The organism is Pantoea sp. KPR_PJ (assembly GCF_041386365.1).
GTDB lineage: Bacteria > Pseudomonadota > Gammaproteobacteria > Enterobacterales > Enterobacteriaceae > Pantoea.
In genome coordinates this window covers 55,384-101,933 of sequence record NZ_JABMIK010000012.1, presented here as the reverse complement: position 1 = coordinate 101,933, position 46,550 = coordinate 55,384, and the positions used below count along the sequence as shown (strand labels likewise).

Annotated in this window: 43 protein-coding genes (1 of these 43 running past the window's edge); 30 read left to right on the top strand and 13 right to left on the bottom strand. The window is 56.7% G+C overall.

Features of this window, described 5'->3' with window-relative positions; genetic code table 11:
- Positions 1-421: 421 nt before the first annotated feature.
- Entirely contained in the window at positions 422-1,561 is a 1,140-nt protein-coding gene (gene queG, locus HP564_RS19460; RefSeq protein WP_371245479.1) for a tRNA epoxyqueuosine(34) reductase QueG, read from the bottom strand.
- On the opposite strand from queG, the gene nnr reads away from it, so the two are divergent.
- The 15 genes from nnr (at position 1,560) to HP564_RS19385 (ending at position 19,731) form a co-directional block, all read left to right on the top strand.
- Complete coding sequence (nnr, locus tag HP564_RS19455) at positions 1,560-3,074, top strand: bifunctional ADP-dependent NAD(P)H-hydrate dehydratase/NAD(P)H-hydrate epimerase (RefSeq protein ID WP_371245478.1); 1,515 nt, start codon at positions 1,560-1,562, stop codon at positions 3,072-3,074. The two genes, queG and nnr, sit on opposite strands and share 2 nt — an antisense overlap.
- A gap of 6 nt (positions 3,075-3,080) precedes the next feature.
- Positions 3,081-3,545 (top strand): tRNA (adenosine(37)-N6)-threonylcarbamoyltransferase complex ATPase subunit type 1 TsaE, encoded by a 465-nt coding sequence (gene tsaE, locus HP564_RS19450; RefSeq protein WP_371245477.1) that lies wholly within the window; start codon positions 3,081-3,083, stop codon positions 3,543-3,545.
- Positions 3,542-5,194, top strand: coding sequence for an N-acetylmuramoyl-L-alanine amidase AmiB (gene amiB, locus HP564_RS19445; RefSeq protein WP_371245476.1), 1,653 nt, complete (start codon positions 3,542-3,544; stop codon positions 5,192-5,194). The genes tsaE and amiB overlap by 4 nt, the downstream gene beginning before the upstream one ends.
- A gap of 48 nt (positions 5,195-5,242) precedes the next feature.
- Positions 5,243-7,135 (top strand): DNA mismatch repair endonuclease MutL, encoded by a 1,893-nt coding sequence (mutL, locus tag HP564_RS19440; protein ID WP_371245475.1) that lies wholly within the window; start codon positions 5,243-5,245, stop codon positions 7,133-7,135.
- Positions 7,128-8,078: a tRNA (adenosine(37)-N6)-dimethylallyltransferase MiaA gene (gene miaA, locus HP564_RS19435; protein ID WP_371245474.1), complete on the top strand. Its 951-nt coding sequence runs from the start codon at positions 7,128-7,130 to the stop codon at positions 8,076-8,078. The genes mutL and miaA overlap by 8 nt, the downstream gene beginning before the upstream one ends.
- Positions 8,079-8,180: 102 nt before the next feature.
- On the top strand, positions 8,181-8,495 hold the full coding sequence (gene hfq / locus HP564_RS19430; RefSeq protein WP_371245473.1) for an RNA chaperone Hfq: 315 nt from the start codon (positions 8,181-8,183) through the stop codon (positions 8,493-8,495).
- Positions 8,496-8,576: 81 nt separating this feature from the next.
- Positions 8,577-9,857 (top strand): ribosome rescue GTPase HflX, encoded by a 1,281-nt coding sequence (hflX, locus tag HP564_RS19425; RefSeq protein ID WP_371245472.1) that lies wholly within the window; start codon positions 8,577-8,579, stop codon positions 9,855-9,857.
- 302 nt (positions 9,858-10,159) lie between these two features.
- Positions 10,160-11,395 (top strand): FtsH protease activity modulator HflK, encoded by a 1,236-nt coding sequence (gene hflK / locus HP564_RS19420; RefSeq protein WP_371245471.1) that lies wholly within the window; start codon positions 10,160-10,162, stop codon positions 11,393-11,395.
- Between the two features lie 3 nt (positions 11,396-11,398).
- Entirely contained in the window at positions 11,399-12,403 is a 1,005-nt protein-coding gene (gene hflC, locus HP564_RS19415) for a protease modulator HflC (RefSeq protein WP_123802492.1), read from the top strand.
- A 57-nt stretch (positions 12,404-12,460) separates the two neighbouring features.
- On the top strand, positions 12,461-12,661 hold the full coding sequence (locus tag HP564_RS19410) for a DUF2065 domain-containing protein (protein WP_371245470.1): 201 nt from the start codon (positions 12,461-12,463) through the stop codon (positions 12,659-12,661).
- Between the two features lie 144 nt (positions 12,662-12,805).
- Complete coding sequence (locus HP564_RS19405; RefSeq protein WP_371245483.1) at positions 12,806-14,104, top strand: adenylosuccinate synthase; 1,299 nt, start codon at positions 12,806-12,808, stop codon at positions 14,102-14,104.
- A 204-nt stretch (positions 14,105-14,308) separates the two neighbouring features.
- On the top strand, positions 14,309-14,752 hold the full coding sequence (gene nsrR / locus HP564_RS19400; protein WP_371245469.1) for a nitric oxide-sensing transcriptional repressor NsrR: 444 nt from the start codon (positions 14,309-14,311) through the stop codon (positions 14,750-14,752).
- A gap of 16 nt (positions 14,753-14,768) precedes the next feature.
- On the top strand, positions 14,769-17,198 hold the full coding sequence (gene rnr, locus HP564_RS19395; protein ID WP_371245468.1) for a ribonuclease R: 2,430 nt from the start codon (positions 14,769-14,771) through the stop codon (positions 17,196-17,198).
- An 83-nt stretch (positions 17,199-17,281) separates the two neighbouring features.
- The gene (gene rlmB / locus HP564_RS19390) at positions 17,282-18,016 is read left to right on the top strand and encodes a 23S rRNA (guanosine(2251)-2'-O)-methyltransferase RlmB (protein WP_371245467.1); all 735 of its coding nucleotides are present in this window, start codon (positions 17,282-17,284) and stop codon (positions 18,014-18,016) included.
- Positions 18,017-18,102: 86 nt separating this feature from the next.
- Positions 18,103-19,731 (top strand): isovaleryl-CoA dehydrogenase, encoded by a 1,629-nt coding sequence (locus tag HP564_RS19385; protein WP_371245466.1) that lies wholly within the window; start codon positions 18,103-18,105, stop codon positions 19,729-19,731.
- On the opposite strand, the gene bsmA is transcribed toward HP564_RS19385, so the two are convergent.
- Both bsmA and HP564_RS19375 read right to left on the bottom strand, forming a co-directional pair.
- Positions 19,705-20,031, bottom strand: a complete 327-nt coding sequence (gene bsmA, locus HP564_RS19380) for a biofilm peroxide resistance protein BsmA (protein ID WP_371245465.1) — start codon at positions 20,029-20,031, stop codon at positions 19,705-19,707. The two genes, HP564_RS19385 and bsmA, sit on opposite strands and share 27 nt — an antisense overlap.
- Before the next feature lie 57 nt (positions 20,032-20,088).
- Positions 20,089-22,020 (bottom strand): methyl-accepting chemotaxis protein, encoded by a 1,932-nt coding sequence (locus tag HP564_RS19375; RefSeq protein ID WP_371245464.1) that lies wholly within the window; start codon positions 22,018-22,020, stop codon positions 20,089-20,091.
- Positions 22,021-22,177: 157 nt separating this feature from the next.
- Between HP564_RS19375 and yjfP the strand changes: the two genes are divergently transcribed.
- Positions 22,178-22,927: an esterase gene (gene yjfP, locus HP564_RS19370; protein ID WP_371245463.1), complete on the top strand. Its 750-nt coding sequence runs from the start codon at positions 22,178-22,180 to the stop codon at positions 22,925-22,927.
- Positions 22,928-22,972: 45 nt separating this feature from the next.
- On the opposite strand, the gene HP564_RS19365 is transcribed toward yjfP, so the two are convergent.
- Positions 22,973-23,176: a hypothetical protein gene (locus HP564_RS19365; RefSeq protein WP_371245462.1), complete on the bottom strand. Its 204-nt coding sequence runs from the start codon at positions 23,174-23,176 to the stop codon at positions 22,973-22,975.
- Between the two features lie 371 nt (positions 23,177-23,547).
- On the opposite strand from HP564_RS19365, the gene rpsF reads away from it, so the two are divergent.
- The 4 genes from rpsF to rplI are packed head-to-tail and all read left to right on the top strand — an operon-like array spanning position 23,548 to position 24,988.
- Positions 23,548-23,943 (top strand): 30S ribosomal protein S6, encoded by a 396-nt coding sequence (gene rpsF / locus HP564_RS19360; protein WP_371245461.1) that lies wholly within the window; start codon positions 23,548-23,550, stop codon positions 23,941-23,943.
- A gap of 6 nt (positions 23,944-23,949) precedes the next feature.
- The gene (priB, locus tag HP564_RS19355; RefSeq protein WP_371245460.1) at positions 23,950-24,267 is read left to right on the top strand and encodes a primosomal replication protein N; all 318 of its coding nucleotides are present in this window, start codon (positions 23,950-23,952) and stop codon (positions 24,265-24,267) included.
- 4 nt (positions 24,268-24,271) lie between these two features.
- Positions 24,272-24,499, top strand: coding sequence for a 30S ribosomal protein S18 (gene rpsR / locus HP564_RS19350; protein WP_000135199.1), 228 nt, complete (start codon positions 24,272-24,274; stop codon positions 24,497-24,499).
- A 39-nt stretch (positions 24,500-24,538) separates the two neighbouring features.
- Positions 24,539-24,988, top strand: coding sequence for a 50S ribosomal protein L9 (rplI, locus tag HP564_RS19345; RefSeq protein ID WP_123802483.1), 450 nt, complete (start codon positions 24,539-24,541; stop codon positions 24,986-24,988).
- An 87-nt stretch (positions 24,989-25,075) separates the two neighbouring features.
- On the opposite strand, the gene HP564_RS19340 is transcribed toward rplI, so the two are convergent.
- Complete coding sequence (locus HP564_RS19340; RefSeq protein ID WP_371245459.1) at positions 25,076-25,750, bottom strand: OapA family protein; 675 nt, start codon at positions 25,748-25,750, stop codon at positions 25,076-25,078.
- A gap of 218 nt (positions 25,751-25,968) precedes the next feature.
- On the opposite strand from HP564_RS19340, the gene fklB reads away from it, so the two are divergent.
- Positions 25,969-26,589 (top strand): FKBP-type peptidyl-prolyl cis-trans isomerase, encoded by a 621-nt coding sequence (fklB, locus tag HP564_RS19335; protein ID WP_371245458.1) that lies wholly within the window; start codon positions 25,969-25,971, stop codon positions 26,587-26,589.
- Between the two features lie 54 nt (positions 26,590-26,643).
- Here fklB and HP564_RS19330 read toward each other — a convergent pair whose 3' ends face one another.
- Positions 26,644-28,584: a bifunctional 2',3'-cyclic-nucleotide 2'-phosphodiesterase/3'-nucleotidase gene (locus HP564_RS19330; protein WP_371245457.1), complete on the bottom strand. Its 1,941-nt coding sequence runs from the start codon at positions 28,582-28,584 to the stop codon at positions 26,644-26,646.
- A 270-nt stretch (positions 28,585-28,854) separates the two neighbouring features.
- Here HP564_RS19330 and cysQ point away from each other — a divergent pair, with 270 nt between their 5' ends.
- Positions 28,855-29,595, top strand: a complete 741-nt coding sequence (gene cysQ / locus HP564_RS19325; protein ID WP_371245456.1) for a 3'(2'),5'-bisphosphate nucleotidase CysQ — start codon at positions 28,855-28,857, stop codon at positions 29,593-29,595.
- Positions 29,596-29,628: 33 nt separating this feature from the next.
- Here the strand turns inward: cysQ and HP564_RS19320 are convergent, their stop codons facing one another.
- On the bottom strand, positions 29,629-30,183 hold the full coding sequence (locus HP564_RS19320; RefSeq protein ID WP_371245455.1) for a YtfJ family protein: 555 nt from the start codon (positions 30,181-30,183) through the stop codon (positions 29,629-29,631).
- A 315-nt stretch (positions 30,184-30,498) separates the two neighbouring features.
- Here HP564_RS19320 and HP564_RS19315 point away from each other — a divergent pair, with 315 nt between their 5' ends.
- On the top strand, positions 30,499-30,705 hold the full coding sequence (locus HP564_RS19315; protein ID WP_371245454.1) for a DUF1107 domain-containing protein: 207 nt from the start codon (positions 30,499-30,501) through the stop codon (positions 30,703-30,705).
- Positions 30,706-30,738: 33 nt separating this feature from the next.
- On the opposite strand, the gene HP564_RS19310 is transcribed toward HP564_RS19315, so the two are convergent.
- Positions 30,739-32,067 (bottom strand): hemolysin family protein, encoded by a 1,329-nt coding sequence (locus HP564_RS19310; protein WP_371245453.1) that lies wholly within the window; start codon positions 32,065-32,067, stop codon positions 30,739-30,741.
- A gap of 472 nt (positions 32,068-32,539) precedes the next feature.
- Here HP564_RS19310 and HP564_RS19305 point away from each other — a divergent pair, with 472 nt between their 5' ends.
- Genes HP564_RS19305 through HP564_RS19295 form a run of 3 tightly spaced genes read left to right on the top strand, consistent with a single transcriptional unit; the run spans position 32,540 to position 38,381 of the window.
- On the top strand, positions 32,540-34,255 hold the full coding sequence (locus HP564_RS19305) for an autotransporter assembly complex family protein (RefSeq protein ID WP_371245482.1): 1,716 nt from the start codon (positions 32,540-32,542) through the stop codon (positions 34,253-34,255).
- On the top strand, positions 34,252-38,022 hold the full coding sequence (locus HP564_RS19300; RefSeq protein ID WP_371245452.1) for a translocation/assembly module TamB domain-containing protein: 3,771 nt from the start codon (positions 34,252-34,254) through the stop codon (positions 38,020-38,022). Before HP564_RS19305 ends, HP564_RS19300 begins: the two co-directional genes overlap by 4 nt.
- A gap of 2 nt (positions 38,023-38,024) precedes the next feature.
- A complete protein-coding gene (locus tag HP564_RS19295) occupies positions 38,025-38,381 on the top strand; it encodes a gamma-glutamylcyclotransferase (protein WP_371245451.1) in 357 nt (118 codons plus the stop codon).
- Positions 38,382-38,430: 49 nt separating this feature from the next.
- Here HP564_RS19295 and ppa read toward each other — a convergent pair whose 3' ends face one another.
- From ppa to HP564_RS19280, 3 genes are all read right to left on the bottom strand, one after another.
- Positions 38,431-38,961 carry an inorganic diphosphatase gene (gene ppa / locus HP564_RS19290; RefSeq protein WP_371245450.1) on the bottom strand — a complete coding sequence of 177 codons (531 nt, stop codon included), beginning with the start codon at positions 38,959-38,961 and terminating at the stop codon, positions 38,431-38,433.
- A gap of 99 nt (positions 38,962-39,060) precedes the next feature.
- Positions 39,061-39,510, bottom strand: coding sequence for a DUF441 domain-containing protein (locus HP564_RS19285; protein WP_371245449.1), 450 nt, complete (start codon positions 39,508-39,510; stop codon positions 39,061-39,063).
- Positions 39,511-39,570: 60 nt separating this feature from the next.
- Positions 39,571-39,984 (bottom strand): lysozyme inhibitor LprI family protein, encoded by a 414-nt coding sequence (locus HP564_RS19280; RefSeq protein WP_371245448.1) that lies wholly within the window; start codon positions 39,982-39,984, stop codon positions 39,571-39,573.
- Positions 39,985-40,139: 155 nt separating this feature from the next.
- Here HP564_RS19280 and HP564_RS19275 point away from each other — a divergent pair, with 155 nt between their 5' ends.
- A complete protein-coding gene (locus tag HP564_RS19275) occupies positions 40,140-41,699 on the top strand; it encodes a methyl-accepting chemotaxis protein (RefSeq protein WP_371245447.1) in 1,560 nt (519 codons plus the stop codon).
- 46 nt (positions 41,700-41,745) lie between these two features.
- Here the strand turns inward: HP564_RS19275 and fbp are convergent, their stop codons facing one another.
- Positions 41,746-42,750 carry a class 1 fructose-bisphosphatase gene (gene fbp / locus HP564_RS19270; RefSeq protein ID WP_371245446.1) on the bottom strand — a complete coding sequence of 335 codons (1,005 nt, stop codon included), beginning with the start codon at positions 42,748-42,750 and terminating at the stop codon, positions 41,746-41,748.
- A 168-nt stretch (positions 42,751-42,918) separates the two neighbouring features.
- On the opposite strand from fbp, the gene mpl reads away from it, so the two are divergent.
- On the top strand, positions 42,919-44,271 hold the full coding sequence (gene mpl / locus HP564_RS19265) for a UDP-N-acetylmuramate:L-alanyl-gamma-D-glutamyl-meso-diaminopimelate ligase (protein ID WP_371245445.1): 1,353 nt from the start codon (positions 42,919-42,921) through the stop codon (positions 44,269-44,271).
- A 91-nt stretch (positions 44,272-44,362) separates the two neighbouring features.
- On the opposite strand, the gene yjgA is transcribed toward mpl, so the two are convergent.
- A complete protein-coding gene (gene yjgA / locus HP564_RS19260; RefSeq protein WP_371245444.1) occupies positions 44,363-44,905 on the bottom strand; it encodes a ribosome biogenesis factor YjgA in 543 nt (180 codons plus the stop codon).
- Between the two features lie 117 nt (positions 44,906-45,022).
- Here yjgA and pmbA point away from each other — a divergent pair, with 117 nt between their 5' ends.
- Both pmbA and cybC read left to right on the top strand, forming a co-directional pair.
- The gene (pmbA, locus tag HP564_RS19255; protein ID WP_371245443.1) at positions 45,023-46,363 is read left to right on the top strand and encodes a metalloprotease PmbA; all 1,341 of its coding nucleotides are present in this window, start codon (positions 45,023-45,025) and stop codon (positions 46,361-46,363) included.
- A gap of 70 nt (positions 46,364-46,433) precedes the next feature.
- A protein-coding gene (gene cybC / locus HP564_RS19250; protein ID WP_371245442.1) for a cytochrome b562 crosses the window boundary here: on the top strand, positions 46,434-46,550 show its 5' end (the start). The gene runs 270 nt beyond the window's last position; only the first 117 of its 387 coding nucleotides appear in the window; it begins with the start codon at positions 46,434-46,436; the stop codon falls past the right edge of the window.

The following is a 46,550-nucleotide window of genomic DNA, read 5'->3' as shown; positions in this document are numbered from 1 at the left end:
CGGGAATAGCTCAGTTGGTAGAGCACGACCTTGCCAAGGTCGGGGTCGCGAGTTCGAGTCTCGTTTCCCGCTCCAAATTTACATCGCTAAAAATCATACGTTTAGGCTAAGCCGTGACGACCTGCGCCCCACAGTGCGCTTATCAGGTTATCCACAGCGTGCCAGCCCTGTTATTCGCTGCTTACGGCGATCTGTAAAACTATTTTAAACAGAGTTATCCACAACTTTGTTGGTCTGTTCTCAAGCTATCCACATTAGCATTTATACACATCCTTCATTTAAATCATTGATTTTTAAATTAATGAGGATATTTCATTTTGTTAAATTCTGCCTTATAACTCTCTGTGTCAGTTGAATGACAACAGCTTTTTATTTTTATGCACAGCGTGTGGAAAAGTCATTTGCTCTCCGCACTGATTAATCATGCATCACGTGGCAATCCCTTTTCGATGGCGCGCACCAGCCGCTTTTGCTGTGCAGGCTGTACTTCAATACTCTGTGCCTGACGCTTTTCTTGCTGTTGGGCCAGCGCCCACTCAATATGCTCATCCAGCAGGGCATGCTCTCCCAGCCGCTTTTCCAGTACGCGCATAATGTCAGGTGTCCAGGGGGCATTGCCCAGTGCCACGGCGATATTGCGCAGCCAGCGCAAATGGCCGATTCGGCGAATGGCCGATCCTTCCGTTACGCGCAGAAACGTTTTTTCATCCCACTCAAACAGTGTCATCAGCTCCGGCGCATGCAGCACCGCTCGCGGCGAAAAATCGACCTCGTCGCTGAGTTGGCCGTAGCGATTCCACGGACAAATCAACTGGCAGTCGTCGCAGCCATAGATACGATTGCCCATAAGTGGGCGCAGCGCTTCCGGAATCGCGCCCTCCAGCTCAATAGTGAGATAGGAGATACAGCGCCGCGCGTCCACCACATAAGGCTCGACGATGGCGTTGGTAGGACAGATTGTCATGCAGGCCACGCAGCGGCCACACTGCTCCTCTTGCGGTGTATCAACGGGCAAAGGGAGATCAATCAGCAGCTCACCAAGGAAAAACCAGGAGCCTGCTTCACGGTTCAGTATCAGGGAATGCTTGCCGGTCCAGCCGAGTCCCGCCTTCGCGGCCAGCGGGCGCTCCAGCACTGGCGCAGAGTCGACAAAGGGGCGGAAATTAAGCTCGCCGCACTTTTCCTGGATCATTTCTCCAAGCTTTTTCAGGCGATTGCGCAATACTTTGTGGTAATCACGCCCAAGAGCGTAGCGGCTGACATAGCCGAGTTGCGGATTCTTCAGGGTACTGGCAAAGGCGGCTTTCGCCGGAAGGTAATTCATACGGACGCTGATGACGCGCAGCGTGCCGGGCAGCAGTTCATGCGGGCGTGCGCGCATCATGCCGTGACGCGCCATCCACTCCATTTCGCCGTGGTACTGCTTATCCAGCCACGCCTGTAAACGTGGCTCTTCCGCACTGAGATCGGTGTCGGTAATGGCGACCTGCTGAAAGCCGAGATCCTTGCCCCACTGTTTAATCTGTTGAGCAAGCTGATGAAGATCGAGAGGGTATGACATGAGTGACCAGGAATCGAAAGCAAACAGCCGCAGTTTACCATATTCCGTCTGGCCTGCGCAGGCCCTGCACCAGCTGGAACGCGATGGCGCTGACACGCTGGGCATCACGCTATACGAACTGATGCAGCGCGCGGGGCAGGCAGCCTTTGAACTGGCCACCGCACAGTGGCCGCAGGCGCGTAACTGGTTGATTTTGTGTGGTCATGGCAACAATGGCGGCGATGGTTATGTCACGGCGCGGCTGGCGCAGGCGGCAGGGCTGACGGTAACGCTACTGGCGTGTGAAGGGGATAAACCGCTGCCGGATGAGGCGCAGCGCGCTCGCGATGCCTGGCTGGAAGCGGGTGGCGAGATCCATGCGGCTGACGCCATCTGGCCGGAAACGATCGATCTGATCGTTGACGCGCTGTTGGGCACCGGTATTAACCGCGCACCAGCGGAACCCTACTCCACACTGATCCAGCAGGCGAATGCGCACGCTGCCCCCATACTGGCGCTGGACATGCCATCAGGTTTGTCAGCTGCCACGGGGAGCGCGCCCGGAGAGGTGATAGCGGCAACCCAAACGCTGAGCTTTATTGCGCTTAAACCCGGCCAGATTACCGGTAAGGCGCGCGACTTTACGGGCAGCTTACGCTATGCGGACCTCGGTTTAGCCGCCTTTCTCGCCGGTGAAAATGCGCCGATGGCGCGCTTTGATGCTACGTTTTTAACGCACTGGTTAAAACCGCGTAAACCCACTTCGCATAAAGGCAACCAGGGGCGTTTGCTGGTGGTCGGTGGCGATACCGGAACCGCAGGCGCGATTCGCATGACGGCAGAGGCGGCACTGCGCAGCGGATCGGGGCTGGTGCGCGTGCTGACGCATCGCGATAATATTGTACCGATCCTGACGGCTCGCCCTGAAATTATGGTTGATGAGCTGACCGACAGCAGTCTTAATCAGGGGCTGGAATGGGCAGACGTTATTGCTATTGGGCCGGGACTTGGCCAGCGCGAGTGGGGACAGAATGCGCTGAAAGCGGTGGCGACCAGCGAAAAGCCGATGCTTTGGGATGCTGATGCACTTAACCTGCTGGCATTCAATGCGCAGAAACGTCAGAATCGCATCATTACGCCGCACCCAGGCGAAGCGGCACGACTGCTGGGCGTTAAGACCAGCGAAGTGGAGAGCGACCGCCTGCACGCCGCACAGACGCTGGCAGCACGATATGGCGGTGTCGTGGTGCTGAAGGGGGCCGGAACGATTGTTGCCAGCGAGCAGGGCGACATGGCCTTTGCCGATGTTGGCAATGCAGGGATGGCCTCCGGCGGCATGGGCGACGTACTAAGTGGTATTATCGCCTCAATGATGGGCCAGCAGCTGGCGCTATTTGATGCGGCCTGTGCAGGCTGCGTCGCGCACGGTGCAGCAGCAGACGCGGTGGCGGCGCGGCGCGGTACGCGCGGCATGTTAGCCACAGATTTATTCGAGCTGCTTTGGCAGTTTGTTAATCCAGAGATGACCCAATAATAAAGCATGAAGACCTGTGTTATTTCCTTGCCCGATGAGGCAGCTACTCTCGATCTAGGCGCTCAGCTGGCCCATGCCTGTAATGGCGCGGCGGTGATCTATCTTTATGGCGATCTGGGCGCAGGCAAAACCACCTTCAGCCGTGGATTTTTGCAGGCGCTGGGTCACCAGGGTAACGTGAAAAGCCCGACTTACACGCTGGTAGAACCTTACCAGCTGGGCGAACGGGCGCTCTATCACTTCGATCTTTATCGACTGGCCGATCCGGAAGAGCTGGAGTTTATGGGGATCCGCGACTACTTCACCGGCGACGCTATATGTCTGGTTGAGTGGCCGCAGCAGGGCGCTGGCGTACTACCTCCGCCCGATCTGGCGCTGACGCTAAGCTATGTCGGCAGTGCGCGTGAAGCGCGTCTCGACGCGCTTTCTGCACTGGGTGAAACCCTGACCGAGCGGGTGGCGCAGGCATGATCGCACGGATGAAAAGCGCGCTGCTGTTACTGTTGTGTCTGTTTGCCGGGCCCTCACTGGCCGCCAGCCTTTCCGATATCAAGGTCGAAAATGGCGACAGCCAGGCGACCGTCACGTTGAGTTTTGCCGGCCAGCCGGTCTATGGCTACTTCCCGCTGCATAACCCGGATCGCGTGGTGCTGGACATTCGTCAGAGCGGAGTGATTCAGGGGCTGCCGCTGAACTTTAGCGGCGAAAATATCGTTAAGCGTATTCGCACCAGCACGCCAAAAGATAAACAAAGCATTCGCCTGGTGCTGGAGCTGACCCAGTCGGCTAAAACCCGAGCGGTGACGCAGCGCAGCGGCAGCAGCTATAACGTGGTTTTCACCATTAAGGGCAGGCAGCCGGTGAGCCGCGCAGCCCCCGTCTCGACGGCGGTAACGCAAAGCCAGCCAGCGCCAGCCCGTACAGCGGCGAATCCGTTTAACGCTAATCAGGTCACGGCGGTGAGCAACGCGAATACGACCACGCGTCCCGGCAATGCGGTGCCAACCAGCAATGATACGGTGATTGTTGCAATTGATGCCGGACACGGCGGACAGGATCCCGGTGCGACCGGCCAGCACGGCCTGCATGAAAAGAACGTCACTATCGCTATCGCCCGTAAGCTGAAGGTGCTGCTGAATAAAGATCCGATGTTCAAAGGCGTGCTGACGCGTGACGGTGACTACTTTATCTCGGTGATGGGCCGCTCTGAAGTGGCCCGTAAAGAGAATGCCAATCTGCTGGTCTCTATCCACGCCGACTCGGCTCCAAGCCACAGCGCTACCGGCGCATCGGTGTGGGTGCTGTCAAATCGCCGCGCCAACAGTGAAATGGCAAACTGGCTGGAGCAGCGAGAGAAGCAGTCAGAGCTGCTGGGCGGTGCAGGGGATCTATTGGCGAACAGTCAGGCCGATCCCTACCTGAGCCAGGCGGTGCTGGATTTACAGTTTGGCCACTCGCAGCGCGTTGGTTACGACGTAGCGGTGAAGGTATTGCAACAGCTGCGCGGCGTATCTCCGCTGCACAAGCGTTTGCCGGAACACGCCAGTCTTGGCGTACTGCGTTCGCCGGATATTCCCTCGCTGCTTGTGGAAACCGGTTTTATCAGTAATACCTCGGAGGAGCGGCTGCTTGGCAGTAGCGCACACCAGGATAAGATTGCGTTAGCCATCTACAAAGGCTTGCGCAATTACTTCCTGGCGCACCCGCTACAATCGCTCCCAAAGGAGGAAAATCGACCGCTCGGCTCATCGCCGGCGGTGAGCGTCGCCAGTAACCCGGCGACCGGCGTCACCCAGTATACGGGGGCGGTGCAGCGCCATACGGTCACGCGCGGTGAGACGCTCTCCGGCATTGCGGCAAAATATGGCGTGTCGATGGCGACGCTGCGTGAGATGAATACGCTCAAGCGTGACGTGGTCTGGGTCGGACAACGCCTGAAAGTGCCCGCCAGTAATAGTGTGGCTGCGCGCAGCCCGGCGCGTCATAAGGTCGTGCGTGGCGACTCGCTGACGGCCATCGCCGCCCATTACGGCGTCAGCCCGCAGTCGATTATGCAGGCAAATAATATGAAGTCCTCAAACGTCATGTTGGGGCAAACCCTGAAAATCCCCGCCTCCTGACGGTCAGCCCGGCCAGGTGCCGGGCCAGGCGCTATAAGGATTATCACCATGCCCATTCAAATTTTACCGCCGCAGCTGGCTAACCAGATTGCGGCGGGCGAAGTCGTCGAACGTCCTGCGTCGGTGGTAAAAGAGCTGGTGGAAAACAGCCTGGATGCTGGCGCGACGCGTATCGACATCGATATCGAAAAAGGCGGCGCCAGACTGATTCGCATCCGCGATAACGGCTGCGGTATCAGCAAAGAGGAGCTGGCTATGGCGCTGGCGCGCCATGCCACCAGCAAAATCGCCTCCCTTGATGACCTTGAAGCCATTATGAGCCTGGGATTTCGCGGCGAAGCGCTGGCCAGTATTAGCTCGGTCTCCCGCCTGACCCTGACCTCGCGCACCCAGACGCAGAGCGAAGCGTGGCAGGCTTATGCCGAAGGCCGCGATATGGAGGTCACGGTTAAACCTGCGGCGCATCCGTGCGGCACGACGCTGGAAGTGCTCGATCTCTTTTACAATACGCCTGCGCGCCGCAAGTTCATGCGCACTGAAAAAACCGAATTTGGTCATATCGATGAGGTGATCCGCCGCATTGCGCTGGCGCGCTTTGATGTGGCTATCGCACTCAGCCACAACGGCAAGCTGATGCGTCAGTACCGTGCGGTCAGCGATGAGTCGCAGCGTGAACGGCGGCTGGGTGCAATTTGCGGCACGACCTTTATGCAGCATGCGCTGCGTATCGACTGGCAGCATGACGATCTGCTGCTGCGCGGCTGGGTGGCCGATCCGGCCGGTTCACGCCAGCTGACCGACATTCAGTATTGCTACGTCAATGGCCGCATGATGCGTGACAAGCTGATTAATCATGCGATACGTCAGGCATTTCAGACACAGCTACAGGCCGATCAGCAGCCCGCTTATGTGCTCTACCTTGAGATCGATCCGCATCAGGTGGACGTCAACGTTCATCCTGCCAAGCATGAGGTACGTTTTCACCAGTCACGGCTGGTACATGACTTTATCTGTCAGGGCGTGATGAGCGTGCTGCAGGAGAGTCGTCGTGCGCCAACGCTGCCCGCGCCTCAGACGGAAGAGCCCACACCACGCTGGCAGCCGGAGAATCGTCAGGCGGCGGGCGGTAACCACTTTGCGCAGCCTGCCGTGCCGCGCCGCAGCGAAGGCGGCGGCGCACAACCGGGCTGGCAAAGCAAAGAGCCCGGCTACAGTAAACGCGAGGGCAAGGTCTATCAGCAACTGCTGAACACGTCCGCGCCATCGTCGACGGCATCAGTTGAATCTGCCGCTGCGCCATCACGTACGCGTGCTGGCGAGAGCGCCACGTCTGCAGAGGCTACGTCGTCGCGTGCACGTTCTGTCGATGCGCCGCTGACGTCGCATGCGCAAAGTTTTGGCCGCGTGCTGACAGTGGTACAGGAGCGTTACGCGCTGCTGGAGCAGGCACAAACCTTGCTGCTGCTTTCGCTGCCGGTAGCGGCTCGCTGGGTACGGCATGCGCAGCTACAGCCGGGCGAGACCGGATTGAAATCGCAGCCGCTGCTGATTCCGGTACGCATGAAAGTCGCCAAAGCTGAGCGCCAGATCGCCGCACAAAAGCAGAGCCTGCTGAGTGAAATGGGTATCGATCTTCAGCCTGAAGGCGATCACGTTACGTTACGTGCGGTGCCTTTACCCTTGCGCACGCAAAATTTACAAATCTTGATCCCAGAGCTGTTAGGCTACCTCGCCCAGCAGCCAGAGAGCGCCGCAGCCCAGCTGGCTCAATGGCTGGCGCGACGTTGCGATACCGACACGCCTCACTGGAATCATTCACAGGCGATTACGCTGCTGGCTGAGCTGGAACGGCTCTGCCCACAGCTGTTGAAATCGCCGCCGTCTGGCCTGATTCAGGTTATAGAGATTGAGAGCGCGCTTGCCGCATTAAAGCATGAGTGAACAAAACCAGGCTGGCCGACCAAAGGCTATTTTTTTAATGGGGCCAACTGCCTCGGGCAAAACCGCACTGGCGATTGCGTTACGTAAACAATTGCCGGTGGAACTTATTAGCGTCGACTCTGCCTTAATCTATCGCGGGATGGATATTGGGACAGCGAAGCCGTCGGCTGATGAGTTAGCGCAGGCTCCTCATCGCCTGCTGGACATTCGCGATCCGTCGGAGGCCTATTCTGCCGCCGACTTTCGTCGCGATGCGCTGACAGCGATGGATGAGATTGTTAAAGACGGCCGTATTCCACTGCTTGTTGGTGGAACGATGCTTTATTTCAAAGCGTTGCTGGAAGGATTGTCGCCGCTGCCCTCGGCCGATCCAGAGGTGCGCCAGCGCATAGAGCAAATGGCGCGTGAAAAAGGATGGGATGCCCTGCACCGTCAGCTGTGCGATATCGATCCCGTTGCCGGGAGTCGTATTCATCCGAATGATCCGCAGAGACTTTCGCGAGCACTGGAAGTTTTTTTTATTTCGGGTAAAACTTTAACGGAACTGACAAAAACATCTGGCGAAGCGTTACCCTACGATGTGTATCAGTTCGCAATCGCCCCCGCGAACCGTGAATTGCTGCATCAACGCATTGCCTTACGCTTTGAGCAGATGCTGGCGTCAGGATTTGAAGCGGAGGCTCGGGCCCTGTTTGCACGAGGTGATTTGCATACGGATATGCCTTCCATCCGCTGTGTCGGTTATCGTCAGATGTGGTCGTATCTGGCTGGCGAAATTGATTACGACGAGATGGTTTATCGGGGAATTTGCGCAACCCGGCAGCTTGCTAAACGCCAGATAACCTGGTTACGCGGCTGGGAAAATGTTCGCTGGCTTGACAGCGACAACCCAGAAACGGCGCGTGATGAGGTGCTTCAGGTTCTTAGTGCGAAGCATGGGTGATTGTGTACAATTGGCTGGTTATCGTGCGCAAATTTTTACGCAGTTTTTTCAGGACTTCGGTTCTACAAGTAATAAACAACAAGCATATAAGGAAAAGATAGAATGGCTAAGGGGCAATCATTACAAGACCCGTTTTTGAACGCACTGCGTCGTGAACGTGTTCCGGTTTCAATTTATTTGGTCAACGGTATCAAGCTGCAGGGGCAAATTGAGTCTTTCGATCAATTCGTGATTTTATTGAAGAACACGGTAAGCCAGATGGTTTACAAGCACGCCATTTCTACCGTGGTTCCATCACGCCCGGTCTCTCACCACAGCAACAATGCTGGTGGCGGCAGCAATAACTACCATCACGGCGGTAGCAACAACGCTTCTGCACAATCGCAGCCACAACAAGACGGCGATAACGCGGAATAACGCGCTACCCCTACAAACCAGGGCGGGAGAGCGCAGGCCGTTTGCCGTCCTGGTCTTCTATTTTCTAAGTGAGGTTATAGCTTGTTTGACCGTTATGATGCCGGTGAGCAGGCCGTACTGGTACACATCTGGTTCTCCCAAGACAAAGAGATGGAAGATCTCCAGGAATTTGAAACCCTGGTGTCTTCTGCGGGCGTAGACGCGCTGCAGGTTATTACCGGCAGTCGTAAAGCGCCACATCCTAAATATTTTGTCGGTGAAGGAAAGGCAGCTGAAATTGCCGATGCGGTGAAATCGAGTGGAGCATCGGTCGTTTTATTCGATCATGCCTTAAGCCCTGCTCAGGAACGCAATCTGGAGCGTCTGTGTGAATGCCGAGTCATTGACCGCACCGGTCTAATCCTGGATATCTTCGCCCAACGTGCCCGCACGCATGAAGGTAAGCTGCAGGTTGAGCTGGCACAGCTACGCCATCTTGCCACACGTCTGGTCCGTGGCTGGACGCACCTTGAGCGTCAGAAAGGCGGTATCGGCTTGCGCGGTCCGGGTGAAACCCAGCTCGAAACTGACCGTCGCTTACTGCGTAACCGAATCAGTCAGATTCTCTCCCGGCTTGAGCGCGTAGAAAAACAGCGCGAGCAGGGGCGTCAGGCACGTGCTAAAGCGGATGTGCCCACCGTTTCGCTGGTCGGCTATACCAACGCCGGAAAATCTACTCTGTTTAACGCCGTTACCTCTGCTAACGTCTATGCGGCCGATCAGCTGTTCGCCACGCTTGATCCGACGCTGCGTCGTCTGAACGTCGCCGATGTGGGTGAGGTGGTCCTGGCGGATACCGTTGGCTTTATTCGCCATCTGCCACACGATCTGGTGGCCGCCTTTAAAGCGACTCTGCAGGAAACGCGCCAGGCGACGCTGCTGCTGCACGTTATTGATGCTGCCGACGTTCGCGTAAACGAAAACATAGAAGCCGTCGATGCGGTGCTGGAAGAGATCGACGCCGATGAGATCCCCGCACTGCTGGTCATGAATAAAATCGATATGCTGGACGGGTTCGTTCCGCGCATCGACCGTAATGAAGAGAATATGCCGATTCGCGTCTGGCTCTCAGCGCAAAGTGGGGAAGGCATTCCACTGCTCTGGCAGGCCTTGTCTGAACGGTTGGCAGGTGAGATCGCACAGTTTGAACTGCGCCTGCCACCAGACGCGGGCCGACTGCGCAGCCGCTTCTATCAGCTGCAGGCCATTGAAGACGAATGGAATGAAGAAAACGGCGACGTTGGGTTACGCGTGCGCCTGCCGATGGTTGACTGGCGACGCCTCTGTAAGCAAGAGCCGTCACTGACCGATTACATAGTTTGACAAGTTGCCCAAACGTCCTTACGCAATAGCGTGTATGGTGTAGCAGGCGGCTGCCGTTTTTCTGGGATATTTCTTTTCTGGGCTTACCTTGGTAAGCGATCGGAAAGAGCGAAGGCAGCCAACGCAGCTACAGCCGCGAACAGCAGGGTTTACCCAACGATTTCAGGCTGTAGCAAGGCGGCCGCTGAGTGAATGCCTAAGAGCTTACCCCGGTAAGTGATCGGTAGAGCTAAGGCAGCCAACACAGCTACAGCCTGAAAGCTGCAGGGTAAACAGCGCACTAACAATAAATGGAGTAGAACATGGCGTGGAATCAGCCCGGTAATAACGGACAGGACCGCGACCCGTGGGGAAGCAGCAATAATCAAGGCGGCAACTCTGGGGGCAATAAAGGCGGTCGTGAACAAGGACCTCCGGATCTGGATGATATCTTCCGTAAGTTGAGTAAAAAGCTCGGCGGACTGGGCGGTGGCAAACAGAATGATAATGGCCAGCGCAGCGGCGGCGGCGGTGGCAAACTGGTGGGTATCGTCGCAGTGGCGGCGGTGGTTATCTGGGCCGCCAGCGGATTCTACACCATTAAAGAAGCGGAGCGCGGTGTCGTCACGCGCTTCGGTAAGTTTAGCCATCTGGTCGAGCCAGGCCTGAACTGGAAACCTACCTTTATCGATCAGGTGCGCGCGGTTAACGTCGAAGCAGTACGAGAACTGGCTGCTTCAGGCGTCATGCTGACCTCAGACGAGAACGTGGTGCGCGTTGAGATGAACGTGCAGTACCGCGTCACCGATCCTGAACGCTACCTGTTCGCCGTCACCAGCGCAGATGACAGCCTGCGGCAGGCGACCGACAGCGCGCTGCGCGGCGTTATTGGCCGCTCCACCATGGATCGCATCCTGACCGAAGGACGTACCGTGGTACGTAGCGATACGCAACGCGAAATTGATGAAACCATTCGCCCTTACAACATGGGTATTACCCTGCTGGACGTTAACTTCCAGGCCGCGCGTCCGCCGGAAGAAGTAAAAGCCGCGTTCGACGATGCGATCGCTGCCCGAGAAAACCGTGAGCAGTATGTTCGTGAAGCGGAAGCCTACGCGAACGAAGTCCAGCCACGCGCTAACGGTCAGGCGCAGCGTATTCTCGAAGAGGCGCGTGCTTATAAAGAGCGCACCGTCCTGGAAGCGCAAGGTGAAGTGGCGCGTTTTGCCAAGCTGCTGCCGGAATATAAAGCAGCACCGGATATCACGAAAGAGCGTCTCTATATTGAAACCATGGAGCGCGTGCTGAGCCATACCCGCAAAGTGCTGGTGAACGATCGTAGCAACAATCTGATGGTGCTGCCGCTCGATCAGCTGATACGCGGCGCGAGCGGCGCGGCGCAGAGCGGTCAGAAAGGCGCGAATCTGTCTACGTTACCTGCATCACCTGGCAGCAGCGCCAGCCGCAGCGACACGTCAGCCTACAATCCAGACAGCATCATGGATCAGCGTCGAGCTAATGCTCTGCGCAACGATACCCAGCGCGAAGGGAGAGAGTAATCGATGCGTAAGCCCATAATCGTAGTCATTATTGTTGTACTGGTGGCGCTTTACGCTTCACTGTTTGTGGTGCAGGAAGGCGAGCGCGGCATCGTGTTGCGCTTTGGTAAAGTCCTGCGCGACGATGAAAATAAACCGCAGGTGTTTGCACCCGGTCTGCACATGAAGGTGCCGTTTATTGAAACGGTTAAAACGCTGGATGCGCGTATTCAGACCATGGACAACCAGGCGGATCGCTTTGTTACCAAAGAGAAGAAAGATCTGATCGTCGACTCCTATATCAAATGGCGTATCAGTGACTTCAGCCGCTACTACCTGGCAACGGGCGGCGGTGATGTTTCTCAGGCAGAAGTGCTGCTGAAGCGTAAGTTCAGCGACCGTCTGCGTTCTGAAATGGGCCGTCTTGATGTGAAAGACATTGTCACCGATTCTCGTGGCCGTCTGACCACCGACGTGCGCGATGCGCTGAATACCGGTAGCGCAGGCAACGACGATGAAGTACAGACGCCAGCAGCGGATGATGCTATCGCCAGCGCGGCAGCACGCGTTGAGCGTGAAACCAACAGCAAAGAGCCTGCTATTAACCCCAACAGTATGGCGGCGCTGGGTATTCAGGTTGTCGACGTGCGCATTAAGCAGATCAATCTGCCAACGGAAGTGTCTGACGCTATCTACAACCGTATGCGCGCTGAGCGTGAAGCGGTAGCGCGGAGCCAGCGTTCACAGGGTCAGGAAGAGGCGGAGAAACTGCGCGCTCAGGCGGACTATCAGGTGACGCGTACCCTGGCAGAAGCGCAGCGTACCGCATTGATTACCCGCGGTGATGGTGATGCCGAAGCGGCTAAACTCTTTGCTGATGCCTTCAGTCAGGATCCTGACTTCTATGCATTCATCCGCAGCCTGCGCGCCTATGAAAACAGCTTTGGCGATAACCAGGACGTGATGGTGCTTAGCCCGGACAGCGACTTCTTCCGATATATGAAAGCGCCCTCTAACGCGACGCGATAAGAACTGATATAACCTACAGGCCGACAATCATGTCGGCCTTTTTTTTTGGAAGAGTAAATGAACACAACCATATGGATGGCGCTGGCGCTGGTATTGGTGCTGGAGGGCCTGGGACCGATGTTTCTGCCACGCATGTGGCGTCGCATGATTCTGGGGATGGCAAAGTTGCCCGATCGTCTTCTGCATCGCTTTGGCGGCGGACTGGTGGTGGCGGGCATGGTGATTTACTGTATGCTCAGTTCCCACAGCGGCGGCTAAATTGTGCTTTGCGCGCGCGCTTTCCCCAGGATGTTGTAGTGTGCAAAACGCAGGCAAAAAATGCGCGCAAACGTATGCTAAAAGTGCTGAAAGCCGCAAGATCAGATGGTAGAATCCATTTTTAAGCAATCGGTGATTTTGAAAATGGGTAAGAACGTCGTCGTACTGGGCACCCAATGGGGTGACGAAGGCAAAGGTAAGATTGTAGACCTTCTGACTGAACGCGCAAATTACGTAGTGCGTTACCAGGGTGGCCACAATGCAGGCCATACACTTGTCATCAACGGTGAAAAAACCGTCCTCCATTTAATTCCATCTGGCATCCTGCGTGAGAACGTTACCAGCATCATCGGTAATGGCGTAGTGCTGTCGCCTGAAGCTCTGATGAAAGAGATGAAAGGCCTGGAAGAGCGTGGCGTACCGGTACGCGAACGTCTGCTGATCTCTGAAGCCTGTCCGCTGATCCTGCAATATCACGTTGCCATGGATTTGGCGCGTGAAAAGGCGCGCGGTGCCAAAGCGATCGGTACCACGGGTCGCGGCATCGGCCCGGCTTATGAAGACAAAGTCGCACGCCGCGGTCTGCGCGTGGGTGACCTCTTTAATAAAGAGACTTTTGCTATCAAGCTGAAAGAAATTGTCGATTACTACAATTTCCAGCTGGTTAACTACTACAAAGAAGATGCTGTCGACTACGACAAAGTGCTGAGCGATGTACTGGCCGTTGCCGACATCTTGACCAGCATGGTGGTTGATGTCTCCGATCTGCTCGACACCGCACAGAAGCGCGGTGACCTGATTATGTTCGAAGGTGCGCAGGGTACGCTGCTGGACATCGATCACGGCACCTACCCCTATGTGACCTCATCGAATACTACGGCTGGCGGCGTGGCGACCGGTTCGGGCATTGGTCCACGCTGCGTTGATTATGTGCTGGGCATTGTTAAAGCTTACTCTACGCGCGTAGGCGCAGGTCCGTTCCCGACTGAGCTGTTTGATGACGTTGGTGAGTTCCTGTGTGAGAAAGGCAACGAGTTTGGTGCCACCACCGGCCGTCGTCGCCGTACTGGCTGGCTGGATGCGGTAGCCGTGCGTCGTGCAGTGCAGATTAACTCCCTGTCTGGCTTCTGTATGACCAAGCTGGACGTGCTGGACGGTCTGAAAGAAGTGAAAATCTGTGTAGGCTATCGCCTGCCGGATGGTCGTGAAGTCACCACTACGCCGCTGGCTGCAGAAAACTGGGAAGGCATTGAGCCGATCTATGAAACCCTGCCGGGCTGGAGCGAAACGACGTTTGGTGTGAAAACGCTGGAAGGTCTGCCGCAGGCCGCGCGCGACTACATCAAGCGCGTTGAAGAGGTGACGGGCGTACCGGTTGATATTATCTCTACGGGTCCTGACCGTAGCGAAACCATGATTCTGCGCGATCCGTTCGACGCATAATCTTGCACAGGCCGGAGACACTCCGGCCTTTTTTCTGCTTTTCATCTCTTCGCGCACTCACATCGCCGTCCGGCTGAAAAAAACACACGTTAGTTTTGACACTGGTTTATCATCTACAGTAACCGCGCGCCGGTTTACTATCAAAATCAACCGCTATACGAAAGAAGTAAACAAACACGCCATGAGTGATCGACTGAGGTAATTGTGCAGCTGACAAGTTTTACTGATTATGGCCTGCGGGCCTTAATTTATATGGCCAGTTTGCCGGAAGGTAAAATGACCAATATTACTGAAGTCACCGAGACCTACGGCGTGTCACGTAACCATATGGTTAAAATCATTAATCAACTTAGCCGGGCGGGATTTATTGCGGCAACGCGCGGCAAAAACGGCGGCATCCGTCTGGGTATGGATCCGCGTAATATCATCATCGGCGATGTTGTGCGCAAAATGGAACCGCTACAGCTAGTAGACTGCGCCACCTGCGTCATCACCCCAGCCTGCCGCTTAAAAAAAGCGTTGAACGATGCCGTTCAGCTGTTTCTGCGCGAGCTGGACAGCTATACGCTGGCTGATTTAGTCGAGGGGAATGAACCCCTATACCACATTTTATTGTCCGAACCGCCGGTGGCAATGAATCTGAAATGACATCGGAGGAACCGCTATGTCAAAAGATCCTTTTCAGGAAAGAGAAGCTGAAAAATACGAAAACCCCATCCCGAGCCGCGAGTTTATTCTGGCTCACCTGGAAAAACGGGAAAAACCGGCCAGCCGCGACGAGCTGGCACAGGAACTGAACCTGACGGACGAAGAACATCTTGAAGCGCTGCGTCGTCGTCTGCGCGCCATGGAGCGCGATGGCCAGCTGGTCTTCACGCGTCGCCAGTGCTATGCGCTGCCGGAACGTCTTGATCTGCTGCGCGGCAAAGTCATCGGCCATCGCGACGGCTACGGCTTCCTGCGCGTCGAAGGCCAGAAAGACGACCTCTATCTCTCTGCCGAGCAGATGAAAATGTGTATGCACGGCGACGTTATCCTGGCGCAGCCGCTGGGTGCCGATCGTAAAGGCCGCCGTGAAGCGCGCGTGGTCCGCGTGCTGGAGCCGCGCAACAACCAAATTGTTGGCCGCTACTTCACCGATGCGGGTGCCGGCTTTGTGGTGCCGGATGACAGCCGTCTGAGCTTTGACATCCTTATCCCACCAGAAGAGACCTTACAGGCGCGTATGGGATCGGTGGTCGTGGTCGAGCTGGTTCAGCGTCCGACGCGCCGTACGAAAGCCATTGGTAAAGTGGCCGAGATCCTCGGTGATAACATGGGCACCGGCCTGGCGGTTGATATGGCACTGCGTACCCATGAGATCCCGCACAGCTGGCCGCCAGAGGTTGAAAAACAGGTCAGTAAGCTGAGCGAAGAGGTACCGGAGGAGGCGAAGAAAGGGCGCGTTGACCTGCGCAAGCTGCCGCTGGTTACCATTGATGGCGAAGATGCACGCGATTTTGATGATGCCGTCTACTGTGAGAAAAAACGTGGTGGCGGCTGGCGTCTGTGGGTGGCGATTGCCGACGTGAGCTACTACGTGCGTCCCGGCACGCCGCTGGATGACGAAGCGATGCAGCGCGGTACCTCGGTTTACTTCCCGTCTCAGGTAGTGCCAATGCTGCCGGAAGTGCTCTCAAACGGGCTGTGCTCGCTCAATCCGCAGGTTGATCGTCTCTGCATGGTGTGTGAGATGACCATCTCTGCCGCCGGCAAGCTGACCGGCTATAAGCATTATGAAGCGGTGATGAACTCACATGCGCGTCTGACCTATAACAAGGTGTGGAGCATCCTGCAGGGCAATCCAGAGCTGCGCGAACAATACGCGCCGCTGCTGAAGCCGCTGGAAGAGCTGCACAACATGTACCAGGTGCTGGAGCAGGCCCGCGATGCACGCGGTGGCATCTCCTTTGAAACCGAAGAGGCGAAGTTCATCTTTAACGCGGAACGCCGCATTGAGCGCGTTGAGCGTACCGTACGCAACGACGCGCACAAGCTCATTGAAGAGTGCATGATCCTCGCCAACATCGCCTCTGCGCGCTTTGTCGAGAAGCACCAGGAACCGGCACTGTTCCGCGATCACGATCGTCCCAGCGACGACAGCATCACCAGCTTCCGCACCGTGCTAAATGAGCTGGGACTTTCTCTGCCCGGTGGCGCGAAGCCGGAGCCAGTCGATTATGCCGAGCTGCTGACGCAGATCGCCGATCGTCCCGATGCAGAGATGTTGCAGACCATGCTGCTGCGCTCGATGAAGCAGGCAGTTTACGATCCGGAAAACCGTGGGCACTTCGGTCTGGCGTTACAGTCCTATGCGCACTTTACCTCACCGATTCGCCGCTATCCCGATCTGCTGCTGCACCGCGCCATCAAGTATCTGCTGGCGCAGGCGGCAGGCGAAGTCAAAGGCAACACCACGCCGACCGGTGGATATCACTACGACATGCCGCAAATGTTGCAGCTGGGCCAGCACTGTTCCATGACGGAACGTCGTGCCGATGAAGCCACGCGCGACGTTGCCGACTGGCTGAAGTGCGACTTTATGCAGGATCAGGTTGGTAATACCTTTGACGGCGTGATCTCCAGCGTCACCGGCTTTGGCTTCTTTGTGCGTCTGAACGATCTCTTTATCGATGGGCTGGTACACGTCTCTACGCTGGACAACGACTACTACCGTTTTGATCCGGTTGGCCAGCGCCTGATCGGCGAGTCGGGTGGACGCACCTATCGCCTGGGCGATGCCGTCGAAGTCCGCGTTGAGGCGGTGCATCTGGACGAGCGCAAGATCGACTTTGCGCTGATCTCCAGCCAGCGTCAGGTACGCGGTGAAGGCAAAACTGCCCGTGACAAAGCGAAGCGTGAAGGCAAAACAGCGCCGAAGCGCCGTCGCCAGATGGGTAAAAAAGGCAACTTCGAGCCCAATGAAGCGTTCCGCGACGACAAGTCAAAACCGGCCAAAGCGAAGAAAGAGAAAAAAAGCAAAAAACCGTCAGAAAAAACCCGTAAAATCGCCGCCGCCACAAAGGCGAAGCGCGCCGCGAAAAAAACAGGCTAACTCCGCCTGATGCGTTAACGGACGCTTTCTGCCGCGCAGAAAGCGTCCGCTGAAGTCCATTCAATTCCTAACTGAGCAGATCGATGAGCGAAATTATTTTTGGTATCCATGCCGTACAGGCCCTGCTGGAGCGCGATCCCCAGCGTTTCCAGGAAGTCTTTATCCTCAAGGGCCGCGACGATCGTCGCCTGCAGCCGTTGGTGGCGGCGCTGGAAGCTCAGGGTATCGTTATCCAGCTGGCGAACCGCCAGTGGCTCGACGGCCAGGTTGAAGGCGGTGTGCATCAGGGAATTGTGGCGCGCATCAAGCCCGGCCGTCAGTATCAGGAGGGCGATCTGCCGGATCTGCTGCAAAGTCTGGAAAAACCGCTACTGCTGGTGCTGGATGGCGTAACCGATCCGCACAACCTCGGGGCCTGTTTGCGCAGTGCCGATGCGGCAGGCGTGCATGCGGTAATCGTGCCGAAAGACCGTTCAGCCTCGCTCAACGCTACGGCAAAAAAAGTGGCCAGCGGCGCGGCAGAGAATGTGCCGCTGATCCGCGTCACTAACCTGGCGCGCACCCTGCGTCTGCTCCAGGAATACAACATCTGGGTGGTGGGCACAGCAGGGGAAGCGGATCATACGCTTTACCAGAGCAAAATGACCGGGCCGATGGCGCTGGTGATGGGTGCCGAAGGTGAAGGTATGCGTCGTCTGACGCGTGAACACTGCGATGAGCTGATCAGTATTCCGATGGCAGGCAGTGTCTCTTCGCTGAACGTCTCTGTTGCTACCGGCGTCTGTCTGTTTGAAGCGGTGCGCCAGCGCGGGGCGTGATCGCTGCCGCAAAATGTTCCCAGTGCCAGGCATAACTGCGCGCCGCTCTCCCATACTTAGCGGGACATGCATCGCGAGGAGTGGTTATGACCTGGACAACCCACACCGTTTTTAATCAGCCGCAGCCTCTCAGCAACAGCAATCTCTTTCTTTCCGACACACCGCTGTGTGAAGCGCTGGCGCGTGAAGGCGCGGAATGGGATCGCGAATGGCTGGCGTCCGTTGGCGCACAGCTTGGCGGCGCAGAGTCGCTGGAGCTGGGCCGACTGGCTAATAGCGCACCGCCGGAGTTGTTGCGCTATGACGCGCGCGGCGTCCGCATCGACGATCTGCGTTTTCATCCCGCCTGGCACCTGCTCATGCAGGGCGTCTGTGCCAGCCGCCTGCACAACCTGAGCTGGCAGCCCGACGTGCGCGAGCGCGCGATGGTGGCGCGTGCCGCACGCTTTATTCTTCATGCGCAGGTAGAGGCCGGGACCCTGTGTCCCGTCACTATGACGCACGCTGCCGTCCCGCTACTCCAGCGCTGGTTGCCTGACGCTTTTAGCGGCTGGCACGAGCCGCTGCTTAGCGATCGCTATGACACCCACATGCTGCCGGGCAATCAGAAGCGCGGTTTGCTGATCGGCATGGGAATGACAGAAAAGCAGGGCGGCAGCGATGTCACTCTTAACACCACGCGCGCCGAGCCGCTGGCGGATCGCGCACCCGGTTCGCTCTGGCGCATTACCGGTCATAAATGGTTTTTTTCCGTGCCGCAGAGCGATGCTCATCTGATCCTCGCCCAGAGTGATAAAGGGCTGAGCTGCTTTTTTCTGCCGCGCCTGCTGCCAGACGGCACACGCAATGCGGTTCGCCTCGAACGGCTGAAAGAGAAGCTGGGTAACCGCTCCAACGCCAGCAGCGAGGCGGAGTTTCAGGACGCCACTGGCTGGCTATTGGGGGAGGAGGGCGACGGCCTGCGGCTGATACTCAGGATGGGGGGGATGACCCGCTTCGACTGTGCGCTTGGCAGCCACGGTCAGATGCGGCGTGCCTTTTCCGTGGCGCTTTATCATGCGCACCAGCGCCAGGTCATGGGCAAAAACCTGCTCGATCAGCCGCTGATGCGCCAGGTACTGGCGGCACAGGCGCTTCAGCTGGAGGGCCAGACAGCGCTGCTGATGCGGCTGGCGCGCGCCTGGTCACAGCCCTCGCAGCCGCAGGAGGCGCTCTTTGCCCGGTTGTTCACGCCTGCGGCGAAATATGTTATCTGCAAGGCTGGAATGCCCTTTGTTGCCGAAGCGATGGAGGTACTGGGCGGCATAGGCTACTGCGAAGAGAGTGAGCTGCCGCGTCTCTATCGCGATATGCCGGTCAACAGCATCTGGGAGGGAGCGGGCAACGTGATGTGCCTGGATGTCCTGCGGGTGTCAGGCAAGCAGGCTGGCATCGCTGAGATGCTGCATCAGGAGTTTGAGGCGGTGAAGGGCAGTAACCGCTATTTTGACGCGGCGTGGCGGCAGCTAACGCTGCGTATAAAGCGTTTACAGGAGAGCCAGGCGCGGGAGATTAGCCTGCGACTGGTGTTGCTGGCGACGGGCGCACAGCTGCTGAAATATGCTGAGCCACCGCTGGCGGATGCATGGTGCCAGCAATGGCTCGACAGCCGGGGTGTTCGCCCACTGGATGGTGCCGTGGCCGATCGCTTACTGATGCGCGCCAGCGGTGGGTGAGGCGCCGTAGAGGATCGCCGTACCGTACCAGAATCCCGGCATTACCGTTTCGTCCAGCATAATCACCTGATAGTAGACCGCGCCGCGCTGATTCGCTTCGGCTGCCAGCGCACGCTGCGCGTCATCAGGGGAACCGCGCACCTGGGCGCTGATGCTGCCAAGCCGTGGCAGTCCGGCGCTTTGTGCCCGGTTAATTTCCTGCGCCTGATGGGCGGGCGCGGGCGGCGGTTGCGGCGTGGTTTTCAACGCGGAACAGCCGCTTAACAGCAGCGCCAGTGTCAGCAGGTAAGCGTAGCGCATAAGGTTCTCTCCAGAGGGGCGGTGAGATTAAGTGTAAGTCACCGTCCCATAAGAGCGTCAGGATTTCAGGTGAAATACGCTAACAAGCTGAGTCAGATAGTGGCCTTTGTGACTCAGGTTCTGCGCGGAGGCATCGGCCTGCGCCACCAGCTCGCTGTTTTCGTGCGTCGCCTGGCTGATCTGGTTCATCGCCAGATTGACCTGACCAATACCCGCCGCCTGCTGCTGTGCGGCAACGTTGATTTCATCCATCAGCGTCTGCACCTGCTCAATGTGCGACACAATATCGGTCATGGCGTTATGGGTCTGCTGCGACAGCTGGTGGCCTTCGGAAACGTTGCGAATTGAGGTGGCAATCAGGCCATCAATCTCTTTTGCCGCCTGTGCGCTGCGCTGCGCCAGCGCGCGGACTTCCGCTGCAACCACCGCAAAACCGCGGCCGTGTTCACCAGCACGTGCTGCTTCTACCGCCGCATTGAGCGCCAGGATATTGGTCTGGAAGGCGATAGATTCGATCACATGCGTGATATCAGCAATGCTCCTGGAAGAGACCTGAATGGCTGACATCGTGCTGACCGAGCGGCTCACCGTTTCGTTACCGTGGTTCACCAGACCGCTTGCCTCTGCCACCAGCGTCATCGCCTGGCGCAGGTGATCGGCGGTATGTTCAATCGTCGCGCCAAACTGCTCCATGCTTGCGGAGGTCTCTTCGACGCTGCTTGCCTGGCGGCTAATCTGTTCGCTGATGTTCAGGCTGCTGGCGGCAATAGTATCAGTACCGTCGCTGATCTCCTGCGCAGCAACGCGCACCTGGCCGACAATTTTTTCCAGCCCGTCGCCGATGCCGTTGATGGCGACGATCAGCTGGCCAACCTCATCATGGCGCTGGGTCTCCAGATGGACACGCAGGTTGCCAGCGGCATATTGCTCAGCCAGATGGATAACCTGCTGCAGCGGTCGGGTAATGGCACTCCGGCTGTAGAGCACAAAGCCCAGCGCAAAGATCACCACCAGCACCAGTCCGGTGAGCATAAACAGGTTACGGCTGTGAGTGATCGGGGCAAGCAGGCTGTCCCGGCTGACTTCGCCCACGACAATCCAGTCCCAGCCGGGCAGCTGCTGCCAGGCGAGCATATTGCTTTCGCCATTCAGCTTAATTTCCCGGATCCCCTGCGGCTGACTCAGCAGCGCCTGCTGCACGCCGCTATCCCAGTCTGGCAGTTTGCCTTCGCGGTGGCGATCGAACAGATACTGGCCCTGCGTCGTGCCTGGCGCGCCGTTCAGGACAAAGAAATGACCGCTGTCGCCTAACTTGCGGGCCAGCACTTTGTCGCGCATCAGTGCGTACTGCTTATCAATTTGCACGCCCACAAACAGAATGCCGACTACCGCGCCGCTGTCGTCTTTGACGGGCTGATACTGCGTGATATAGCGATGACCAAACAGCGTGGCCAGTCCGCGATAGATGTTACCGTGGCTGACGCTTTTCCATGCTGCGCTGCTGCGATCGAGCCGCGTGCCAATGGCGCGGCTGCCATCTTCCTTCTTTAGCGAGGTAGAGATACGATAAAAATCATCACCGTCACGCACAAAAACGGTAGAGACCGCGCCAGTGCGCTGTAAAAAGTCGTCGACGGCCACTTCATCGAGGTTTAGGGTTTTGAGGCCAGCACGCAGCGTCGGCGTAGCGATCTCGCCTACCTGAATGCGTGAGCTATCGTCGCGACTAAAGCGCTGCGGCAGAAAGCTGGCGAACAGCTGCGTGTAGCTGTTGACCTCGTCGGTCAGGGTAGCGTTAAACATGCTTGCCATTTCGCTGATGCCCTGCACCTGATTGTGCATGTCATCAATGGCCAGGCTTTCCAGCTGACGGGCTGCATTATGGCTTTGGGTCAGGGTCAGGACGAACAGCAGCAGCGCGACGCTGAGAGACGTCAGTACAGACAGCTTAACTCCAAGACTCGTGCGGCTGAGAGAGAGACGCTTCATAAAATACCTTTGGATCGGGTTTAATGGAGATACGATTAACGGCATCGGCAACAAAAGGTTTACTGCCTGATTAGGCAGTAAAATTTTTGAGGGCATTTACCGCTGGCGGCGGGGCGGCCCTGAATGCAGCGGAGTTAACCTTTCAGGCGGAGCAAGCATGATTGAACTCAATACGGAAAGGCTGGCGGGCATAGAGGTGCTGCATGCCGCGCCTGCTGGTCAGCGACACGCACCGCTGCCAACGGTGCTGCTTTATCATGGTTTCACCTCATCAAAAGAGGTGTACGCTTATCTGGCCGTCGCGCTGGCGCAGGCGGGATTTCGGGCGATCATGCCAGATGCCGATCTGCACGGTGCGCGCGACAACGGCGACGGTGCGCTGCGACTCACGCGTTTCTGGCAGATTTTGCAGCGCAATATCGATGAGCTGCCACAGCTGGAGGCTGCGCTGCGTGCGGCGAATCTGATTGATAACGAACGCTTTGCCGTGGCGGGTGCATCGCTGGGCGGCATGACCGCACTGGGCGCGATGGTGCGCTATCCACACATTGGTAGCGTCGCCTGCCTGATGGGATCAGGCTATTTTATGCAGCTCAGCCAGTCGCTGTTTCCGCCGCTGCTCGTGCATTCACCTGCGGAGCAGGCACAGTGTGATCGGCTGCTGGCTCCGCTGGCCGCTTACGATCCCAGTCAAAGGCTGGCGCTGCTGGCAAACCGGCCGCTGCTGCTCTGGCATGGCGAAGCTGATGAGGTCGTCCCTTTCAGCGAGACGGCGCGGCTGGTTGCTGCTCTGCAGGCGGGCGATCGGGCGCAGCAGATGACCTTTTATGCTGAGGCGGGGACAGGCCATAAAATTACGCCTTTCGCACTGCGCGCGCTGGTGGACTTTTTCAGACAGCATCTCTGAGCAGAACAGGCTGGCAGCTAGCCGTCAGCCTGTTTCCTGCGTAGATCACCACTGATTTGACAATCGCTCCGTCGTGCCGGCAGGGCTGGCGTGCGTATTGCCTGGCGCGTCCAGTCGATTGACATAGACATAGCCTGAAGCCGCTTTGCTGCTGTTACTTCTCATCTGCTGCGCACAGTCAGTCTGGCTGGCAAGGGCGGGTGGAGACAGGAAGAGACCCAGTAAAGTGGCGATGACGAACGTTTTCATGCTCGACTCCTCACTGACGGGAACACACTCTTTAACGCCGTGGCATAACCCACCGCGTCATGATTAAGTTTAGTGCGCTGCGTCACCGATGCCAGACGGCAATGCTGAACATCTTTGTCAAAAAAAGGAAGGTGTTTGGCTCAACTCATTGAAATTATGGCATTAGCACAAAAGGCCGCTTAAATTGCCATTTAATCAAATGTGCGCTTGAGTTTAGCGCGCTACGTCAGTATGATTACGCGTCAATTTTTCAGCTGCATTCAGGGGCGCGTTGCATTCGCAGAATGTTTCACGACCTATAACGTTCCTTGCTTCCGTGGGCCGCAGCTGACCCTGACAGGAGGCTGAATAATCCGTAAGGAGCAATTTCGATGCGTCATTACGAAATCGTATTTATGGTCCATCCTGACCAGAGCGAACAGGTTCCGGGCATGATCGAGCGTTACACTGGTGCTATCACTGGTGCACAGGGCACGATCCACCGTCTGGAAGACTGGGGCCGCCGTCAGCTGGCTTACCCGATCAACAAACTGCACAAAGCTCACTATGTTCTGATGAACGTAGAAGCACCGCAGGAAGCGATCGACGAGCTGGAAACGAACTTCCGCTTCAACGACGCCGTTATCCGCAGCATGGTTATGCGCGTTAAGCACGCGGTTACCGAAGCCTCTCCGATGGTTAAAGCGAAAGACGAGCGTCGTGAGCGCCGCGAAGACTTCGCTAACGAAACCTCTGACGAGTCAGATGCTGGGGATTCTGAAGAGTAATCATTCGTGACGGCCAATCGACTGCGCCTGTCTGGCACCGTGTGCAAGACGCCGGTTCGAAAAGTGAGCCCGTCAGGAATTCCTCACTGCCAGTTCGTGCTTGAGCACCGCTCAGTGCAGGAAGAAGCCGGTTTTCACCGGCAAGCCTGGTGCAGAATGCCTGTGATTATCAGCGGCATACTCCATCAGGAGATTACTCAACATATAACGGTCGGCACGCAGCTCACCCTTGAAGGCTTCATTAGCTGCCATCAGGCACGAAATGGGCAAAGTAAGATGGTGTTGCATGCCGAGCAGATTGAATTGATAGATTCTGGAGACTAGCCAAATGGCACGTTATTTCCGTCGTCGCAAGTTCTGCCGTTTCACCGCGGAAGGCGTTCAAGAGATCGATTATAAAGATATCGCAACGCTGAAAAACTACATCACTGAAAGCGGCAAGATCGTACCGAGCCGCATCACTGGTACTCGCGCTAAATACCAGCGTCAGCTGGCTCGTGCTATCAAGCGCGCGCGTTACCTGTCTCTGCTGCCGTACACTGATCGTCATCAGTAATCGGCAACTGTCCATTAACGACTTTAAGAGGATAAGGTAATGCAAGTTATTCTGCTTGATAAAGTAGCAAACCTGGGCAGCCTGGGTGATCAGGTCAACGTTAAAGCGGGCTACGCGCGCAACTTCCTGGTACCGCAGGGTAAAGCTGTTCCTGCTACCAAGAAAAACGTTGAATTTTTCGAAGCTCGTCGCGCTGAACTGGAAGCTAAACTGGCTGACGTTCTGGCTGCTGCCAACGCACGCGCTGAGAAAATCAATGCACTGGGTTCAGTGACCATCGCCTCTAAATCAGGCGACGAAGGTAAACTGTTCGGTTCTATCGGTACTCGCGACATCGCTGACGCTGTTACTGCAGCTGGCGTTGACGTGGCTAAGAGCGAAGTTCGCCTGCCGAACGGCGTTCTGCGCACCACCGGTGAACACGAAGTTGACTTCCAGGTTCACAGCGAAGTTTTCGCTAAACTGGTTGTGAATGTCGTTGCTGAGTAATCTTACTCGGTAATGCGAAAAAGCCGGCCTTGTGCCGGCTTTTTTGTTTTTGTCGCTGGCCGATGCCAGAAGAATTCGCGCCGCCTGTTACTGCGCACGAATAAAGGTGCCATCCGGCTGGCGCGTAAACAGCACCGGGCCGTTAGCGCCGTCAACGGTCAATCCCGTCACCACGCCTTGCGCACTCTGACGAATTTTAACCTGTTGCCCACTCTGTAACGCGCTGAGCGGCTGATCGCTTCCTTCCACGCGCGCCATTGCAAATACGTCGCCCACCGGCAGGTTATTGTCGCGAAACAGCTGCGCCAGCGTCTGGCCTGATGCAATCGTGTAGATGCGCCATTCACCCTGCGAATCCGCCTTTGGCGGCTGTGTGTTTTGCTGGGGCGCGTTCTGGTCGTAGATTTCCGCCTGAATCGGTACCTCTTTCTCGCCGCTCTGCGTCTGCGGCCGCTCTACCGGATATTGTGGCGAACTAGAGGGCCATAAAAATGCCAGCAGCATAACCAGCAGGGCGATGACGATGCCGCGTCGGTGTGCAGGCGGCAGCGGACCCATCCAGCGCACATCATCGGTAAAATGCCAGACTTTACTAAGCCAGGCGGGTAAGCGGGAAGGCACATCTGAAGCCATTCGTGAATCCTCCTCAGCGCCAGCGGCGTGCGGCGGTTTTACGGCCCGCCAGGCGAAGCGTTGGCGCAATGTGCGCAACAGTGTTTGCGGTGCGCGCGTCCTGCGACGTCGTGGGGCAATTCGTCCCATGTATCTTCTCTTCTTTTAGTACCCAGACAAAGGTTGCCCTCTGCCACGGTTATAGTATGGGCAATACAGACACGGTGTGCCTGTCAGCCTTTAGAAATATGACCTGCGTATTGTTTCTGTTTCGCCCGCAAAAGTCATCTCTGCCGCGTGGGATTTTACGCCAGCGGCGCGCGCTGTTATGCTGCCGGTTCAAATTAGCAAAAGAGACAGGTATCAAGATGACGACCCCTTCATTCGACAGCGTCGAATCACAAGCAAGCTACGGAATCGGTTTACAGGTTGGCCAGCAGTTGCTGGAGTCCGGTCTGCAGGGACTTCAGCCAGAAGCGCTGCTCGCGGGCCTGCGCGACGCGCTGGAAGGGAACTCACCGGCCGTGCCGGTTGACGTCGTGCATCGTGCACTGCGTGAAGTACATGAACGTGCCGAAGGTGTGCGTCGCGAACGCGTGCAGGCGATGGCTGCGGAAGGCCAGCAGTTCCTGGCGGAAAACGCGCAGCGTGAAGGCGTGAGCAGCACCGAGTCTGGCCTGCAGTTCCGCGTCATCAAGCAGGGCGATGGCCCAATCCCGTCACGTCAGGATCGCGTACGCGTGCACTATACCGGTAAGCTGATTGACGGCACGGTATTCGACAGCTCAGTGGCACGTGGCGAACCGGCTGAATTCCCGGTGACAGGCGTGATCGCTGGCTGGATCGAAGCGCTGACGCTGATGCCGGTTGGCTCGAAGTGGGAACTGACCATTCCGCATAACCTTGCCTATGGCGATCGTGGTGCAGGCGCATCCATCCCGCCGTTCAGCACCCTGATCTTTGAAGTGGAGCTACTGGAGATTCTGTAATCTCAGCCTGCTTCTGCTAAAGCCAGCCCGGTGAGGCTGGCTTTTTTATGCCCGCTACTTCTGCAAATTGAGCTTCCACACCGCAAATCCGATCGCATCATTACCTTGCGGCTCTACTGGATACTGGGCATGGCTGCGGATAAAGGCGGTGGCCCTGTCGCCTGGTGCGGTCTCAAAGCGGATGTCGAGTGGCGTGGCGCTGTTAATCGGTGCCAGCCGCCAGTTGTTGTCCGCCTGCGGCTGTACCTCACCGTGCGCTTTGGTCTCGGCGCTGATATAGGCCGCGACCACCGCACGGTTCTCATCAGGAGCGGCAAAAGCGATGTACTTATCCCCTGTGCCCGCAAACTTACCGCCGTAGGCACGATAATTATTCGTGGCAACAAGGAAAGTCGCCCTGGGATCGACAGGTTTACCCTGCCACGTCAGATTCTTGATGCGTGAGGCGCGGGCGTTAATCAGCTGGCATTCACTGTCATAGCGTGCGGGCTGGGTTACGTCGATTTGATAATTTACGCCGTCGATCACGTCAAAGTTGTAGGTACGGAAATCCCAGTTGATCAGCGGCTGCACGCCGCTACGCTGCGGGTCAATGTGGTTAAACTGTCCGGCTGAGCACTCCAGCCACTCTTTCACCTGTGCACCACTGATCTTCATCACCACCAGCGTATTAGGGTAGAGATAGAGATCTGCCGCATTGCGGAATGTCAGATCCCCTTTTTCTACTTCGGTATAGCTGGCGGGATCGTTCTTGCGCCCGCCCGCTTTGAACGGAGCGGCGGCGGAGAGCACCGGTAAGCGGCCAAGATCGGGATCGCCCTGAATAAAGTGCTCTACATAGGCGCGCTGGGCGTTATTCACGATCTGCACGGTGGGATCGTCCTGCACCAGTGACAGGTAGCTGTACATCTCTGCTGCGGATTTACCGATCGGTTTGGCCACAAACTCGCGCGTTGCGCGGTGGTCATCTGCCAGCACTTTCACCAGCGCCGCATCTTCCGCCGCCAGCGATTTTTTCTGTGCCACATCGTAGATCGGACGTGCCTCTGCTTTACGATCGCTGACCTGCCAGCGCCCCTGCTGCTGATTCAGAACCAGATCCACTACGCCGAGGTGATCGCCCCACATGCCCGGCATCACCGCCGCCACGCCGTTCAGCGTCCCTTTTTCACTATCTACTCCGCTGATCGCCGCGAACTCTTTGGCCGGAAAGACCGCATGCGCGTGGCCGAAGAGAATGGCGTCGATGCCTTCGACCTGACTGAGATAGTAAACCGAGTTCTCTGCCATGGCGTGGTAGGGCTCGCTGCTCAGGCCTGAATGGGGAATGGCGACGATCACATCTGCACCCTGCGCGCGCATCTGCGGCACATAGCGGCGTGCGGTTTCGGTAATGTCATCGACGCGCACCTTGCCCTGTAAATTGGCTTTGTCCCACACCATAATCTGCGGCGGTGCAAAACCGATAAAACCGACCTTTAGCTTCTGCGGTTGGCCGTCACGATCGGTGACGTCGAGGGTCTTGATCAGGTAAGGCGTAAACATCGGCTGGCCGGTTTTCAGGTCAATGATATTGGCATTGATATAGGGAAAGCGCGCGCCCGCCAGCGCCTTGCGCAGGTAGGGCAGGCCATAGTTAAACTCGTGGTTACCGAGATTGCCAACGCTGTAGTCCAGCGTATTAAGCGCCTTATAGACGGGATGGATCTCGCCCGACTGCAGACCTTTTGCCGCCATATAGTCACCAAGCGGGCTCCCCTGGATAATGTCACCATTATCTATCAGTACGCTGTTTTTTACCTCCTGACGCGCGGCATGAATCAGCGATGCGGTGCGCACCAGCCCAAATTTTTCAGTGGGCTTATCTTTGTAGTAATCGAAATCCATCATGTTGCTGTGCAAATCGGTGGTTTCCAGCAAACGTAAATCAACGGTAGCGGCGTGCAGGGCCGTAGAAAGACTCAACGCCAGAACAGTGAGAGTGGGCTTAAACATGCGTCATCCTGCTGCAAAAAAGGTAAGTCTCTCAAAATAATGTAAAAGAATGATGATGTGTCAGAGGATTACGTGATGGGTTTAACATTTTACGTTGCGAAATGGCTGAAAACAGCGCGGCATAGCGGCAGGGCGCAATCTATGATATTGATATTATTAAAATATTGAGGGTTTACCGTCTGGCAGGTCGGGCGGAGGCGCAGTAGCTGCTAAAATTTAACCAGGTGGCGCATGGCTATCCGTGCAGTCGCCACCGATAAGGAGGTAACGATGTTAGAGCAAATTTGCCAGCTGGCGCGCGAAGCGGGCAACGCAATCATGCTGATTTATGAAAAGGAAACGCCGGTAGACGTTTCCCGCAAATCGGACGACTCTCCGGTTACGGCGGCCGATCTCGCTGCGCACGATATTATTCTGCAGGGGCTAAAGCAGCTGACGCCAGAGGTGCCCGTGCTGTCGGAAGAAGATCCCCCTTCCTGGAGCGAACGCCAGCAGTGGCAGCGCTACTGGCTGGTTGATCCGCTCGACGGCACCAAAGAGTTCATCAAACGCAACGGCGAGTTTACCGTCAATATCGCGCTGATTGATCAGGGCAAGCCGATCCTGGGCGTGGTCTATGCGCCTGCACTCGGTGTGCTCTATTCGGCTGCGGAGGGGAAAGCCTGGAAAGAAGAGGGCGGGAACAGAACGCAGATCCATGCGCAGGAGGCACGGCCGCCGCTGGTGGTGGTCAGCCGCTCGCACGCTGATGACGAGCTGAAAGAGTACCTGAAACAGCTTGGCGAGCACCAGACCGTGGCGATCGGTTCATCGCTAAAATTCTGCCTGGTGGCGGAGGGGAAGGCCCAGCTCTATCCACGCTTTGGGCCTACCAACATCTGGGATACGGGCGCGGGGCATGCTGTTGCCATCGCCGCAGGCGCGCACGTACATGACTGGAAGGGCAAAACGCTGGACTATGCGCCGCGTGAATCCTTCCTGAACCCGGGTTTCCGCGTGTCGCTGTTCTAATCGATGCGGGAGGCGGCGGCCTCCCGTTTGATTTCACTCTTTCAGCAGCATCCGCACCAGACCAATAACCTGTGTCACCTCATCCTGCGTCAACGCGCCATCTTTCACGAAACGCACGCGTCCGTTTTTATCCAGCACCACAATGGCCGATCCGGCGTTCTCCAGCTGCCAGGCATGCTTCACATTGCCTTTGCTGTCGACGACAAATTGCGACCAGGGATACTGTTTCTTATTACTTTCAATGCTGCTGCGCACAAACATGCCGGTGCCGGGAATGGCATCATCGGTGTTGACGATAGTGGTGGTCTGATAGCGATCGTGCGGAAAGCGCGCGGCCTTGATCGCTTCAATCACCGCGGCATTCTTCTCCTTTGCCGAGGAACGTCCCGCAATGTGCTGGATCACGCGGACTTTGCCCGCCAGCTGCGCGCTGTTCCAGGCCTTATAGTGGAAATCATCCTGCTGATAAACGAGTTCGCCTTTGTCATTAATGCCAACCGCAGGAACGCGCGCGTCCTGTTTCAGGTTATGAGCAAAAACGACGCCAGGCAGCAGCACCAGCGCAAACAAAAAGGGGGCCAGTCGCATTGTCTCTCTCCTCAGTGATCCGACCAGTTGGTCATTTTTTTGCAATAGTAAGCATGGATGATGCGCCTGTCTCGTTAAGGTGTCAGGATTGTTATTCATGCCACAATTTATTAACAAGTTTGGATTTATACTGCGTTGGTACGATGCGATAACAGAGTATTCTGTAATGTTGTGTCAACTCAGTAAAAAAGTTCAGTTACCGGAACATTAATTACGCCAGGTGTTCTATAGTTTACCCACACTTTGCGCTTCATGGGCTCGTACCGAATTTGGCAACGGCGAAGCGTACTTATCCCTGTAAAGGAGTCAGTTTGTATGAAGATTTTTCAGCGTTATAACCCACTGCAGATAGCGAAATATGTCAAAACGCTGTTCAGAGGACGGATGTATATCAAGGATGTAGGCGCGTTTGAGTTCGACAAAGGTAAAGTGTTGATTCCACGCGTGAAGGACAAACAGCACCTGAGTGTGATGTCCGAAATTAACCGTCAGGTTCTGCGCCTTCAGGCAGAGTTCAACTGACAAAAAAGGGCGCCGCTGGCGCCCTCTGAATTTTTACTCATCCACTTCCGCAGATTTTGCCACGTTCAGCACCGGCGGACGGTCGTCAATTCGCGTCACCAGCAGCTGATCGATGCGATAACTGTCAATATCGACCACTTCGAACTTATAGCCCGCAAACTTAACGAAATCGGTACGTTTTGGGATTTTGCGCAGCATGTACATCATGAAACCGCCAATGGTTTCATAGTTGCCTGACTGCGGGAACTCATCGATATCGAGCACGCGCATGACGTCGTCAATTGGCGTGCCGCCTTCTACCAGCCAGGAGTTCTCGTCACGGGCGACAATTTGCTCTTCCAGCCCCTGACCGACCAGATCGCCCATCAGCGTCGTCATCACGTCGTTGAGGGTAATAATCCCCACCACCAGCGCATACTCGTTCATGATGACCGCGAAATCTTCACCTGCGGTTTTAAAGCTTTCCAGCGCTTCTGACAGCGTCAGCGTATCCGGGACAATGAGCGCCGAACGAATCTGCACGCCGCTGTTGAGCGCCATGCTCTGATTGCCCAGCACGCGCAGCAACAGCTCTTTAGAATCGACATAGCCGACGATATGGTCGATATCGCCATCGCACACCAGAAACTTAGAGTGCGGATGCTGGGCAATTTTGCCCTTGAGAGTGGTTTCATCTTCGCGCAGATCAAACCAGATTACGTTTTCGCGGGAGGTCATGGAAGAGGGAACGGTACGGGACTCCAGCTCAAACACATTTTCGATCAGCTCGTGCTCCTGCTTGCGCAATACGCCTGCCAGCGCGCCCGCTTCCACCACCGCATAGATATCATCAGAGGTGATGTCATCTTTACGCACCATTGGCAGCTTAAATACGCGGAAAAAAACGTTCGCCAGGCCATTGAACAGCCACACCAGCGGGCTGAACACCAGCAGGCAGAAACGCATTGGGTTGATGATACGCAGCGCAATCACTTCCGGCGCAATCATGCCGACGCGCTTTGGCGTCAGATCGGCGAACAGGATAAAGAAGCTGGTTACGATAATGAACGAGCAGATAAAGCTGAGCTGGTCAGCGAGTGCCGGTTCCATAAAGCGGCTAAACAAACTGCTGAAGGCGGGGGAGAAGGCGGCGTCGCCGACAATACCACCGAGGATAGCGACCGCATTCAGGCCAATCTGCACCACGGTAAAGAAGGTGCCGGGCGTTTCCTGCATCTTCAGCACGCGCTGCGCGTTAATATTGCCCTCATCGGCAAGCAGTTTTAGTTTAATCTTGCGGGCGGCCGCCAGCGAGATTTCTGACAAAGAAAAAAAGGCGCTGATCACGATCAGCAGTAAGATGACAAGTAAGCTATCTAACATAGGTTTTCCAAAGGGTTATCCACTTGTCATTTTTGGCCTGGGCAGCGCACGGAAAGTGCGTACCTCTTGTACTCACCTCTCAGTCTGGGCTATCCGTGCCAAAAATGTCTGCGCCTCGTCGACGCGGCGTCACCGCGCCGGGGCAGAAATAGAGCAGGCAGCGCCTGCGCCGGTGATTATAGCAGCAGCGCATAGAAGGCCGCCAGAGCCGTCACCGGACCGTTTAGGCTCAGATTAATCTGAGTGGCGCATGCTAATGATGCGCAGCGGTTGTATCGATTCGGTCATTTGCTGACAATGAAGCGCTATTTGGCTTAGTTAGCGTTTTTTCGCAGCCGCAGGCTGCTTGCAGCGGCTATGATGATGAGTGCGCCGCTGCGATGTGCTTATCCAGGGATTATCACTACGCCCCGCGGAATAGGGGTCGGCATCATTAACAGGAGTACGCGTGCCACGAATTCACGTCTGTTTTATGACCTGCCTGCTGGCTGTTGTGCCGGTTGCTGAGGCAGCGAAAGTGCGCCTTGAGGTGCAAGGATTAACCGGGGATCTTAACAAGAACGTGCGTGCTCGTCTTTCGACCATCGGCGCTGACGAAGTGTCAAACGATGGCCGCTTTCGTGCACGCGTCTCTGAAGCCATTGAGCAAGGACTGAAAGCGCTCGGCTACTACGAACCCGATATCGATTTTGAATCGCGTCCCGCGCCGCCGCAGGGTGGACGCCCCGTGCTGATTGCGCACGTTAAACCTGGCGAGCCGGTCAAAATTGCGGGAAGCACCATCGTGCTGGAAGGCGACGCGCTGCGCGATCCTGACTACCGGGCATGGGTGGAAGAGGGCACGCCGAAAAAAGGCCGGCAGCTCAACCACGGTGAATATGAAAAGTTTAAAAGCGGCTTCTCAAACCTGGCGCTGCGTAACGGCTACTTCGACGGTAACTTTAAAAAAAGCCAACTGGGCGTCTCGGTCGAGCGTCGTGAGGCGTTCTGGGATATCGATTATGACAGCGGCCAACGCTATCGCTTCGGCGACGTCAGCTTTAGCGGCTCGCAGATCCGCGAAGAGTATCTGCAAAATCTGGTGCCTTTTCACCATGGCGAATATTACAGCTCACGCGACCTGGCTGAGCTGAATCGCCGTCTGTCGGCAACCGGCTGGTTTAACTCCGTGGTGGTGGCACCCGAGTTTGATCAGGGGCGCAAAACGAAAATATTGCCGCTGAATGCTGTGGTGACGCCGCGCACCGAAAACACCATTGAGACGGGGGTGGGCTACTCTACCGATGTCGGCCCGCGCCTGAAAGCGACCTGGAAAAAGCCATGGGTCAACGACAGCGGCCACAGTCTGGCCGCCAGCGCCTATCTCTCTGCGCCGGAACAGCAGGTTGATATGAGCTATAAGGTGCCGCTGCTGAAAAGTCCGCTGGAACAGTATTACATCTTCTCTGGCGGCCTGAAGCGCACCGATCTCAACGACACCAAAGCGGACACCACGACGCTTGGCGTGTCGCGCTACTGGGAGAACAGCACCGGCTGGCAGAAAGCGGTCAACCTGAAATGGAGCCTCGACCACTTTACCCAGGGCAGCGTGACCAACACCACGATGCTGCTCTATCCGGGCGTTAGCCTCAACCGCACCCGCTCGCGCGGCGGCCTGATGCCGACCTGGGGCGATTCACAGCGCTATTCCATTGATGTCTCCGATACCACCTGGGGTTCTGACGTCGACTTCCTGATTTTGCAGGCGCAGAACGTCTGGATCCGCACGCTGGCAGACAAGCACCGCTTTGTGGCGCGCGGCAACCTCGGCTGGATTGAAACAAACGACTTTGAGAAAGTGCCGCCAGATCTGCGCTTCTTTGCGGGGGGCGATCGCAGTATTCGCGGCTACAAGTACAAAGATATTTCACCGCGCGACGATGACGGCAAACTCACCGGTGCGTCAAAGCTTGCCACGGGATCGCTGGAGTACCAGTACAACGTAACCGGCAAATGGTGGGGCGCGGTCTTTATCGATTCTGGTGAAGCAGTTAACGACATCAAACAGAGCAATTTTAAAACCGGCACCGGCTTTGGCGTGCGCTGGGCGTCACCTGTTGGGCCAATCAAGCTTGATATTGCCCGACCCATTGATGACAGCGAGGAGCATGGTTTGCAATTTTATATCGGACTGGGGCCTGAACTATGAAGCTGTGGAAAAAGGTCCTGACTGGCATACTGATTTTTCTGGTGCTGCTACTGGGCGGCGTGGCGTTTCTGATTGGCACCACGCCAGGTTTGCATCTGGTACTGAACGGCGCAGCGCGTTGGGTGCCGGGCTTATCGATCAAACAGGTGGATGGCGGCTGGCGTAACCTGACCATCAGCGGATTGCGTTATGAGATGCCCGGCGTCAGCGTTGACGCGGGGACGTTTCATCTGGCGCTGGATCTTAACTGCCTGCTGCACTCATCGGTGTGTGTCAATGACATTGCGCTGAAGAATGTCAACGTGCTGGTCGATAGCAAGAAAATGACGCCCGCACAGGAAACGCCGCCGGAAGAGGAGAGCGGCAGCGGCGACCTCAGCACGCCCTATCCGATTACGCTGCGCCAACTTGGCCTGCATAACATTAACGTGAAGGTCGATGACACGGCAATTTCCCTGCTCGATTTTACCACCGGGCTGCAATGGCAGGGACGTTCGCTGACGCTGAATCCAACCCATATTCAGAGCCTGCTGGTGGCGCTACCAAAAGCGGCAAAGGTTGCCAGTGAAGAGGTAGTACAGCCCAAAGTCCAGCAGCCGCAGCCGGATGAAAAGCCGCTGGGTGAAACCCTGCAGGCGATGTTTGCTAAACCGCTGTTGCCGGCGCTGCCCGATTTCCGCCTGCCGCTCGATATCGACGTGCAGGAGATCCTGGGTGAGCAGTTGCGCATGACCGGCGATACCGATATTACGGTGAACCGTCTGCTGCTGAAGGCAAAAACCGCCGATCGTCGCTTACAGCTTAGCACCCTGGAGGTCGACTCCAGCCTCGGCCAGCTTAACGGTAGCGGTGAAGCTATGCTGGCGGACAACTGGCCGGTGAATTTCACGCTCAACGGAACGGCCAGCGTCGATCCGCTGAAAGGTGAGAAGATCAAGCTGGATTTAAACGGCGCGATGCGCGACGAGCTGAAGCTGGGGCTGAATCTTTCGGGACCGGTACGCGCGCAGCTTGACGCCGCGACGCAGCTGGCGGTGGCCGGTCTGCCATTGTCGCTGCACCTGACCAGCCCCCAGCTGCGCTGGCCGCTGACCGGCGCGGTGCAGTATCAGGCTGATAATCTGGACTATCAGTTCAAAGGTAAAGCCACCGACTATGTGATGTCGATGCGTACCGCGGTGAAAGGCGACAGCGTGCCGCCTGCAACCATTGCGCTGGATGGTAAAGGCAATGTTGAACAGTTCAGCCTGGATAAGCTGCGCATCGGAGCGCTACAGGGCAATGTCGATCTCACGGCGCTGGTGGACTGGAGTAAAGCGATCAGCTGGCGCAGCGAGTTGACCCTCTCCGGTATTAACACCGCGCGTCAGTATCCAGACTGGCCCGCGAAGCTGGAGGGTAAAATCGCCACGCGCGGTAGCCTCTATGGTGGCAGCTGGCAGATGAGCGTGCCGCAGCTTCAGCTTAAAGGCAACGTTAAACAGAATGCCGTCAGCGCTGACGGCTCACTGAAGGGCAACAGTTACAACCAGTGGGATATTCCAGGCATCAAACTCGTGCTGGGCCGTAACAATGTCGACGTGAAAGGGTCGCTGGGTGACGCGCTTAATCTTGACGCCACTATTGATGCACCCCATCTCGATAACGCTTTGCCGGGACTGGGCGGCGTAGCGAAAGGCACGATCAAGGCGCGCGGCACGCTTCAGGCACCGCAGCTGCTGGCCGATCTCAACGCCACCGGGTTGCGCTGGCAGCAGTTGCAGATCCGCCGCGTCACGCTGGACGGTGACGTACGTTCCAGCGATCAGGTAGCCGGCAAGCTACAGCTGCGCGTCGAGCAGCTGAAGCAAGATGCACTCACTATCAGCCTGCTGACGCTGAACGCCAATGGTAACGAAAAAGCGCACCAGCTTAAGCTCAACGTACAGGGCGATCCTGTATCGGGTCAGCTGGCGCTTAACGGCAGCTTTGACCGCCAGCAGCAGCGCTGGCAGGGCACGCTTAACCAGACGCGCTTTGATACGCCAGTAGGGGAGTGGCGACTGACGCGCGAGATGGCGATCAGCTACCTTAATGCGAAACAGACCGCGACCATCGGAGCGCACTGCTGGCAGAACCCCCATGCGCAGCTCTGCGTGCCAGAACCGATTGAGGCTGGCCCGAGCGGCCATGCGCGCATTCAGCTCAACCGCTTTGACCTTGCGATGATAAAGCCGTTTCTGCCGGATGAAACTCAGCTGGCTGGCGTCTTCAGCGGCGACGCGCGCGTGAACTGGACGGCGGACGGGGCGCTGCCGACCGGCACTCTGTCGCTGAAGGGCAACGGTGTAAAGGTCAGACAGGATGTACAGGGCAATACCTTGCCGATCGACTTTAGCACCCTGAATCTCAATGCGGCGCTGCGTAACGGCCGTGCCGACCTCGACTGGCTTATTCGCATTGCCGGAAACGGTCAGTTCGACGGCAACGTGCAGGTTAGCGATCCGCAAAACCGCCGCACGCTGGGCGGCAACGTGAATATCCGCAACATCTCGCTGGCGCTGCTAAACCCGGCGCTGATGCAGGGTGAGCAAATCAAGGGCAACCTGAACAGCAGCCTGCGTCTGGGCGGCAGCGTGAAGCAGCCACAGATCTTCGGCCAGCTCGGTTTACAAAATGTCGACGTTGACGGCAACTTTATGCCGGTCGATCTGACCGCTGCGAGTCTGAATATGGTGTTCAACGGTATGAGTTCGACGCTCAACGGACTGGTACAGACTGCGCAGGGGAATATCAACCTGAACGGCAATGCCGACTGGAGCCAGCTCGACAACTGGCGCGCGCGTATCGCCGCGCAGGGCAGCCGCGTGCGCGTCACCGTGCCGCCGATGGTGCGCATGGATGTCTCACCGGATCTGGTGTTTGAGGCAACGCCGGCGGCCTTTAGTCTGGATGGCAGCGTCGATATTCCCTGGGCGCGTATTACGGTACAGGAAGTGCCGGAGAGCGCCACAGGCGTGTCGTCGGACGAGGTGCTGCTGGATAAGAACCTGCAGCCGATTCAGCCTAAAACTGCGGCAATCCCGATCAACAGCAACCTGGTGATCCACGTTGGCAACGATGTGCGCCTGTCGGCTTTCGGTCTGAAGGCGAAGCTTAACGGCGATCTGAAGGTAGTGCAGGACAAAACCGGTCTGGGCCTGAACGGACAAATTAACATTCCGTCTGGTCGCTTCCACGCTTACGGTCAGGATCTTATCGTGCGCAAAGGTGAACTGCAGTTTGCCGGTCCGCCCGATCAGCCCTACATCAACCTGGAGGCCATTCGTAACCCGGAAGCCACTCAGGACGACGTCACCGCTGGCCTGCGCGTGACCGGTCTGGCCGATGAGCCGAAGGTAGAGGTCTTCTCCGACCCGGCGATGTCGCAGCAGGAAGCCCTCTCTTATCTGCTGCGTGGTCAGGGATTAGGCTCTGACGGCGACGGTAACGCATTAACCTCAGCGTTAGTCGGGCTGGGGGTTGCACAAAGTGGGCAGGTTGTGGGTAAAATCGGGGAGACGTTTGGCGTCAGCAATCTTGCCCTTGACACCACAGGGGCTGGCGACAGCCAGCAGGTGCAGGTCAGTGGTTATGTGCTGCCGGGTCTACAAGTAAAATATGGTGTTGGCATTTTTGATTCACTGGCGACCTTGACCTTGCGTTATCGCCTGATGCCCAAACTCTATTTGGAAGCCGTATCCGGTGTGGATCAGGCTCTTGATTTGCTCTATCAGTTTGAGTTTTAGCAATGCGAATAATTGTCTACGGCAGTTTACGGCGCAAACAGGGAAACAGTCACTGGATGACGAATGCGCAATGGCTGGGGGATATGCAGATTGAGGGCTATGAGCTCTACAGTCTCGGCCATTATCCGGGCGTGATCCCGGGCGAAGGAACCGTCTATTGTGAAGTTTACCGCATCGACGCCACCACGCTGGGCGAACTGGATGCATTGCGCACTAAGGCTGGCGAGTATAAGCGCCAGCTGATGCAAACGCCTTACGGCAGCGCATGGCTCTATGTCTACCAGCGTCCGGTAAAGGGACGTCAGCGTATTGCCAGCGGCGACTGGCTACAGCGTGACGATCCTCCGTCAGACCCATAAACAAAAACACCGTCCAGAGGACGGTGTTTTTTTATCAGCCATAGGCAGATTATTTCTGCTTCGCACGCTCGAAAGAGGAGACGATCTCCGCTTTCGCCGCTTCAGCGTTATCCCAGCCTTCAACCTTCACCCATTTGCCTTTTTCCAGCGCTTTATACTGCTCGAAGAAGTGGGTGATCTGCGCACGCAGCAGTTCTGGCAGGTCGTTCACATCTTTAATGTGATCGTATTCTTTAGTCAGCTTGGTGTGCGGTACGGCAACCAGTTTGGCATCTTCGCCAGACTCGTCGGTCATTTTCAGCACGCCAACTGGGCGGCAGCGAATGACAGAGCCAGGCTGCAGCGGGTATGGGGTCGGAACCAGCACGTCAACCGGATCACCATCCAGCGACAGCGTATGGTTGATATAGCCGTAGTTGCACGGATAGAACATCGCCGTAGACATGAAACGGTCTACAAACAGAGCGCCAGACTCTTTGTCCACTTCGTATTTGATTGGATCGGCGTTAGCCGGGATCTCAATAACAACGTAGATATCTTCTGGCAGTTCTTTGCCTGCAGGCACCTGGTTCAAACTCATCGGGCATTCCTTCAATAGTCATATGTTGAGTGACGGCTATTATAGCCAACTGACTCTGAAAGTATGCCCCAATTTTGACCTTTCGGAATGGTCCACGCCCTACTTTGCGGTGATAAACAGCGAGACAATTCCCGCAGCAATCAGCGGGCCAACCGGCACGCCGCGAAAGAAGGCCACACCAATCACCGTGCCGATCAGTAAGCCGCCAATAACGGTGGGTTGCACGCTCATAAAGCTGACGCCGCGGCCGCCCAGCCAGGCAACAAAAATCCCCACCAGTATGGCCACAATCGACTGCCAGTGAACAAAAGATTTCAGCAGCGATGAGGCGGGAAGCGAGCCGCTGGCAAGCGGGGCCATGACTGCAACCGTCAGAATAATAATGCCGAGCTGGATGCCCTGTTTCTCAACGTAGGGGAAAAACTGCGACAGCGGGGTGAGCTTAATGGCCAGCAAAATCAGGATAGAGAGGGTTACCGCGCTGTTATGGACAAAATAGCTCAGGACCGCGAGGCCGATAAGGATAAGAGTAGAGGCATACGCAGCCATAAATGCTCCCTGAAAGGACGTTGTTACGCTGGAACACGCCAGCGCGTGAGCCACTATTTATCAACAATCGCCGTTGCTGGCGCAACTGCCTTTATTCAGCGACTGCAACATCAGTGCCTGATTGCGAACCAGATCGACGCCCTGTCCGGCAACAGCGATCTGCGCCATGGAGCCCTGCGTGCGGGTAAAAAAGGCCCTGCTTGCGGCCTGCCAGCTATCGCGGTAGGCCAGCCACTGGCGCTGCGTGCGGCGCAGCGCCGTTGCCGGCTCGCCGCTCAGAGAGTTGATTAGCTGGTTGTAGTGGATATTCATTTCTCGGTCCCAGGCCTGGCTGGCGCGATCGTAGCAGGACACCATCGCCACGGTAGACGTGGCGTCATTGAGACACTGCGCCAGCGCAAGGTCAATCGGGTTCTGCTGTGCCAGCGCGGGAGAACTGAGCAGCAGAGCAACGGCGGCAATACCTTTTTTCATCCTGTAAATCCTCTTTAAGAGAGCGTAAGCGTGCGGAAATGACAGGGAAATGACCATCAACGTCGGTAAAGTTTCTCTGCGCAACTGCCGATAACTTGTACGTTTTAGGGCTGCTGGATTTTCTGCCTTTCTCTAAGCAAACGGAAAAAAACATCATGAAAAAGCTCTCACTACGCACAGGATTATTAGCTTTACTTGCCTTTATGACGCTGCTGCTGCTGGCGGTCAGCGTGATGGGCATTATTGCCATTAATAAAGGGAATCAGTCACTGAATGTCATTAACCGCATTCAGGGTATCGAACTCAACGCGCTCTATCAAAGCAACGGCGACTTAATGCGCGCGCGAGCCACCTCCGCGCTGGCGGTGCGCAAAATAGAGATTGGTCTGCTGGAAGAGGGCGCGACAGCCACGAAACAGGTTCAGGCTGACGTGCGCGATTCGCAGCAGAATATGAAAGCCTTTATTGACGCCGGGACCGTGACGGTGAAAGGCAAAAAGCTGGCTGACGAGGTCGTCGCCACCTATAACGCCTATATGGCGCAGGGCATTAAACCGATCGTCGATGCGCTGGAAAAGCAGTACACCGACGAGTATTACGCCGTACTGGAGGGCAATCTCGCCACGCTGGCACAGAACTACAGCGATGCGGTCGCCGCCTTTGGCACCTACGCCGACAGCGTTACTGATATGCAGCTGGCGCAGGCGGCTCACAACGAAACGTTGATGAAGGCATTGATCGGTACGGCGGTAGCCCTCACGCTGCTGCTGTTCGTACTCGCCTGGGTGCTGATGCGTCGCCTGTTGCTACAGCCGCTGGATCATGCCATCGGGCACCTTGAGCAGGTTGCCGCGGGCGACCTGTCACACACGCTGCCTCCGGCAGGCGATAACGAACTGGGTCGACTGAACCGCGCGTTAGCTGAGATGCAGCAGGCGCTGCGGGCGCAGGTAAGCCAGGTGCGGGAAGCCAGCCTGCAAATCGACGTTGGCAGTCGCGAACTGGCAGCGGGCAACGTGCACCTGTCCCAGCGCACAGAGGAGTCAGCGGCGTCGCTGGAGCAAACGGCAGCCAGCATGGAACAGCTTACCGCCACGGTGCGCCTCAACGCCGCCAATGCGCAGCAGGCGAACACGCTGGCAAACAGCGTCTCTGATACCGCCGATCGCGGTGCAGAAGTGGTGTGCTATGTGATGGAGAAGATGCAGGAGATCACCGACAGCGCCAGGCGCATCGGCGACATTCTTGGCGTGATCGACAGCATCGCTTTCCAGACCAATATCCTGGCGCTCAACGCCTCGGTGGAGGCCGCGCGTGCGGGCGAACAGGGGCGCGGGTTTGCGGTGGTGGCAAACGAAGTGCGTACTCTGGCACAGCGCAGCGCTAATGCGGCGAAGGAGATCCGCGGGCTGATCGCAGAGTCGCAAACGCGGGTAAAAGAGGGCAGCGATATGGCCACGCGCGCGGGCGAAACCATGGATGAGATCTCCAGCGAAGTGATGCGCGTCACGGCGCTGATGAAAGAGATTTCAATGGCATCGGACGAGCAGAGTCGCGGCATTGAGCAGGTGAATCAGGCCGTGACGCAGATGGATGAGGCGGCGCAGCAGAATGCGGCCCTGGTGGAGCAGGCGACGGCGGCAACGCAGTCACTGGAGGCGCAATCGCAGCATCTGCAATCTGCGGTGTCGCTGTTCAGGCTGGAAACGGCATAAACGGCATAAAAGAAAGGGCGCGATAATCGCGCCCTTGCTCTCTGGCTTACTGCGCCGCGTCAGGATACTCGCGCAGGAAACGCTCTACATCATCAACCATCGCATCGTTGCCGCAGAAGAACGGGCAGCGCTGGTGCAGCGTTTCCGGCTGAATGTCGAGAATACGTTTCGTGCCGTCGCTGGCTTTACCGCCAGCCTGCTCCGCGAGGAAGGCCATAGGGTTGCACTCATACAGCAGGCGCAGCTTGCCGTTAGGGTGGCTGGCGGTGCTCGGGTAGAGATAGATGCCGCCTTTCAGCAGGTTACGGTGAAAATCCGCCACCAGCGAGCCGATATAGCGGGAGGTGTAAGGACGATGCGTGGCATGATCCTCTTCCTGACAGAACTTCAGGTATTTCTTCACGCCCTGCGGGAAACGAATATAGTTGCCTTCGTTAATGGAGTAGGTATAGCCCGTAGGGGGATAGGCCATGCGCTCGTGGCTCAGGCAGAAAACGCCGAGCGACGGATCGTAGGTAAAGGCGTGTACGCCACAGCCGGTGGTATAGACCATCATGGTTGAGGAGCCATACACAACGTAGCCCGCTGCAACCTGCTTGTGACCCGGCTGCATAAAGTCCGCTTCGGTGACCGGCGTTCCCGGTGCGCTGACGCGGTGATAAATAGAGAAGATGGTGCCGACGGAGACGTTAACGTCGATATTGGAAGAGCCGTCCAGCGGATCCATCAGGACCACATATTTACCGTTTTCAACTCCTTCGAAGATTACAAACTCATCCTCTTCTTCCGATGCAATCCCTGCCACGATGCCGCGCGCTTTCAGTGCCGCTTTAAGCTTTTCGTTCGCGAAGAGATCCAGCTTCATCTGCTGTTCACCCTGAACGTTTTCAACGCCGCTGGCACCGAGAATATCGACCAAACCGGCTTTGTTGATATCGCGATGGATGATTTTTGCGCCCAGTTTGATAGCGGAAATCAGCGCCGTCAGTTCACCTGTAGCGTGAGGAAAGTCGTGCTGTTTCTCGACGATAAATTCGCCTAACGTTTTCATAACACATTCCCTGAATCTTCGATGGAGTGGCAGCCTGCCTGACAAACCGCCAACGTTTGCGTACGCAGTTTAGCCGATTGAACTTCAAAAACCATAGTCCTAATCCGTTTCTTAAGTCTGCGAGCGGGGTTACACTGTGCGCCGAACTTTTGAGTAATGGATCAAGTTATGCGCATTCATATCCTTGGGATTTGCGGCACCTTTATGGGCGGTCTGGCAATGCTGGCACGTTCCCTTGGCCATCAGGTGACCGGTTCGGACGCCAACGTTTACCCGCCGATGAGCACACTGCTGGAGCAGCAGGGCATTGAACTCACTGAAGGCTACGACGCCTCACAGCTCGATCCCGCGCCGGACCTCGTTATCATCGGCAATGCGATGACGCGCGGCAACCCCTGTGTTGAGGCGGTGCTGAAACGCAACATCCCCTATCTCTCTGGACCGCAGTGGCTACATGACTTCGTACTGCGCGATCGCTGGGTGGTGGCCGTAGCAGGAACCCACGGGAAAACAACCACTTCTGGTATGGTAGCCTGGATACTGGAGTCGTGCGGACTGGCGCCTGGCTTTATCATTGGCGGCGTGCCGGGCAACTTCGAGGTTTCGGCAAAATTAGGACAAAGTCCATTCTTCGTTATCGAAGCCGATGAATATGACTGCGCCTTTTTCGACAAACGCTCCAAGTTCGTTCACTACTGCCCGCGCACGTTGATCCTCAACAACCTTGAATTCGATCACGCTGACATCTTTGACGATTTACGGGCTATCCAGAAGCAGTTCCACCATCTGGTGCGTATTGTGCCGGGCCAGGGCAAGATCCTGCTGCCAGAGCACGATCACAACATCAGGCAGGTGATGGCGATGGGCTGCTGGAGCGAGCAGGAAGGCGTTGGCGAAGGCGGCCGCTGGCAGGCGAAAAAGCAGGTGCCCGATGCGTCGCGCTGGGAAGTGCTGCTTGACGGCGAGAAAGTGGGCGAGGTGAACTGGTCGCTGGTGGGCGAGCACAACATGCATAATGGCCTGATGGCTATTGCCGCAGCGCGTCACGTCGGCGTAAAACCCGAAGATGCGGCGCAGGCCCTTGACAGCTTTATCAACGCGCGCCGTCGTCTTGAACTGCGCGGCGAGGTAAACGGCATCAAGGTGTATGACGATTTTGCCCATCACCCGACCGCGATCCTGGCGACGCTCTCGGCGCTGCGCAGCAAGGTGGGCGGCAGAGCGCGCATCCTGGCGGTGCTGGAGCCGCGTTCCAATACCATGAAGATGGGCGTGAGCAAAAACGATCTCGCTCCGTCGCTGGCGCGTGCGGATGAAGTCTTTTTGTTCCAGCCGCACCATATTCCGTGGCAGGTTTCTGACGTCGCTGAGGCCTGCATGCCGCCCGCGCACTGGAGTGCCGATATCGATACGCTGGTTGAGATGGTGGCGAAAACCGCGCAGCCGGGCGATTCAATCCTGGTGATGAGCAACGGCGGGTTCGGTGGGATTCATCAGAAGCTACTGGATCGACTGGCGTAATCTTTACAGCGCCCGTAGCAGGGCGCTTTTTGATTTCTACGCGGTTGCCAGAAGCGTCACAGGCAGGCTGAGCAACCCGCCTGAACCGGGCTTAGTTCTCCGCCAGCTCACGTAAATACTGGAAAATCTGACGCGAGGCTTTGGGCGGTTTATTGCCCGCTTTCTCTTTCTGCGCGTTGCGGATCATGCTGCGCAGCTGCTGACGATCGGCATGCGGATAAAGAGTAATGACCTCATTCATTGCCTCGTCACCCTGTTCAATCAGGCGATCGCGCAGCGCTTCTAGCTTGTGGAACAGCGCAACCTGCTGATTATGACGGTTCTTTAGCTTATCCAGCGCCTGGCGAATCGGGTCAACGTCGCGAGAGCGCAGCATTTTGCCAATCAGCTGCAGCTGGCGACGGCGGCCCTCTTTCTTAATGCGCTGGGCCAGTTCAACCGCGGCCAGCAAATCTTGATCAAGCGGGATCTTCTCCAGGGCGTTCTTGCCCAGATCGACCAGTTCGGCACCCAGGCGTTTTAGCTCTTCAGCGTCGCGTTTAATTTCGCTCTTACTGACCCAGATAATCTCTTCGTCTTCTTCTTCCTGATTATCCGGTACATCGTCGAGCCACTCATCGGGCTGTTTGGTCATTTTCTGGGCTCCCCTAAAAAAAGAGGCTAATCCTATCAGTTTATCGGGTGACTGCGAAATTGTTCTCTGACTCTGATAGACTCAAAACTTTCATACATAAGATTAGACGGCAGGCCGATGAACGTATCTACTCAGGTTGCAGAACAGCGAAAAGTGTTGGAACAGGCAGTGGCGCAGGCGCTGGATCTGGCGAAAGCCAGCACCGACGGCGCGGAAGTGGCAGTGACCAAAACCACCGGAATCGGCGTCAGCACCCGTTACGGCGAAGTGGAGAACGTCGAGTTTAACAGCGATGGCGCGCTCGGCATCACCGTTTATCATCAGAACCGCAAGGGCAGCGCCTCTTCCACTGACCTTAGTCCGGAAGCGATTAAACGCACCGTGCAGGCGGCGATCGACATTGCCCGCTATACCTCAGCAGACCCCTATGCCGGGCCAGCGGATGCCGAGCTGCTGGCGTTCGACGCGCCGGATCTCGACCTCTACCACCCCTGGGAGATCGACGCCGATCGCGCCATCGAGCTCGCCGCGCAGGCGGAACAGGCGTCGCTGAAGGCCGATTCACGCATCACCAATACCGAAGGCGGCAGCTTCAACAGCCACGTCGGCATTAAAGTTTTCGGCAACAGCCACGGCATGATGCAGAGCTACTGCTCCAGCCGCCACTCGCTGTCCAGCAGCGTTATCGCTGAGCAGGACGGTAACATGGAGCGCGACTACGCCTATACCATCGGCCGCGCCTTTGACGATTTGAAAAGCCCCGACTGGGTGGGCGAAGAGTGCGCGCGACGCGTACTGTCGCGCCTTGCGCCGCGCAAACTGTCTACCATGAAAGCGCCGGTCATCTTCGCACCGGAAGTGGCTACGGGCCTTTTCGGCCATCTGGTTGGCGCGATCAGCGGCGGCAGCGTCTATCGTAAATCGACCTTCCTGCTGGACGCGCTGGGACAGCAGATCCTGCCGGAATGGCTCACGATTAACGAGCAGCCACATCTGCTGAAAGGGCTGGCATCGACGCCGTTTGACAGCGAAGGCGTGCGCACTCAGGCGCGCGATATCATTAAGGATGGTGTGCTGCAAACCTGGCTGATGACCAGCTACTCGGCGCGCAAGCTGGGCCTGAAGAGCACCGGTCACGCGGGCGGCATCCACAACTGGCGCATTGCTGGCCAGGGCAGCAGCTTTGAAGACCTGTTGAAGCAGATGGGGCGTGGCCTGGTGGTCACCGAACTGATGGGCCAGGGCGTCAGCGCCATTACCGGTGACTATTCACGCGGTGCGGCGGGCTTCTGGGTCGAGAACGGTGAAATTCAATATCCTGTGAGTGAGATCACTATTGCAGGAAATCTCAAGGATATGTGGCGTAATATCGTCACGGTGGGTAGCGACATTGAAACGCGCAGCAACATACAATGTGGATCGGTGCTGCTGCCGGAGATGAAAATCGCCGGACAATAATAAAACTCGCTTTCTGAAAGCAGCCGCTCTGGCTGCTTTTTTTTTACCCACAAGAAAAAAGGACACACTGATGCGTAAGCCTGTGATTGCAATGTTAGCTCTCTCCTTGTTGTCAGGAAGCGCCACTCTCTATGCGGCCGATCTCGAGAAAGATATGGACACGCTGAAAGAGGGCCTGAGTACCGTA

What these genes read in the sequence shown, in the direction of transcription:
- nnr (WP_371245478.1), top strand. Translation starts at nt 1,560, where the DNA reads ATGAGTGACCAGGAATCGAAAGCAAACAGCCGCAGTTTACCATATTCC.
- queG (WP_371245479.1), bottom strand. Translation starts at nt 1,561, where the DNA reads ATGTCATACCCTCTCGATCTTCATCAGCTTGCTCAACAGATTAAACAG.
- tsaE (WP_371245477.1), top strand. Translation starts at nt 3,081, where the DNA reads ATGAAGACCTGTGTTATTTCCTTGCCCGATGAGGCAGCTACTCTCGAT.
- amiB (WP_371245476.1), top strand. Translation starts at nt 3,542, where the DNA reads ATGATCGCACGGATGAAAAGCGCGCTGCTGTTACTGTTGTGTCTGTTT.
- mutL (WP_371245475.1), top strand. Translation starts at nt 5,243, where the DNA reads ATGCCCATTCAAATTTTACCGCCGCAGCTGGCTAACCAGATTGCGGCG.
- miaA (WP_371245474.1), top strand. Translation starts at nt 7,128, where the DNA reads ATGAGTGAACAAAACCAGGCTGGCCGACCAAAGGCTATTTTTTTAATG.
- hfq (WP_371245473.1), top strand. Translation starts at nt 8,181, where the DNA reads ATGGCTAAGGGGCAATCATTACAAGACCCGTTTTTGAACGCACTGCGT.
- hflK (WP_371245471.1), top strand. Translation starts at nt 10,160, where the DNA reads ATGGCGTGGAATCAGCCCGGTAATAACGGACAGGACCGCGACCCGTGG.
- hflC (WP_123802492.1), top strand. Translation starts at nt 11,399, where the DNA reads ATGCGTAAGCCCATAATCGTAGTCATTATTGTTGTACTGGTGGCGCTT.
- HP564_RS19410 (WP_371245470.1), top strand. Translation starts at nt 12,461, where the DNA reads ATGAACACAACCATATGGATGGCGCTGGCGCTGGTATTGGTGCTGGAG.
- HP564_RS19405 (WP_371245483.1), top strand. Translation starts at nt 12,806, where the DNA reads ATGGGTAAGAACGTCGTCGTACTGGGCACCCAATGGGGTGACGAAGGC.
- rnr (WP_371245468.1), top strand. Translation starts at nt 14,769, where the DNA reads ATGTCAAAAGATCCTTTTCAGGAAAGAGAAGCTGAAAAATACGAAAAC.
- rlmB (WP_371245467.1), top strand. Translation starts at nt 17,282, where the DNA reads ATGAGCGAAATTATTTTTGGTATCCATGCCGTACAGGCCCTGCTGGAG.
- HP564_RS19385 (WP_371245466.1), top strand. Translation starts at nt 18,103, where the DNA reads ATGACCTGGACAACCCACACCGTTTTTAATCAGCCGCAGCCTCTCAGC.
- bsmA (WP_371245465.1), bottom strand. Translation starts at nt 20,031, where the DNA reads ATGCGCTACGCTTACCTGCTGACACTGGCGCTGCTGTTAAGCGGCTGT.
- HP564_RS19375 (WP_371245464.1), bottom strand. Translation starts at nt 22,020, where the DNA reads ATGAAGCGTCTCTCTCTCAGCCGCACGAGTCTTGGAGTTAAGCTGTCT.
- yjfP (WP_371245463.1), top strand. Translation starts at nt 22,178, where the DNA reads ATGATTGAACTCAATACGGAAAGGCTGGCGGGCATAGAGGTGCTGCAT.
- HP564_RS19365 (WP_371245462.1), bottom strand. Translation starts at nt 23,176, where the DNA reads ATGAAAACGTTCGTCATCGCCACTTTACTGGGTCTCTTCCTGTCTCCA.
- rpsF (WP_371245461.1), top strand. Translation starts at nt 23,548, where the DNA reads ATGCGTCATTACGAAATCGTATTTATGGTCCATCCTGACCAGAGCGAA.
- rpsR (WP_000135199.1), top strand. Translation starts at nt 24,272, where the DNA reads ATGGCACGTTATTTCCGTCGTCGCAAGTTCTGCCGTTTCACCGCGGAA.
- rplI (WP_123802483.1), top strand. Translation starts at nt 24,539, where the DNA reads ATGCAAGTTATTCTGCTTGATAAAGTAGCAAACCTGGGCAGCCTGGGT.
- HP564_RS19340 (WP_371245459.1), bottom strand. Translation starts at nt 25,750, where the DNA reads ATGGGACGAATTGCCCCACGACGTCGCAGGACGCGCGCACCGCAAACA.
- fklB (WP_371245458.1), top strand. Translation starts at nt 25,969, where the DNA reads ATGACGACCCCTTCATTCGACAGCGTCGAATCACAAGCAAGCTACGGA.
- HP564_RS19330 (WP_371245457.1), bottom strand. Translation starts at nt 28,584, where the DNA reads ATGTTTAAGCCCACTCTCACTGTTCTGGCGTTGAGTCTTTCTACGGCC.
- cysQ (WP_371245456.1), top strand. Translation starts at nt 28,855, where the DNA reads ATGTTAGAGCAAATTTGCCAGCTGGCGCGCGAAGCGGGCAACGCAATC.
- HP564_RS19320 (WP_371245455.1), bottom strand. Translation starts at nt 30,183, where the DNA reads ATGCGACTGGCCCCCTTTTTGTTTGCGCTGGTGCTGCTGCCTGGCGTC.
- HP564_RS19315 (WP_371245454.1), top strand. Translation starts at nt 30,499, where the DNA reads ATGAAGATTTTTCAGCGTTATAACCCACTGCAGATAGCGAAATATGTC.
- HP564_RS19310 (WP_371245453.1), bottom strand. Translation starts at nt 32,067, where the DNA reads ATGTTAGATAGCTTACTTGTCATCTTACTGCTGATCGTGATCAGCGCC.
- HP564_RS19305 (WP_371245482.1), top strand. Translation starts at nt 32,540, where the DNA reads ATGACCTGCCTGCTGGCTGTTGTGCCGGTTGCTGAGGCAGCGAAAGTG.
- HP564_RS19300 (WP_371245452.1), top strand. Translation starts at nt 34,252, where the DNA reads ATGAAGCTGTGGAAAAAGGTCCTGACTGGCATACTGATTTTTCTGGTG.
- HP564_RS19295 (WP_371245451.1), top strand. Translation starts at nt 38,025, where the DNA reads ATGCGAATAATTGTCTACGGCAGTTTACGGCGCAAACAGGGAAACAGT.
- ppa (WP_371245450.1), bottom strand. Translation starts at nt 38,961, where the DNA reads ATGAGTTTGAACCAGGTGCCTGCAGGCAAAGAACTGCCAGAAGATATC.
- HP564_RS19285 (WP_371245449.1), bottom strand. Translation starts at nt 39,510, where the DNA reads ATGGCTGCGTATGCCTCTACTCTTATCCTTATCGGCCTCGCGGTCCTG.
- HP564_RS19280 (WP_371245448.1), bottom strand. Translation starts at nt 39,984, where the DNA reads ATGAAAAAAGGTATTGCCGCCGTTGCTCTGCTGCTCAGTTCTCCCGCG.
- HP564_RS19275 (WP_371245447.1), top strand. Translation starts at nt 40,140, where the DNA reads ATGAAAAAGCTCTCACTACGCACAGGATTATTAGCTTTACTTGCCTTT.
- fbp (WP_371245446.1), bottom strand. Translation starts at nt 42,750, where the DNA reads ATGAAAACGTTAGGCGAATTTATCGTCGAGAAACAGCACGACTTTCCT.
- mpl (WP_371245445.1), top strand. Translation starts at nt 42,919, where the DNA reads ATGCGCATTCATATCCTTGGGATTTGCGGCACCTTTATGGGCGGTCTG.
- yjgA (WP_371245444.1), bottom strand. Translation starts at nt 44,905, where the DNA reads ATGACCAAACAGCCCGATGAGTGGCTCGACGATGTACCGGATAATCAG.
- pmbA (WP_371245443.1), top strand. Translation starts at nt 45,023, where the DNA reads ATGAACGTATCTACTCAGGTTGCAGAACAGCGAAAAGTGTTGGAACAG.